The 57,671-nt window shown below is 66.2% G+C and carries 44 protein-coding genes and 3 pseudogenes (1 of these 47 cut by a window edge); 32 read left to right on the plus strand and 15 right to left on the minus strand.

Going from position 1 to position 57,671, the window contains the following annotated elements:
- Positions 1-1,322 precede the first annotated feature (1,322 nt).
- On the minus strand, positions 1,323-1,691 hold the full coding sequence (locus ABZX12_RS26380; protein WP_355697292.1) for a hypothetical protein: 369 nt from the start codon (positions 1,689-1,691) through the stop codon (positions 1,323-1,325).
- 439 nt (positions 1,692-2,130) lie between these two features.
- On the opposite strand from ABZX12_RS26380, the gene ABZX12_RS26385 reads away from it, so the two are divergent.
- On the plus strand, positions 2,131-2,532 hold the full coding sequence (locus ABZX12_RS26385; protein ID WP_355697294.1) for a hypothetical protein: 402 nt from the start codon (positions 2,131-2,133) through the stop codon (positions 2,530-2,532).
- Between the two features lie 563 nt (positions 2,533-3,095).
- Here the strand turns inward: ABZX12_RS26385 and ABZX12_RS26390 are convergent.
- The gene (locus ABZX12_RS26390; protein WP_355697296.1) at positions 3,096-3,413 is read right to left on the minus strand and encodes a hypothetical protein; all 318 of its coding nucleotides are present in this window, start codon (positions 3,411-3,413) and stop codon (positions 3,096-3,098) included.
- 203 nt (positions 3,414-3,616) lie between these two features.
- Between ABZX12_RS26390 and ABZX12_RS26395 the strand changes: the two genes are divergently transcribed.
- Complete coding sequence (locus ABZX12_RS26395; protein WP_355697298.1) at positions 3,617-4,102, plus strand: hypothetical protein; 486 nt, start codon at positions 3,617-3,619, stop codon at positions 4,100-4,102.
- Between the two features lie 266 nt (positions 4,103-4,368).
- Here the strand turns inward: ABZX12_RS26395 and ABZX12_RS26400 are convergent, their stop codons facing one another.
- Positions 4,369-4,590: a hypothetical protein gene (locus ABZX12_RS26400; protein WP_355697300.1), complete on the minus strand. Its 222-nt coding sequence runs from the start codon at positions 4,588-4,590 to the stop codon at positions 4,369-4,371.
- Positions 4,591-4,913: 323 nt separating this feature from the next.
- Here ABZX12_RS26400 and ABZX12_RS26405 point away from each other — a divergent pair, with 323 nt between their 5' ends.
- The 3 genes and pseudogenes from ABZX12_RS26405 (at position 4,914) to ABZX12_RS26415 (ending at position 6,781) form a co-directional block, all read left to right on the plus strand.
- Positions 4,914-5,492 (plus strand): histidine phosphatase family protein, encoded by a 579-nt coding sequence (locus ABZX12_RS26405; RefSeq protein WP_355697302.1) that lies wholly within the window; start codon positions 4,914-4,916, stop codon positions 5,490-5,492.
- Positions 5,493-5,703: 211 nt separating this feature from the next.
- Positions 5,704-6,385: pseudogene (locus ABZX12_RS26410) on the plus strand (transposase family protein).
- 144 nt (positions 6,386-6,529) lie between these two features.
- Complete coding sequence (locus tag ABZX12_RS26415) at positions 6,530-6,781, plus strand: hypothetical protein (RefSeq protein ID WP_355697304.1); 252 nt, start codon at positions 6,530-6,532, stop codon at positions 6,779-6,781.
- A 1,758-nt stretch (positions 6,782-8,539) separates the two neighbouring features.
- Here ABZX12_RS26415 and ABZX12_RS26420 read toward each other — a convergent pair.
- Positions 8,540-8,713, minus strand: coding sequence for a hypothetical protein (locus ABZX12_RS26420; RefSeq protein ID WP_355697305.1), 174 nt, complete (start codon positions 8,711-8,713; stop codon positions 8,540-8,542).
- 1,127 nt (positions 8,714-9,840) lie between these two features.
- Here ABZX12_RS26420 and ABZX12_RS26425 point away from each other — a divergent pair.
- The 4 genes from ABZX12_RS26425 (at position 9,841) to ABZX12_RS26440 (ending at position 18,622) form a co-directional block, all read left to right on the plus strand.
- A complete protein-coding gene (locus tag ABZX12_RS26425) occupies positions 9,841-16,848 on the plus strand; it encodes a hypothetical protein (protein WP_355697307.1) in 7,008 nt (2,335 codons plus the stop codon).
- Positions 16,849-16,886: 38 nt separating this feature from the next.
- Positions 16,887-17,405, plus strand: a complete 519-nt coding sequence (locus ABZX12_RS26430) for a hypothetical protein (RefSeq protein ID WP_355697309.1) — start codon at positions 16,887-16,889, stop codon at positions 17,403-17,405.
- A 3-nt stretch (positions 17,406-17,408) separates the two neighbouring features.
- Complete coding sequence (locus ABZX12_RS26435) at positions 17,409-17,969, plus strand: hypothetical protein (RefSeq protein ID WP_355697311.1); 561 nt, start codon at positions 17,409-17,411, stop codon at positions 17,967-17,969.
- Positions 17,970-18,385: 416 nt separating this feature from the next.
- The gene (locus ABZX12_RS26440) at positions 18,386-18,622 is read left to right on the plus strand and encodes a hypothetical protein (protein ID WP_355697313.1); all 237 of its coding nucleotides are present in this window, start codon (positions 18,386-18,388) and stop codon (positions 18,620-18,622) included.
- A 473-nt stretch (positions 18,623-19,095) separates the two neighbouring features.
- On the opposite strand, the gene ABZX12_RS26445 is transcribed toward ABZX12_RS26440, so the two are convergent.
- Positions 19,096-19,731 carry a hypothetical protein gene (locus ABZX12_RS26445; protein ID WP_355697315.1) on the minus strand — a complete coding sequence of 212 codons (636 nt, stop codon included), beginning with the start codon at positions 19,729-19,731 and terminating at the stop codon, positions 19,096-19,098.
- Positions 19,732-20,169: 438 nt separating this feature from the next.
- Between ABZX12_RS26445 and ABZX12_RS26450 the strand changes: the two genes are divergently transcribed.
- Positions 20,170-20,304: a hypothetical protein gene (locus tag ABZX12_RS26450; RefSeq protein WP_355697317.1), complete on the plus strand. Its 135-nt coding sequence runs from the start codon at positions 20,170-20,172 to the stop codon at positions 20,302-20,304.
- Between the two features lie 295 nt (positions 20,305-20,599).
- Positions 20,600-20,785, plus strand: coding sequence for a hypothetical protein (locus ABZX12_RS26455; protein WP_355697319.1), 186 nt, complete (start codon positions 20,600-20,602; stop codon positions 20,783-20,785).
- A gap of 150 nt (positions 20,786-20,935) precedes the next feature.
- Here the strand turns inward: ABZX12_RS26455 and ABZX12_RS26460 are convergent, their stop codons facing one another.
- On the minus strand, positions 20,936-21,232 hold the full coding sequence (locus ABZX12_RS26460; protein WP_355697321.1) for a hypothetical protein: 297 nt from the start codon (positions 21,230-21,232) through the stop codon (positions 20,936-20,938).
- 1,198 nt (positions 21,233-22,430) lie between these two features.
- Here ABZX12_RS26460 and ABZX12_RS26465 point away from each other — a divergent pair.
- From ABZX12_RS26465 to ABZX12_RS26475, 3 genes and pseudogenes are all read left to right on the plus strand, one after another.
- A pseudogene (locus ABZX12_RS26465) lies at positions 22,431-22,706 on the plus strand (transposase); the annotation flags it as partial.
- 417 nt (positions 22,707-23,123) lie between these two features.
- Positions 23,124-24,212: an IS630 family transposase gene (locus ABZX12_RS26470; protein WP_355697322.1), complete on the plus strand. Its 1,089-nt coding sequence runs from the start codon at positions 23,124-23,126 to the stop codon at positions 24,210-24,212.
- Positions 24,213-24,954: 742 nt separating this feature from the next.
- Positions 24,955-25,449: a hypothetical protein gene (locus ABZX12_RS26475; protein ID WP_355697324.1), complete on the plus strand. Its 495-nt coding sequence runs from the start codon at positions 24,955-24,957 to the stop codon at positions 25,447-25,449.
- Between the two features lie 139 nt (positions 25,450-25,588).
- Here ABZX12_RS26475 and ABZX12_RS26480 read toward each other — a convergent pair whose 3' ends face one another.
- Positions 25,589-26,491, minus strand: coding sequence for an alpha/beta hydrolase (locus ABZX12_RS26480; protein ID WP_355697326.1), 903 nt, complete (start codon positions 26,489-26,491; stop codon positions 25,589-25,591).
- 76 nt (positions 26,492-26,567) lie between these two features.
- On the opposite strand from ABZX12_RS26480, the gene ABZX12_RS26485 reads away from it, so the two are divergent.
- The 3 genes from ABZX12_RS26485 to ABZX12_RS26495 all read left to right on the plus strand — a co-directional run bounded on the left by ABZX12_RS26485 (position 26,568) and on the right by ABZX12_RS26495 (position 30,796).
- Positions 26,568-26,798 carry an enolase C-terminal domain-like protein gene (locus ABZX12_RS26485; RefSeq protein WP_355697328.1) on the plus strand — a complete coding sequence of 77 codons (231 nt, stop codon included), beginning with the start codon at positions 26,568-26,570 and terminating at the stop codon, positions 26,796-26,798.
- Between the two features lie 912 nt (positions 26,799-27,710).
- Positions 27,711-28,643, plus strand: coding sequence for an Ig-like domain-containing protein (locus ABZX12_RS26490; RefSeq protein WP_355697330.1), 933 nt, complete (start codon positions 27,711-27,713; stop codon positions 28,641-28,643).
- Positions 28,526-30,796, plus strand: a complete 2,271-nt coding sequence (locus ABZX12_RS26495) for a LamG-like jellyroll fold domain-containing protein (RefSeq protein ID WP_355697332.1) — start codon at positions 28,526-28,528, stop codon at positions 30,794-30,796. The genes ABZX12_RS26490 and ABZX12_RS26495 overlap by 118 nt, the downstream gene beginning before the upstream one ends.
- Before the next feature lie 143 nt (positions 30,797-30,939).
- Here the strand turns inward: ABZX12_RS26495 and ABZX12_RS26500 are convergent, their stop codons facing one another.
- Complete coding sequence (locus ABZX12_RS26500) at positions 30,940-31,890, minus strand: winged helix-turn-helix domain-containing protein (protein WP_355697334.1); 951 nt, start codon at positions 31,888-31,890, stop codon at positions 30,940-30,942.
- Positions 31,891-31,994: 104 nt separating this feature from the next.
- Here ABZX12_RS26500 and ABZX12_RS26505 point away from each other — a divergent pair, with 104 nt between their 5' ends.
- The gene (locus ABZX12_RS26505) at positions 31,995-32,306 is read left to right on the plus strand and encodes a hypothetical protein (RefSeq protein ID WP_355697336.1); all 312 of its coding nucleotides are present in this window, start codon (positions 31,995-31,997) and stop codon (positions 32,304-32,306) included.
- A gap of 4 nt (positions 32,307-32,310) precedes the next feature.
- On the opposite strand, the gene ABZX12_RS26510 is transcribed toward ABZX12_RS26505, so the two are convergent.
- Positions 32,311-33,366, minus strand: a complete 1,056-nt coding sequence (locus tag ABZX12_RS26510) for a M23 family peptidase (protein WP_355697338.1) — start codon at positions 33,364-33,366, stop codon at positions 32,311-32,313.
- A gap of 136 nt (positions 33,367-33,502) precedes the next feature.
- Here ABZX12_RS26510 and ABZX12_RS26515 point away from each other — a divergent pair, with 136 nt between their 5' ends.
- Positions 33,503-34,123, plus strand: a complete 621-nt coding sequence (locus ABZX12_RS26515; protein WP_355697340.1) for a hypothetical protein — start codon at positions 33,503-33,505, stop codon at positions 34,121-34,123.
- Positions 34,124-34,249: 126 nt separating this feature from the next.
- Here the strand turns inward: ABZX12_RS26515 and ABZX12_RS26520 are convergent.
- Positions 34,250-34,426 (minus strand): annotated as a pseudogene (locus ABZX12_RS26520) (phosphoribosylaminoimidazolesuccinocarboxamide synthase); the annotation flags it as partial.
- Between the two features lie 268 nt (positions 34,427-34,694).
- On the opposite strand from ABZX12_RS26520, the gene ABZX12_RS26525 reads away from it, so the two are divergent.
- On the plus strand, positions 34,695-35,168 hold the full coding sequence (locus ABZX12_RS26525) for an SIMPL domain-containing protein (protein ID WP_355697341.1): 474 nt from the start codon (positions 34,695-34,697) through the stop codon (positions 35,166-35,168).
- Here the strand turns inward: ABZX12_RS26525 and ABZX12_RS26530 are convergent.
- The gene (locus ABZX12_RS26530) at positions 35,155-35,502 is read right to left on the minus strand and encodes a TraR/DksA C4-type zinc finger protein (RefSeq protein ID WP_355697343.1); all 348 of its coding nucleotides are present in this window, start codon (positions 35,500-35,502) and stop codon (positions 35,155-35,157) included. The genes ABZX12_RS26525 and ABZX12_RS26530 overlap by 14 nt on opposite strands.
- Before the next feature lie 398 nt (positions 35,503-35,900).
- Complete coding sequence (locus ABZX12_RS26535; RefSeq protein ID WP_355697345.1) at positions 35,901-37,094, minus strand: MFS transporter; 1,194 nt, start codon at positions 37,092-37,094, stop codon at positions 35,901-35,903.
- A gap of 226 nt (positions 37,095-37,320) precedes the next feature.
- On the opposite strand from ABZX12_RS26535, the gene ABZX12_RS26540 reads away from it, so the two are divergent.
- From ABZX12_RS26540 to ABZX12_RS26570, 7 genes are all read left to right on the plus strand, one after another.
- Positions 37,321-38,475, plus strand: coding sequence for a crosslink repair DNA glycosylase YcaQ family protein (locus ABZX12_RS26540; RefSeq protein ID WP_355697347.1), 1,155 nt, complete (start codon positions 37,321-37,323; stop codon positions 38,473-38,475).
- A 10-nt stretch (positions 38,476-38,485) separates the two neighbouring features.
- On the plus strand, positions 38,486-39,343 hold the full coding sequence (locus ABZX12_RS26545) for an AAA family ATPase (protein WP_355697349.1): 858 nt from the start codon (positions 38,486-38,488) through the stop codon (positions 39,341-39,343).
- A gap of 114 nt (positions 39,344-39,457) precedes the next feature.
- Positions 39,458-40,804 (plus strand): radical SAM protein, encoded by a 1,347-nt coding sequence (locus tag ABZX12_RS26550; RefSeq protein ID WP_355697351.1) that lies wholly within the window; start codon positions 39,458-39,460, stop codon positions 40,802-40,804.
- A gap of 434 nt (positions 40,805-41,238) precedes the next feature.
- Positions 41,239-42,009 (plus strand): hypothetical protein, encoded by a 771-nt coding sequence (locus ABZX12_RS26555; protein WP_355697352.1) that lies wholly within the window; start codon positions 41,239-41,241, stop codon positions 42,007-42,009.
- Positions 42,006-42,734 carry a YqcI/YcgG family protein gene (locus ABZX12_RS26560; protein ID WP_355697354.1) on the plus strand — a complete coding sequence of 243 codons (729 nt, stop codon included), beginning with the start codon at positions 42,006-42,008 and terminating at the stop codon, positions 42,732-42,734. The genes ABZX12_RS26555 and ABZX12_RS26560 overlap by 4 nt, the downstream gene beginning before the upstream one ends.
- A gap of 81 nt (positions 42,735-42,815) precedes the next feature.
- Positions 42,816-44,021, plus strand: coding sequence for an ATP-grasp domain-containing protein (locus ABZX12_RS26565; protein ID WP_355697356.1), 1,206 nt, complete (start codon positions 42,816-42,818; stop codon positions 44,019-44,021).
- Positions 44,018-45,235: a hypothetical protein gene (locus tag ABZX12_RS26570; RefSeq protein ID WP_355697358.1), complete on the plus strand. Its 1,218-nt coding sequence runs from the start codon at positions 44,018-44,020 to the stop codon at positions 45,233-45,235. Before ABZX12_RS26565 ends, ABZX12_RS26570 begins: the two co-directional genes overlap by 4 nt.
- 19 nt (positions 45,236-45,254) lie before the next feature.
- On the opposite strand, the gene ABZX12_RS26575 is transcribed toward ABZX12_RS26570, so the two are convergent.
- A complete protein-coding gene (locus ABZX12_RS26575; RefSeq protein WP_355697360.1) occupies positions 45,255-46,502 on the minus strand; it encodes an ROK family protein in 1,248 nt (415 codons plus the stop codon).
- Positions 46,503-46,697: 195 nt separating this feature from the next.
- On the opposite strand from ABZX12_RS26575, the gene ABZX12_RS26580 reads away from it, so the two are divergent.
- The 4 genes from ABZX12_RS26580 to ABZX12_RS26595 are packed head-to-tail and all read left to right on the plus strand — an operon-like array spanning position 46,698 to position 51,131.
- Complete coding sequence (locus ABZX12_RS26580) at positions 46,698-47,996, plus strand: extracellular solute-binding protein (RefSeq protein WP_355697362.1); 1,299 nt, start codon at positions 46,698-46,700, stop codon at positions 47,994-47,996.
- A 12-nt stretch (positions 47,997-48,008) separates the two neighbouring features.
- Complete coding sequence (locus ABZX12_RS26585; protein ID WP_355697364.1) at positions 48,009-48,905, plus strand: sugar ABC transporter permease; 897 nt, start codon at positions 48,009-48,011, stop codon at positions 48,903-48,905.
- Complete coding sequence (locus tag ABZX12_RS26590; RefSeq protein WP_355697366.1) at positions 48,902-49,858, plus strand: carbohydrate ABC transporter permease; 957 nt, start codon at positions 48,902-48,904, stop codon at positions 49,856-49,858. Before ABZX12_RS26585 ends, ABZX12_RS26590 begins: the two co-directional genes overlap by 4 nt.
- Positions 49,859-49,865: 7 nt before the next feature.
- The gene (locus tag ABZX12_RS26595) at positions 49,866-51,131 is read left to right on the plus strand and encodes a Gfo/Idh/MocA family oxidoreductase (RefSeq protein ID WP_355697368.1); all 1,266 of its coding nucleotides are present in this window, start codon (positions 49,866-49,868) and stop codon (positions 51,129-51,131) included.
- Positions 51,132-51,251: 120 nt separating this feature from the next.
- On the opposite strand, the gene ABZX12_RS26600 is transcribed toward ABZX12_RS26595, so the two are convergent.
- Positions 51,252-56,036 (minus strand): discoidin domain-containing protein, encoded by a 4,785-nt coding sequence (locus ABZX12_RS26600; RefSeq protein WP_355697369.1) that lies wholly within the window; start codon positions 56,034-56,036, stop codon positions 51,252-51,254.
- 50 nt (positions 56,037-56,086) lie between these two features.
- On the minus strand, positions 56,087-57,118 hold the full coding sequence (locus ABZX12_RS26605; protein WP_355697371.1) for an enolase C-terminal domain-like protein: 1,032 nt from the start codon (positions 57,116-57,118) through the stop codon (positions 56,087-56,089).
- Positions 57,119-57,364: 246 nt separating this feature from the next.
- On the opposite strand from ABZX12_RS26605, the gene ABZX12_RS26610 reads away from it, so the two are divergent.
- A protein-coding gene (locus tag ABZX12_RS26610; RefSeq protein ID WP_355697373.1) for a discoidin domain-containing protein crosses the window boundary here: on the plus strand, positions 57,365-57,671 show its 5' portion. 3,536 nt of this gene lie beyond the right edge of the window; 307 of the gene's 3,843 nt are visible here — the first part of the coding sequence; it begins with the start codon at positions 57,365-57,367; the stop codon falls past the right edge of the window.

Consider the following 57,671-nt stretch of genomic DNA (forward strand, 5'->3'; position numbering starts at 1 on the left):
ACCGCCCCCCGTTTTTCGGTCACCCCCAACCTTTCCGGGGGGGGGCCGGAGTCGGATTTTTTCACCGGCGTGTTACGGCACCAAATCCTTCGTGGTCCGTCTCGTATCAGCTGATACGAGACGGACCACGAAGGACGAACTTGCACTTGGCAACTGCTCTTGGCTGGGACAGGCGCCGTCAGTCTCGCGGTCGGGGACCTCGAGGTTCAGGTGAGTCCGAACCACGCGAACCAAACGTTCAGCGTGTCATGGTCCGCAGTCCCGAGCTTGCCCAGGAGTGGTTTGCAGCCGCGGCCGCCGCGGGACTGGCGACCTGACCTCGACCTGCCCCCGAAGGCGGCAGCGAGGCTTCGTACTGCGGCGTGTGGCGATTCTACTGACGCCCCTCCCCGTCGGCGGAGCTGTGATCGCCGTAAGAAGCCCCAACGACTGCACCGCCGTCATTAGGCAGCGGTTGTCACGATCCGGAAGCGAAGCGATCAAGTGCTAATGCGTGAACACTGGACCGCGGCTGATGAACGGAATTTGACTGCGATGGGCGAGCCTGAAGGTAGCCGCGAGCTGCCCAAGCTGCTGGTCGGAGACGATCGGCACCAGCCGGAGCAGGGAGCGATCTCATCCGCAGCGACGATTCAGGTTGCCGGTCATGTGGCTCCTTATCCAACGTTGGCTGACGAAACGGTGATATCGGCTACGATGAACGATCGAGACGAGACCGCATCCGGCAAGTGGAGCCAGAGTCGACGTGTCACCAGGCTTAGCTTGCAGCGGATTCATGATGAGGCTGGTCGACTGGTCGCGCAGCGGACCGGCGGCGTTTCTTCCGTGGGGTATCTGACTAGCGGGCGAGGCAACGACGGCGTGTTTGGTGTGCGCCCTTCGGAGCAACCGTTTCCCGGTCTCGATCTGACCTTTTATGCCCGCGGAAACGAGCAGTTAGTATACGCAGCCGACTCGGGGTGGACACCGGACCCAGATGGCTGGACAACTCGATCGGTGAGGCGGCGAGGAGCGTGATGGCTGCTCAAGCCGAGCAGACAGCCCAGCGATTGTCGAGGCTGCGATCGGTGTTCGGCGACGGTCATTCGATCCCGCGAATGGTGGAGTCGTCGATTTCCCGTCTCCGGGCCGGGTGCTGCGAGAGCTCGATATCGCTTCGGTTGTCGATCCCGATGAGCGGTATGTGATTCCTGTTCCCGTCGCGGTACAGGAGTGGAGGCCCCTGCAGGACGGAACCGGTCTCGCGATCGGTCTGCGGGCGCCGGAACAACTGTCCGAGGCCCATCTGACCCGTGCCGGCCGGGAAATGGCTTGAGCGCTCGTCACCAAAAGGGTTCGATGCGGAGTTGCTCGGTCGATTGTGCCCAGGCAACACAGTGGCCGAGTTCGTTGCTGCGACGCAGAGAAGACCTGAACTCGCCGACTCCGCGCGAAGGTTTCTCAGCGCGGCGCGCGAATGCACCCTCACAACCGGTGAATTCCTCGCCGTGCGCAGGCAGGACAATTTGGTGTTCGACGCCGAGAACGAATTCCATCTCATCGACACCTTCGGACGTCCAACCCGGGAGTACTCGATCGGTAAGTTCCTGTTGCAGTGGATCAAGGACACCGGTCGGCCGGTCGACACCAAGCCCGCGCTCCTCGCTGTGAATGTCAGACTGATATCCGCGATGAATGCTCTCGCTGACCATGTCGGCGTGCCGGCGTACTGGGAGCTGCCGGAGCACATGCGGCCTTATCCTTGGAAGATCCTCCACGCTTGTGCCGACTGGCAGCCCTCCGGCGTAGCTCCCGGGCCCCGACCAGCCGAGCATCCCACCGAGTCGGCGAGGCCGTCACACCGCTACCCGCCAGGTTCTCGCCGGTCAGCGGGCCGCGCCCGATAGTCCCCCGCGCGTCAACGATGAACCGCGACGAAGCAGCCGGACGGTCGTGGTCAGTGCCACCAGACTCCAAGCTCACTGGTGGACGCACCTCGCGCGAATGCCCGATCCACGTGGACCGGGCTGACCACGAATGGCCAGGCAACGTCGCGCTATCGCCGATCCGACGAGGTAGGCCCAGGACAGCCCTAATTGCACGGATCAATCTGGCCCGAGCTCTCAAGAGGCAGGGCGCGAAGGCCGCGAGATGACCCTGCTGAAGTTCAACATCGGGATCAACTGGCCGGAGCACGGTCCATGTTTGATACAGGCCGCACGCGCGGCCGCGAAGCCGGAGGACCTGCGGGAATTCCTGCAGCCGCCGACCGACATTACGGTGCCCAGCACGGGCCTGGTCGATCATCCTGAACAGCGGCTGGGTCATCCCGTCCACCATGGCATGACCCATCGCCGTACCGGCCCCGGCCGGCCACGCTGCTACAGACCACCACGAAACCGGACGTTCCGCCGTACGGACGACTTCGACAGCTGCATCAGCAATCTCCAGTCCGGATCCTCGAGCAAGCGCGCGACGATTGTTGGCGGCCCCGAGGCATTCAGGCACAGCAGGTTCCCGAAGCCTCGCCTGATCGTGTCCACGATGTCCTGACGCAGGGACGCCCGCCGGTCGGGTCGCACGAGTGTGGCGAGGGCCGAACGCTCGGGGGCCGCCGGCTCCCAGTCCGGATACTCGCGTGAGCAGCGAACCTGCTTGATCCCTGCGGCCAGAACCGGCGACAACACACGGTCGGCGATGTGATCGAGTCGGGCTTGGCTGTACGCCTCGGTGACACCCTCTTCGACCGGCCAGTGGAGCATACTCACCACCGCCCCGGCGGCATGGTGCCGCGGAACGGCGAGGTGGGTGAACTCGTGTACGACCGTCGTCAACGCTGCGCGACGCTCGATCCCGGATCGACGACGGCAAATCGTTCAGGACGTGCGTACATCCGCTGCAGCGGCTCGACCACGACTTCCCGATGGAGGTACATGGAACCGTCGGGCCTACCTCCGCGGCGAATTCCACCTTGGGATCGAGATACTCGAGTACCCCGTTCCACAATGACCGCCCCGCGCCGGTGTCAACCGCAATGGCGTCTCTCACACGCTGCCACAGTCCATCACCGACGTCCGGACCCGCGCTCTCCATGCGGGACCGAACGGTTTCATCCGTCACCCCAGATCCGCGGAGCCGAGATCGATGCTCTTCTCCGGAGAACCATTCATGTCCAACCCTGGCCGACCCGCTCGAAGGAGGACATCCTCGGCACGTCCACGCGTCTCGCCCTCCGGCGAGCGGGCTTCGCGGACCAAGTCGTCCAGCGTCTTCAAGTACCGGTATGCCCGGGCTCGACTCTCTTCGTCCGTGATCGCGGCTGCTTGATCCCTCAGCCGAGCCACCCTGAGAGCCAGTTCCTCCGGGTCTGTGAACTCGCGCCACCAGGCGCGAACAAGCTTCCGCCGCGCCGAATCAAAGACTTCGTAATCCACCGAGCTCCTCGTCAGCACCTGAACCTCACCTACAGCAGCTTCACCGGGCCGCAATAAGAGGTGCCCCGTGGATGCCGGGACCACGCATATTCGGCCGTGCATACCCTCATCTCAATCGCGCAACTGCACCACGGCATCCGTAAGATCGCCGGTGCCGCAGGAAGGGCATGTCACGTCTCGCTGGCTTGCGGTAATGTCTCGGTGTGGCTGGTGTTCGTCAACGAATTACAGAGCTGAGCTTCCCGACGCCGGCCATCGTGAGAACGACCACTTCTTTTCGCAAGGGCGACCTGGTGAGTCAGTTCGCGGCGCTGCAGGCGATCGAGGCCAACGACGTGCTCCAACTGCTGGATGAGCAGCTGGACGCGGCTGCCTCCAAGGATGAGCGAGTCGCGGTCTTCGAGACGGCGTTCCAGCACGCGGCGAATTGGCGCTTCGAGATGGCGGCAATCGGTCGGCGGACCCCGGAGGCTGCGCTCGAGCCGTTCCGGACCCCGATCCATCGGTACACGCAGTACCGCCTCACACCGGCGGTCGCCAATCGCGAACCAGGGTCGCCCGCGTTCCAATTGCTGACGGCGCTGGAGCAGGTCGCTCTGGAGCGGTTGAACCAGGCGGAAGAATTTCTGAAGGGTTACAAAGGAGCTTCAGAACATCGTCGACTTGCCCGACGGGGGCACCGTCAATGAGAACGTGCTGCTTTTCGAGCCGAGTCTCTACGGACCCGACGCGGTGAAGGTTCGGACGGCATTGAAGGCTGACCGAGAGATTCTGCGACACGCGTCGTTCGAGACATTGAGGTTTTCTCATCGGGGTTGGTCGGCTGATCGGGTGTCGTTGTCTAGAGCAACGGTGTGGTGAACGGGGCGTGTCGCGTCGGCGGGGTAGGGGTCCTGACGCTGTAAGTCGGTTCTCGCCAAAGACTCAGTCCACGGACAGGACCCCACGTGATCACCTATCGTGCCACCCGGGCCTCGTCGAAATCGTCGGTGACCGGGGGCATCTGGAGCTTCGTCGCCCACTCGCCGGATAGCTGTTCGGAGCGTCGCCGCCGGAGCGCGTCGACGCTCAGTCGGCCGTCGACCGTGATCACCGGTTCGCCGTCGAGCACGACACGGCTGGACGGCTCGCGCACGGCGGCGGCCCCGACATCGGGAAACTGGTCGGTTAGGTCCATTGCGCTGCCGCGACCAGATCAGCGCCTGCCCGTCTCGCCGCACGATGACCACCCGGAGTTGACTGAACTTCTCATGCGCTGATTGCCGCTTCGAGCATGTGCCGGAGGGTGATGCGGTGCCAGGTGGCGAGCTGGCGCGTCGGGCACGAATCGTGTCTGGGCGGCGGGTCCTTCCGACGATGAGCACCTGGCTGCGTCGGCTCTCCTGCGCGATTTGGCGTGCCGGATCAGGCGTGCTGGCAACCGGCTGGACTGCACCCTTGCCGCCTATCAGTGGCTTCGCAAGGGACCGCACGCACACATGAAGGTGCGAGTATTGCCCAATGACCTCGGGTGAAGTAATCCTGGTTCGCCATGGGCAGTCGACTTGGAATGACGAACGCCGGTGGGCTGGCCAAGCTGATCCACCACTCACCGACCTTGGCAGGAAGCAAGCAACCAGACTTGCTGAACTCTGTCGTGGCGCGGGAATCGCCGCCGTGGCGACCTCTGACTTGAGTCGCGCTCGACAGACTGGCCTCATCGTTGCGCAGGCGCTCGAGCTCGCTCCACCAGTACAGCTGCCCGACATCCGCGAACGCTGGAGTAGGACGCTCACGGGGCTGACTGCCGAGGAGATCGAGGACAGGTTTCCGGGGGCGCTAGCTGCGTGGAGAGGCGGGACATCGGCGACCCTTCCAGGCGACAGCGAGGCATTCGATACCTTCGCCGCTCGAGTTGGTCGAGGGCTGCACGCCGCCGCATGCCTTGCCCCAGTCGTGCTTCTGGTGGCTCACGCGGGCATCTTCCGCGTTCTGGGCGATATAACTCGAACAGGTACGAATGCCAGTCTGGCGAATACCGATGGGCGCCGGATCGTAGTAGGTGCCAGCGGTATAAGCGACACGGGGCCGGCATTTTGATTTTGCCGCCAGGATGGTTGCTCCGAGGCGATTTATACAGGGCGCAGGACCGTCGGCATACAGTGCGGTCTTCTCACCGAGGTTGATGATCTGAGCGGTGCCGTAGTCTGAGGCAACGTTGTGCTGAACGGGGGTGTCGCGGGCTGGCGTGGGTCCTGGCCTAGAAAGGTCGGTTCTCGCCAAAGAAGCCCGACCTGAACCAGGACCCCACGTGATCACCTATCGTGCCAGTCTCGACGTGCCCGCAGAAACCGCCTACCAGGTCGCGCGCTGGCTGACCGCACACCGCAAGGCCCACGACGCGCGCCCCTGGCGGCGTGCCGCGACCCCAATTCGTGCAGGCCGTCATGGTGCTGCGCTGGTTCACAGAGGCCAAGGCCGTGCGCGAGGGGTGGGCATTCGTGGGCCTGGACGGCACGCTGATCCCCAGCACCCGGGTCAGCGCACCCTCCGACAGCGGTCACGACCTGTGGTACTCCGGGAAACACAAACAACACGGCGGCAACATCCAGGTCCTCACCGGCCCGACCGGTTACCCCGAATGGGTCAGCCAGGTCGAACCCGGCTCGACCCACGACATCACCGCCGCCCGAGAACACGCCCTGCCCGCGCTGTACCCGGCCGCCGCCCAGGGCCTGCCGACTCTGACCGACAAGGGCTACACCGGCGCCGGAATCGGCATCATGGTCCCGACGAAGGGCCGCAACCTGAGCCCCGACAACCAGGCCCGCAACACCTTGATCAGCGCCCTGCGCGCACCCGCCGAACGGGCCAACGCCCTGCTCAAACGCACATGGCAGGCACTCGAACGCATCACCCTCGACCCATGGCGAATCGGCGCGGTCACAGCCGCAGCACTCGTCCTGCTGCACCTCCAACGAGGCACCCGGTGAGAAACCCTCATTGGCCGATCTGGAAGCAGAGCGTCGCAGCACCGGGCCGCTCGCTCCCGGGATCCGGAGGTTCGGCGGGCATTCTCGGACGCCGCGTACTACCTCATCCAAGGCCCGTGGATGCAGCGCGGCCATGACGCAACCGTGCGCCCCTTCTTGGTCGCGGCGTACACGTCACTGTTCGACAAGACGCCGGTGTTGCCGCAGGCAATAGATCTGGACGCGATGGTCCGAGGGCAGGACGCGTTCAGCGAAGTGATGCGCGAGCAGTTCACTGTGCTCCCGTCTCCCGCTGCCCAAGGCCAAGCCCCGGAGAACATCTCCTCGAAGCATGGTGAGCGCCCCAGCCATCGAAGCACGCGCACCGCGCGGCGGCCAGGCGGCATCGGCCGTTGAGGATGACCCGTGGCTTGGCCTCAGATGGCGGGTCGGGCGCGCATGTTTCCCACGCCCTACGTTGTGAAGACAACTACGCCGATCTTCGATGTTCGCCAGTGCAGCCGCAGTCCATCGATCTGGACGGGCACGGTTCGCGACCAGCACACCTTCAACGGCCCGCCGCGCGACCAATCGCGAGCGCTCCCGTCGCCTTCCGCCGACCGGCAGGCGGCTTGGGCCGCTGAAGACCGGGCCCGGCAGACGAGCGTGGCTTGTATCCCCGGCCGTTGACGTGGTATTCCGCAGCATGTTCGGCATTTGATTTCAAGCGCACGGTTCTGCGGCAGCTTGGCTACATACACGCATGTATGAATGTAGCAACCACCACCAACCAGAGCGAGGATCTCATGAGTGACGCACCAAGAGGCCAAGTACGCCGTATCGCTGTCACTGGTTGCCTCACGGCTTCTGAGCCTCATGACTACGCCGACGCCTTCGAGGTACAGGTTCCCGTTGGTGACGTCTGACCACCGGAAGCCTGGGTCCGTGCCGGCCTTGAGCTGACGCCGGCTTGGGTCATGCGGGTCGTTGAGGGATTCGGCTCGCGAGAGCAGGCGAATCCGACCGTCGGCAAGCGGACCGTTATGGATCGGCAACTCGGACGAGTCCGAGGTTCGCCTCAAGGCGTCGCTCTCCTTCGTGCGCGTGACGATGATCGGGCGCAACCGCGACATCGGTCCGCCGAGTACTGCTCACCGTCTTCAACTTCGAACGGCCAGTGATCGGGTGCCTCATCTGGATCCTGCTCGGCGTTGGACACGGGTGGGCGGCGCCGCGGATCATCACGAGTCGAGCATCGGAGGAAATCTCAAGAAACCGGTCGCGATTTCCGAGCGGCTCGGGCTCCTCTATCGTCGGTGGCCTTGCGCCGACGGCTCGACTCACCTGCTGAGGTAGTACGGGTCGCGATGGCCGACATTCGTCGAACGAGGTACTGTCTGTTGGTCACTGAGACGGAGCATGGCCCGGCCGCGCGCGTGCTGGAGCCGTTCTGTCCAACAAGCGGTTGAAGACTGGCCGGCATCCGGACTTCCGCGCTTCAAGCCTGCGTGGCACACATTCTGGCCGACGGGCCTGCACAGGTCGAGCTATATCGTTGTCACTTGCCGGCCGACAGCGAGGGGGTTTCGGACGGCCGAGGGGTCGTCGCTCCTGCGCCGTTTGGACTACGGTCCCTCCGGCTCGAACAGACCGATGGCGAGTGGCACCCGGTCGGGTCGACTGTCCCGCGGTGAGCCGCCTTGCGCCGCTCCGACTGGTTGCCTTGAGCAAAATTGAGCACCCGGTATCACGGGGCAGTCGGATCGCTGAGCGGTTCCGGGGTGCTGTGGAGTAGCACCCCGGAACCTACACGGCCCCACATGGGAGGGTCAGGCCGTGGCCAGCGGCCGGAATCTGCTCCGGCGATCCCGCGTCGAGATCAACGGTCAGGACTCGAGTGGTACGTACCACGTTCATCCACGGCGACGATGCGTTGCTCGACGACGCCCGGAGCAATAGCCATCGCCGACACCGTGGAATCTCCAATCGAGACCCTGCCAAGTCGATCATCCAGCGCCTCAACCATAAGGAGGAGCGACGACCGCTGGCATCGGCAACTTTGCCAGTCGAGAGCGGTCGAACCGCCGTGCGCAGGCTGTGCTGACCGGCACCTTGAGCGGCTGACCTATCTCCCATGGGGAACGCTGACTGTTCACGCCTCGGGCCCGGGCCTATTCAGGGGCCGTTGCCTTCCGATGCGCCGGACGGCCGCGTGAGATTCAGTGGCATTGGCAGATCGTCCTTCTCGGACAGAAAGGCCGTCTGCGCAAACAGGTTGGCTTGCTTCGCAACATCACCGAGAACGTAGGCGTTGGTTCCTGCGCCGGCCAGCATTGCGATGACAGGCATGACACGGGGACATGTTGACCACGGACGAACACGTTCATCAGCTTCTCGACCGCTGCCATCAGGCGCTGGTCCTCGCGAAGCTTCTTGCTCCATCGCGTAACGTCCAAGACCCGAGTTGAAGGCCGACGATGCTTCCCGAACGGCGGCGGCTTCGGGGCCCTGCTCCTTGTACGCGCGCAGCACTATCCCGATCGATGAGGCGTCGCTGATCGGGAGATAGGGCGTCGAAAGCCGTACGCATACGCAACGCGAGTGGCAATGGCGGTACCGAGAACCTGTATGACAACGACGTCGGGGGTGATCGCTGCCGCACCGCCGGCTAACGGCCTCAGCGCGAGCACACCCCAGAGCCCCTCCCTCGGCAGTTCCAAGGCTGCGCCAACGGAGAACCATCCGGCGCGTGAGGTCGTCCAGGTCCTTCAGGTCGAGCGCCCGCAGGACTGGCAAGGCCGTCACATGATGCCCGTTTGACCCTGTGGTGCGCCAGCACCTCTTCGGGGTCCATGAGCTCGGCCGTCGATTCAGTGACGAGCTCGATGAGATGGACCAGCGCCCTTTGTGGCTGGAGCGAGCGCGGCGTCGAAGACCAGTTCGGTAGTGTCCTGGGCCCGCTGTGGGGTGAGTTCGGTGAGCTTTCGCTCGGCTTTTGTCGCAGCGTCGGGTGCCGACTCCCAGTGGCATCCATCGCGGAGCGGACCCTCGGCGGAAGTTGAGAACCGGGCCGAGTTTTCTTTGGCCCAGTGCTCTTGCAACTCCGGCTGGGGCAATCCGAGTTCATGTCAAGCTCTGGGGGCGCGCCGCGCCGCTCCTCTGGACTTCGGGCAGCTGATCAGGCGTAGCGAACCTCATACGCAGCGCTGTGCCGCGGCGCACGACTGGCAACTTCGCCGATGCCACCACTCGTCGGACCGACCTACGGTCGGCTCGGGTGATACCCCAACGAGTCTCGGCCGGAGGGTATCAGGGTGGGAGGTTGTCGATGCAATATCGCTGCGTTGTCCGATCGACCTTACGGCATTGGTTCCGGCGATGGTGAACCTTTCCTCGGCGACGGCAGCTGCGGAGCAGAACAGGTCTCGCTCGGCGTTTCCGACCGGTCGCATCGGTGGACACCCCGATGAGCGGCGGTGGGTACGCTGACGACTTCGGCGATCTCGATGCCCGATGCGGCAACTCGTGCCCGCGCGACGATCGCTGCCGCCCTTGGGATCGTTTCACCGTCCGCGGTGCCACTGCGCGACGGTCGGGTGAGCCTGGGCGACCGGCAGCAGGGCTTCCTGCCGGCTCACGTCCTCAGGATGTTGGATGAGCGGTTGCGTCGTCGGGCTGCCGACCACGCGCGTGATGAGCGGATGCTGGCCGAGGCTGTCGCCATCCTGGGCGCCGAGATTGCCGAAGCCCGCGGCAAGTCCGGGCCCGATGGCGCGACCGCCGCGCTGGATCGGCTGCTGCACGTTGACGGGCTGAGCCAAACCCAGCGGGCCGAGGCTGAGGTAATGCTCCGCGTCGCGCTCGAGGAGGCGGCGCAGGAGTCCGAAGGAGCTGCCGCCCGGCTGGCTTCGTTACCTGGCGGTCCTAAGCCGGTCATGACCTCCCAGGTCGTGTCCGCCTCCCAGCAGATCAACCGTCACGCTCAGCTTCTCTTCGCGACCGACCAGGTTCAGAGAGAACGCCAACGACCAGAGGTGGTAGGTCGCCACCGCCGCCCTTCGACCCGTCAGACGCTCACGCGGGCGGTCAGAGGCACTGGACTGATCGCCGGCGGCAGGCCGAGCACAGCTCCTGAGCTTGACAAGACCATTGCGCTCGCGACCGTCGCGACGCTCCGCCCGTCCGACCTGGGTTCCTCGGTCACCGACCGACCGACCATCGACCCGCAGACCGGACTGGCCGTCATCACGACGGCTGCAACCGACGTTCCGCAGTACTTCAGCGTTGAGATCGCGCCACCGCTCCGCGGGCTGGTCGCCCAGGGGAGGGAGCGCTCGGGTACGGCAGAAGACCCGCATGTACTGCGGATCTCGCCCGACCTGCCGGATGAGCAGCTCCGTCAGGTCTGGGTACACCAGCTCTCCCAGATGACCCAGCAACTGGAGGCGGCAAACGCCGCGCGACCGCGGGGGATCTTCGGCAGGCTGCGTTCCCTGTTCAGCCACGAGCGCCGCGATCGCCGACTCGACGCGGACTATGCCGCGTACCGCCTGCTGGCCAAGGACTGGCATCAGGCCCGGGAAGAGATGCTCGCCTACGGCCGGTCGCGTGGACCGCGAGACCTGGAGCACATCGAGGGTGATCTCCGGGGGCTCGCGGCGGCGATCAAGCGCCGAAGCGGAAGCAGTCCGGAATACCCCTGGGCTCCGGACTCGATCTACTCGCCTCGCGCGGCTCTCCAGGGCATCGCCGCTGCCGAGGCTCGTCGACGGGCCACCCCGGCTCCGCACGCCCCTGCCCAGTTGCGGCAGCAGGTCGTCGCTCAGATCGCCACCCTGCAGGCCGCCGTATCGGACCTCGAGAGCCAGGCCGACATCAAGGCGACGAGCGCCAAGGGGGCCGCCGCCAAAGGAACTGGGCCGGAGCGGAACAAGGCACGGCGGCACATCGAGCTCTCGAAGGCCTATCAGGCTGCTGCGTCCGATGCCGGGCGGGCGCTGGCCGCCCACCATGCGCTCCTTGATGAGCTCGATGCGGCCATCGCCGACCCGGACCGGCCGCGGACACAGATCGTCCAACTGGCCCGCCAGGCGGCTCAGCAGGCCGAGGCCTATGAGGCGAGCCGCAACCATGCGCTGCCTGTCGACGATCTGGAGACCGGGGTTCCTACCGGTCGTCGGCTGTACGCGCCGGTCGACGACATGAACAGGATGCTGGCCGCGCACGGCAGCAGCGTGCGCATCGAAGCGGATGCACCGCCCCCGGTGCCGCACGCCGAGTACCGTCGGCTGTTCTCGCCTGATGGCGTGGTCGTCACAGTCGGCGGTAGTCCGGATGACGACGTCACCACCATCTGCCAGGTTCGGCTGCGGATGAAGGTCAGGGATCTGACCGAGGTGCCCAACCGCGACTACGAGCTGGGCGAACTCCTGAGGGGCACCCTCGGCGAAGGCGGCCAGGGCATCGCCACAACAGCCACCCACGTCTCCCGCGCCAACGCCAGCCTCAACATGCAGCCACTCATGGCGCGCGCCCCTCTCGGCAGTCATGTTCAGGTCGCGTCACACGTGATCGCACCCCGCGGTGACTTTTCATCGAGCCGAAGCCTCGCCGAGACCGCCGGTGCCAGCGCCTACTTCCAGCACGGGCGGGTCGACGTCCACCGGGGTGAGGGCTTCCTGTACACGGGGCAGGGTCAGTGGGAGATCGAGGTCCGAACCTCGGCCACCGGGCCCTGGAGCTCCGTCGAGACAGTCGATGCCGGACAGCAGCTGATCTGGGTGGCCAGCCCGTACGTCGTGAAGGCAGCGACCGAGACGGTGACGTTGAAGCAGCTCGGCCGCGAGTCGGACCTGAGCAAGACCTTTCCCCGACACACAGTCACCAGGATCAGCGGCGTGCAGGGCATCACGGACCGCCTGATCTCACAGGCGCGCGCCAACCTGGGCCCCATCGACCGGATCGGGTACGACTACATCAGTGGGCTCATCACAGAGGATTCCTACCGACTGCTGCCGGACATGGCCAAGCCCGGCGGGCTCAGCCTGCCCATCCCGGTGGCCGGCGAATCCGAGTACCAGCTCACGGTCGAGGTCGAGCCCAACTGGAGGACTGCTGAGCTGCGCGGTGAGTCCAGTAAGGAGAAGGGGCTGGAGGAGGTGGAGGTCGAGTTCGCGGGCGTCACCGCGAGTCAGGTGTTCACCACCTCGCGCTCCGGCTCGGTGGCCCTGGCCTACCCAGGCGCGGCGATCGCCGGGCAGCCGGGGTCAGGTCATCTGCCGACTCCGACAGCGCTGAGCGATGTGGGGTCGTCGCATGTGGACATCTCGCCAGGTGTCTCCGCCGGACGCCGAGCCTCCCGCTCGGGCGGGCAGGACCTCAGCGCTACCTCGATCACGCCGGTCGTGCACCGCTACATGGGCCCGACTCAAGGGGCCGTCGTTGACCTCAGAGTGACGGCGACTCTCCGCAAGCTCTCCGACCCCGAAGCGGCTCCAGTCGTTGTCACCGATACCTGCAAGGCCCGGATGCGGTTGCCGGAGAACGACCTGCTGCGGGCCGGTGGACCGGTCGACAAGAACGCCGTACTGCGTACGGACGACGAGACGATCAAGCCCGGTCAGGACGGCCGGGCGCTGCTGAGGGGCGATGCGACACCGCCGACCGCACCGCAGTTCCTGCCGCCGTGGCACGATACCGGCGAGAACCAGTTACGCGGCCCGGGCAAGTGTCTGGTTCAGGATCTTGAAGGCGCTGAGGACGCCCAGAGGCAGGCACTGACCGCGTTGAGCACGATGGGCTTGGTGCCGCCGCTGGATGACGATTACCAGCCTCGGATCGACGCGCTGCCGTCGGATCGGCGGCTGCGCGCCGGACAGCTGGCGAACTACGACCGGGTCATCCGGCAGATCAACGCGCCCCGGATCGAAGCGGGCATCAATCAGGCTTGTCAGGGTGGTCTGATCGTGGTGCTGATCGACCAGCGAACCGGTCACGCGCCTCGTTCTCACCCGTTCCGGCTCGCCGTCACGCAGGACTTCGCCGACGTCGAACCCCTGGGCACCAGCACCGACGACTACGTCGTGCGGCTCGGAATCGCCTCCGACGCCACCCAGCGGACGTCCGGCAGGTCGACCTCGGTACCGCTGTCCGTCGGTGTCGGTGTCGACGATCTGCCCAAGCGCATTGCGCGTTGGGTCGGCAAGCTGGGAGCCAGGCTCAGCCGCAACGCGGTCGCTCGCAACTTCGGCTGGTCAGCCGGCCGCCGAGTCAACCGGGTGACACTGCACGAGAGCACGGGACCGGTCGACAAGCTTCGGCAGGGTATCCGGATCACCTTCGCCGAGATCACCGACCAGGGCGACTCGGAGATGCTGGCCGATGTCACCGGCCGGATGACGCTGGCCTACGACAGCGCAATGACCCGGGCCGAGGCGCCGGTGTTCGACGCGCAGCCGAAAAAGCCGCACACAGCCGCGATCGACCGCTCGATGCTGGTCGCCGTCGACGCCGGCAATCCGGCCGACCGCATCTTCGCGGCGGTGCCGCAGATTCGGTCCGACACGAGTGCCCTGCTGCAGCTGCACACGCTGCTCGCCCCGGACAGCCTCGTCGCTCACCCCGAATGGAGGAACGGCAGCTACCGGCTGCCGATGGTGATCACGCCTCCACCTGCCAATCCGGAGCAGGCGCTGCAAGATCGCACCCTGCTGCCGCAGCAACTGAAGGTGGTGATTCGCGGCGAGGCCGTCAGCAAGACCTTCGTCGCGAAGAGCGAGCAGAACACCGGCGACATCAACTTCACCATGCACAACGTCGGCTTCACGTCCGGCACCTCGACGTCCACCGGGATCGGAGGGTCTCGCGACGGCCCGATCGACGGCGACGACTCGTCGCTATCGACGTCGGAGGCGATCGGCCGGACCAGCGGCACCTCGCAGTCCACGACGAGCAGCGAGACGACGGGTGCGGAACGGCTGCTCGTCAACCTCGGCACACACTACGAGTCCATCGAGCGCTACAAGCTCGTCGCCGACATCATGCAGGATGACCGCGTCATCCAGACCATACAGCTCGACGACGCGCTGGCTCAGAGCACGATGCCTGAGCGTCGAGCCCTGGAACTGTACGGCAGTGGAGTTCTCGACCTTCCGCCAGCAGTCCTGGCCGACGTGGACGAGCGGTTTCGGGCCGGGACGCTCGACCTCGAACCGCGCACCGCCGTCGGTTTCGAGCGTCGATACGAGTTCGAGAAGACCGATGCGACCACCGACGACCGCGCGATACAACTCACCGACATAGTGCGGGTGCAATCCGGCATCGCCGAGTCGACAAAGTCGACCCCCAAAGAGCGGTTGAGGGAGACGCTCGTCAGAGCACAGGATGCAGTCACCCAGCAGCGAGCCGTCCGCATGCCAGATCGGTACCAGCACGGACTCGCTGCCAGCCAGGTGGAGTTGATCACCCCGCTTTCCGATCCGCATGGGCGCGTCGAACTGCTCAACCTCATCCGATCGCAGATCGATGAACTGGCGCCAGGTCATCTGGCGACGGATCCGCTGCTCGAGCCAGCCCTCGAGGTCGATCTTGGAACGGACAGCTACCGAGGCCCGCTCGAGGACATGTTCGGCCCGCGCGGGTATCCCACCGCGATCGAGGTTCCGGTCGACGGTCAGCAGCGACCAGACGTGCTCATGATCCGTGTCAAAGCCCACAAGGTCGGCCCGATCATGATCGACGATGTCCCAAAGATCTCCAAGGTTGACGCCATCGGACTTATCCAGGGCTACAAGTACAGACAGCTTGATAGATCGGTCAGCCGCAGTACGACGTACACAGCGAGCCTCGAGCTCGCACAAGACAACGGCGAAGGCGGCACGCCGTCCGGCGGTGTCGCGACCAGCCGTATCCGCCAGGTCACTTCTGGCAGCGGCGAGCAGAACACGACTCTCGACCGAACCGGACACTTCGACATGGCGAAGGTCAGACAAGAGATCGTCTTCACCACCGAGGTGATCCGGCTGCACAACGCGGGCGCGGCGGAGATGGCCAGCGGCAAGTGGCGGCGCAAGCGAATCGATCCGGCCCTCGTGACCACCGTCTCCGAGCCACGGCAACTGCGAGCCATGATGACCACGCTGGTGCCTCGGAAGCTGATCCGCGACGCGTCGACTGTTGACGACCAGCAGGCCGTCCCGGAGCAAATCCCCGAACACCGAACGTTCGAGTGGCCGGCAAGCACCATCCCCGAACAGGTCGTCACGTACGGCAAAGGTGACAAGCCGACTAACCAGCTGGTCAACCAGCTCAGCAGTCACCTCAGTCAACCCGAAGTGCTCGGGACAGCGGGCGTGCTCGAGAACCAGCTCGCGATCGAGACTCAGTTAATGCCGACCGCATTGAAGTCGAATTTCAAGGAGCTGACCAGCGAGAACGGCTTCCGGATGCAGCCGATGGCGGCTCCCGGCAACGGGCGAACCACGGTGGCCGTAGTAATCCATGCCAAACCGCTCGGCTGGGAACTCGACGACGACCATCCGCTGCCAGACGCCCAGACCGGGACGGTCGAACGGGGTCAGAAGACCACCAACTCCTCCACGACCGGGAACCACTTGCTGCCGCCTACCGTCAGCGGAGGCTCCAGTGACGGCATCATCTCCGTCGGCGGCTCGGTCGGTGACCAGGTCAAGGAACAGTCCTCCGGCGGACGCGGAACCCGCCAGGAGAACACCAAGTTCGAGAACGGCGAGGTCGTCACCGTCCGGATCCCGGTCGTCTACGACATCACGGTCCACCAACAGACGGACAAGGGTCGTAGAACGCCGGAGATCAAGCGGACAACGCATCTGCCGAACGCCGCGAAAGCCCAATTCTTCGTGACCATGCTGAAGCATGAGTACCTTGAGCTTCTCCGCCAGATGGAGACCGGCGATCCGATCGACCTGGCGCAGATCGGTCGTCGGCTTCCGGCCATGCGAGCCAAGCTGGACAAGCCGGACATGCGCGCGACCGAGTTTGCCCAGGACGCCCCAGGTCAGAAGGTGTACCAGCCCTATCAGCCGTTGCTGGATGCTCTTTTGAAGGCGAAGCTGGAGAGAAGAACAGTCGTCCTGGCCGTGCGGGAAGCCGACGGTTACGATCGGCTCTATCAGGCATTTCCGAACGGGACGATGGTCGGCGTCGACGACGGCGGTTTCGCCGCCGCGTTCGCCACGCTGCACCCGACGATGGTGAAGATGGCCGAAGGAAGAGTCGATCTGCGGGAGCTCTACAACACCTCCGAACGCAGAGGGAGCTTCAGCGCGAAGGTGGCCGCCGAGCTCGAGCAGAACGGCGTACCTACAAGCATGCTGAAGGGGCTGGACTACTCCACGACCGTCCGCACGTTCGACAAGGCGCCTGAGATTCCACCGCAGCCCCACCCCATAACGGGCGGGTGGACTATCACGCCGACGGCGCATGGGCCGTCGCTGGGGGGCCCATGACCGCGAGCGAGGACGAGAGGGACGATATGGCGTTTGCCGTGGCACGCACCAGAGACGAAGCGCACCTCTACCTGGAGCTGCATCCCTGCCCCGACTGCGGTTCGGTGGACGCATCCTGGGAGCACGGTCTCGCCGAGGAAGCCGGCGAGCTGGTCATCAGCTACGCCGCCATCTGCCCTGGCTGTGGGGCAGAGCGCGAGTACCTGTTCGGTCTCCCAGTGCGCGAGACCGCGGCCGTCGGTTGGCCGACGTTCGGTGGCCCGGAACCGTCGGAACTGCTGGACCCTGGCCAATGGATGGATATAGCAGACCAGGCCGCCGCGGTCGTGCCGATCGATCCGGTCGAGGCCGCTAGGGTGCTGGCCGTCGCCCGGGCCGCTGTCGACGAGGTGATCAAGTTCGTTCCCGGCGGGCAGGACGCCGTACCGGACGAGGAGTTCTGGACCCCCGAAGGCCAAGCGATCCGGGATGCCGAGCCCGGCAGATTCCGCCTCGAGCGGCTCATGGTGGTTCGGGACGCCTACCACGATCTGGTCCGAGACACAGGAGCGAAATAAACGATGCTGACGGCAAGGACCCTGGCCGAGGCGCAAGTCTACGTGAGCCTGACGACAGCCTCCGACACGACCGTGCCGGCCACCCGACCCGCGCCGATCGAGCCGGGGGCGAACCTGATCGAAGGCGAGGACGGGTGGACGTTGGCCTCGACCGCCGGCGACATCGCGATCCCGTACGCCTCGGAGCACACGGCCCGAATCATCGACTCGCGCTTCGGGCTGGGCGTTTCGGAGCTGATCGACGCCGCGCAGTGGGCCGTCGTCGCCGCGACGTACGCCCGGCTGGCGCTCGAGGCGGACATGGCCTACGGCGGCCGCCCGGAAGAGGACCGCGATGCCGTCGAACTTTCCTGGGAGTTCGCTGTCGACGCCGTCGTCGAGGCCCTCAAGTTCCTGCCGGACGACGCCGACGAGGTACCGGACGTGGCTGTGTGGTCCGAGTTCGGCCAGCGTGCCCGCGCAGAAAACCCGCATCTATTGACACGAGCCAAGCTGTACGACGACCTCGAGTACTACCAGGGCACGCTGGAGGACTTCCGGGCAATCTACGGCGAGCCATCCTGAGGAGCAGGGCGCGCCAAGCAAGTAGCACCGCGAATGACACAGAGCGATCCAGTGGTCCTGACTGCACAACGATGCTCGCGGCGGCATCGGTCTCGATGGCCAGCGCTGGTGAGTACGACTCGACCCGCCGCAGGACAGCTACCAGGTCGTGACCGCCAACAGCTATAAGGCTCTGGCGACTCCGGGCGGCAGCACGGCCCCGGTATCCAGTCGATCCAGCCGTTCTTCTGACGACCGAGCCGATGGGAATCGGAACGTAACCACGAGCATGTCCGGACTAGTGGAGAAGAGAACCTAGATGACCAAGACTGTCCCGGCAGCAGGTCAATCGTTAGTTGAGGAGTTGTCGTGAGCACGTGGGATGGCGAGCCTGGGATCCTCGAAACTACAGTTACCAGGAGGGTTGGAGCGATGCGATGAACCGCTTCGCGACCGCCACTGATCCGGACCTGATCCGCGACATGGTGGATCGAGGATTCGCCGAATTCGCCGAAGAGGACCTCTTTCCGCTCCGTTCCGAACGGACCGCCGACGCCGCCACCGTCAGGGGTCGTGTCGACGCGATCGAGGCCTGGAGACGTGATGGAATCGCGGAGCCACCTGATGCGCCGACGTTCACCATCATGACAGGTCGCTGTTCGCGCCGTACATGACACACAAGGAAGCCATGTCGGCCGGCAACACTCACGAGAGCGGTCCAGAGCACGCCGAAACCTGCGGCGGGCGCTCGGTGGACAGGCGTCGGCGGGTGGTGCCACGCAGACAGCAGCGGTGGGCAGACCGCAGTCGCAACCACGCCTCGCCAACCCGCGTGGGCAGAAGCAGCTGCCCGATCGCTGATCGCCACGCCACCATCGGCCAGCACCACCGCAACATCACCAGTACCCGCCAGGTCATAACCCGAACGACGCTGCAGTAGCGACGCCAGCACAGCAGTGAACTACGCCGCCAGCCGGCCACCTCCGACAGGTCGGCCAGCAGCCGTGACCGGAATGCGATGCGAACCCCGCCCATCGGTACACACCCTGATCCGCGGACGCGTCGTTGTAGTCTTCACCCACGGAGTGACCCGGCTCCAATGCGCTCCACCGACAACTTGCGCACACCCGACCCGGTCTATTTTGGATTAGTAGCCCAGCCCTTGCTGACGTGTCGGTGTTTGTGGCCAGCTGGGACGGGCGGGGCCAGTGTCCGTCAACCGCTTGGCTCCGTGGTTGGTTGGGTATCCACCGGCAACGCGGAGCGCTGTGATCTGTTCTGAGCGGGCCGCGAGTTCTGCCCTGTCCGTCTCGGTCCAGATGAGAACGGGCAGTCGCCGCTGGGACCTTGCGAGCGTTGCCTGCAGAGCATCGCCCACCGTCGGGTCGAGGTTTGTGGGTGACTTCAGGCATTTCGCGTAGTTGCGCATCATCGCGGCGTGCATGCGCTTCGTCTCCTCAACGGAGAGTCCTCTTCCACCAAATGCCCCAGCCTTGGCCTGGCCGTCGTAGTGGCGCAGTTCGGAGGATATCGGGTTCCCCGCGAACTGGGCGGCGAATATGATGTTGCGCTCGATGTACTCGGCATCGTGCTCAGGCAACTCCAGCTCGATATTGGCCTCGAGCGCGTCCAGCTTCGTTGTTGACAAGGAATCGCTGATCGCAATGGCGACGACCGAGCTTCCAGTCACTGCCGAGGCCAGGCGGTATTCGTCGGCAGGAGCGCCGCTCGGCTGGTCGAGCTCTCTCGCGCGCAGAGCCACCGCGATGCCAAGGCCGCTCATGGAGTGATTGAGGAACGACCGGGCACCGCGTCGGTCCGAGAGTGACACCTCCGGCGACTCGGAAACACGGTTCTCCGACGCCCCGCCCTGCGAGGTGGAGTTCCAGCCGGGAGCCATTGCCCTCGAGTTCGGTTGCCCCCACCGAAGCACAGCCGACAGACCTGCCAGATCGACACCACGCAGCCCATGCCATCTAACCGACCCGTCAAAGACGAGCCCCCCACTCCAGTCGGTCGATGCCACGAGCCGTCCTCTCATTGCACCGTCAACACCTACTCTAGTACGGCAGCCGGACTTGGTGGTGTGGGGCGTGGCGGCTCGCACACGTGCTGTGCAAGGCGAAATGGGACGATGACGGGGTGCGTGACGACCTGCGCGAATACGTCGTCGATCGGCTCGGCAGCCTGGACGCACTGCTGGTCGTGGATGAGGCCGAGCGTGAAGAAGGGCGCACATGCCGACGCTGTGCAGCGCCAGCACACCGGCACCGCGGTCCAGGTCGAGAATGCCCAGGTCGCGGTCTATCTCACCCACGCCGTTCGTTCGTTGCATTGGACAATCACTCCCGATTGAAGCAGCACCCCGTGCCAAGCGGCAGCCCGGCGGCGGGTCCAGCCCCGCGCAATGGCGGCCGAGCTACTGGATCCAAGTCGAGTTCTACCTGGGTGCACTGCCGGCAGTCCAGCAGCATTCGTTGCCGGCGGCGGAGCGGTGCTGGGCGACAGCGTCGACCGATCCTCCTGAGGCAGGCCACGGAGTTGCCTTTGCTGCCTTGACGTCAGAACGGTGGAGGTTCAAGGTTGGAGGCTGGTCGGTCCGTTTGCTGTGAGGGCGTCGGTCAGAGAGACCAGCACCTGAGGGAAGCACAATGGGTACGGAGATGGCGTTCGCCTGGGGCGTGGACTGGGAGAACTTCGGGGCGTTTCGGGCGGTTGCCTCGCCTGCCGACGTTGATCTGGCGGTCGAGGGGCTCGGGCTGAGCGCCGAGTACGTCGGTTCTCGGCAGTTGGGTCGGGCGTTGTGCGCTGCGCTGACGCATGACTCTTACCTGTAAGAGCACCAGGCGGACGCACCATACCTGACGCCCGGGGGCGCTGAAGGCGCTCGAGATCCTCGAAAGTAGTTGGCTGTTCCGAGAACTGGCCCTGTCCTCTTACCGGAGGCAGCGCCACGACAAGCCGGGGCACCTGAGCGACATCGTGGCTCATGGGCGGACCTCTATCGGGCCATGGGCACCAGGTCGTGTCCACCCTCGCGCCGCCATCTCGTTCCGCCAGTCGGTTACATGCCCGAACGCATCCTCGAAAGCCTCTGCCCGATCATCCCTGGTGGCAGCCGCGCCAAGCCGCTCGTCCAGCAACGCGAGCGCGGCGTTGGCCTCGGCCGCCTGCACATCGGCAAACCGGCCAAGCTGATCCCATAACGCCGGATTGTTCGTCGTCTTCACAATGTCCGGGGTTGGAAAGCTCCGCGCCGTAATCCGCCTGCCGTCAATAGCCATGAGGCCCTTCTCGATAGGGATCTCTGTCCGGAGATCAGCGACCCAGAATCCTGGCTGAACGGCGGGCAGATGCCAGAGCCTTTTGTTACCGCCGCGCCTAGCTAGAAGTTTCTGGCTCTTCACTCGGCGTCGTCACGAGTAGACGGGTTCGCTTGCGGGGGCCGGTGACGAGTTGGTCGGGCGAGGCTGCAATGTGGTGGGCCTCGTTCTCGGGTGAGATCTGACTCCCCTGATAGGCAGTCGTCATCGTCGTGCCACTGCCTGGCCTGAGCGCGGACAGGTTAGTGCCGACCGGCTTCACGATCCGGCCTCGCAGATCGACGTGCGGCAGCTGGTTTCTGTTCAGCGTCCGCCCCTTCAGCGCGTGCACGCTGACCATCTGGGCGGCCAGCCGTCCCAGGTCTTGCCTGACCCGCAGACACCTCCTCAGGAGTCCACTCCCGGCTCGAACTGCCGGGGGACCGAGCCTGCCCAGGTATGCGGGTCTCCTCCACGCCGCCGGGCCGTCCCACTTCAGTGGAGGCTGATACGGTCGGTCGGGCTGAGCTCCCGCCGACCGCGGTCGCCCCTGGCGACTCGGCATTCTTTTCGGACCGCCCCGGCTCAAACGTAAATCGCCGTGGCCACACTGGCGGCCCTACTCCGAAGCGGCGCAGGTCATCCATACGGTCGACCATTACATCTTCGGGCAAGTACCGTCGGTCGGGACCGTGCCAACGCGGGTTATCCCGAATTCGAATGGCCGCGTCGACCACCGTGATGCCGCCATCAGATCGCACGCTGAACCTCCGCCCGGCCTCCGGCAAGTCCAACCTGCCGGCGCGCACCTCGCGGTGGTAATACCAAATCCATCTTGCCTTCTCATAGACATCCACAGTCGTCGTCCTCTCAGAGCTCGACGGCCCGGCAGCAGTGGCTTGGCCAGAATTTGGTAGAGTTCTCTCGCTGCTCATGGCCGCTGAGCGAGGTACACCGGATCGCGGGGGCGCTATCGGCGCGCGAGGCGTTACCGATGGTCAAATACTGGCGGGTCCCGGCGTTCTGCATCCTCACGTTGATGACCTCGTCGTCGACACCTCAGCAGTCTTCGCCGCAGAATGCGCCGCTCGCATCCGCAGGATCGCCAGCGGCGCGATCAGCCTCGGTGACTAGGGCGTGTCTGCTAAATCGGCGGGGGCGAGTGGCTGATGATCGAGTGGTGCTTCGTTCGGGTGTGATTTCTGATGAATTGTGGGCGGTGATCGAGCCGGTGCTGCCGTCGGGTGCGGGCCGGCGGGGCCGGCCGTGGAACGATCACCGGTTGACGCTGGAGGCGATCGCGTGGCGGTTCCGGACCGGTGCCCCTTGGCGTGATCTGCCGGCCGAGTTCGGGGCCTAGCAGTCGATCTGGGAGCGTCACTGCCGCTGGTCGATCGACGGCACCTACCGGGAGATGTTCGCCGCGGTCCAGGCGGCCGCGCCTGGAGTCGACGCAACGCCTACCTGCACCGTCGGCCGACGCCTTCGGGCCGACGGACGTTCTGTTTGGTGAGTCGATGAATCGGCCTGGCCGGACTCCGGCTCCGTATGTTCAGCAACTGACACGTTCTGGTCTTGATCAGTGGCCGAGCCTCGACATCGAGTTGCCAGACGTGAAGTCTGTTGCCGTCCTCGAAGTCCCAACGCCACCTGTCGAGCGCGATGAGCAGTGGCGCTGATTCTTCGGTTGCCGTCGCCTTCGACACTGGGCAGCATCGATTTGCGTACCCGTGGGGACTGCAGCCACTCGCCCATCGGATCACATTCTGTGGCCACGAGGCCGCTAGTGCCTCGGCAAGAAAGGTTGGGGTTGTAACCGTGTCGGGTTGACCGGTTCGGCAGCGGGTGTGAAGGCTGGCGGTCAGAGGTGGTGATGGCTCGACAGCCTGAGGTGTTCGTGCGCGCGCTGGATCCCGACGAGGCGCAGCGGCTGGTCAAGATCACACGGACCACGAAGGACCGGGTTCGGCTGCGCCGGGCCGGGATCGTGCTGGCGTCGGTGCAGGGCCGGAGTGCGGCCGAGGCGGCGGGTATGTTCGCGATGAAGGCGCAGTACGCACGAGAGGTGATCCACGCGTTCAACGAACAGGGGTTCGCGGCACTGGACCCAAAATGGAGCGGGGGTCGGCCACCTAGGTTCGGACCCCCGGTTCGTGAAACAGTCTGCCGCGTCGCCAAGACCCCGCCGCAGCAACTCGGCCTGCCGTTCACTACGTGGAGTCTGTCGAAACTCGTCGAGTACCTCGCCGAGCACAAGAGCATCGCCATCAGCACCGAGACGGTCCGCAAGGTTCTGCGGGATGCGGGGATCAGGTGGCAGGCCACGAAGACGTGGAAGGCCAGCAAGGACCCTGACTTCACCGCGAAGATGGCCCGCATCCTCAACCTGTACGACGATCCACCCGCCGATGGACATGTCATCTGCGCCGACGAGTTCGGCCCGTTGAACCTCCAGCCCCGCCCGGGCCGGGGATGGTTCCCCACCGCTCGACCGGCCCGGCTGTGTGCCACCTACAACCGCAACGGCGGGGGGCGGCACATGTTCGCCGCACTCGATCTAGCTACCGGGCAGATGTTCTACCGATTCCGAGACCGCAAGCGGTGGCGGGAGTTCCTCGGCTTCCTCAAACAGCTCCGCGACCGCTTTCCTGCCGGCAAGTTGTATGTCGTGTGTGACAACTACGGCCCGCACAAGAAGGCCGAGGTCGTCGACTGGTGCAGCACCAACAGGGTCGAGTTGGTGTTCACTCCGAGCAACGCGTCGTGGTTGAACTGGATCGAGTGTGAGTTCACCGCGCTGCGCTACTTCACCCTCGACGGCAGCGACTACCCCAGCCACACCGCCCAGGAGACCGCGATCGCCGGCTACGTCCGCTGGCGCAACAAACACGCCCAGCCCAAACGACGCTTCGCCATCGACTCGAAAATCCGCCGACCCGATTACCTACCCAACGTTGCTTGATGAAGCACTAGCACCATGCGATATCTGTACGACCTCTAACGTCACCCGACCGGCAAGCTTAGGTCTCGCCATCGCCACGACCGGCCCCTGCCCCAGGAGACAGTCCGGTGTCGTCTCGCACTGTCCGAGCGATCAGCCGCGCGTAGCCATCTCGTGCAGTCCGCACTCGAGCGATTCTCGCTGAGCGAAGGTGCCAGCGACGGTCGACTGCAACTTGTCTCCGGCCGGCACCAGCTTGGAGGGGGAGACAGAACGTCAGCAGCCGCGACCATCCAACCAGTCGCATCGAGGAAGGCCCTTGCTTCAGCGACATCACAAAATCAGCCAGAAGGCGCAGCGCACCCCTTTACGCACCTTAAACAGCGCGAGAGGATGGTTGCCGATGATAACTTATGCGCAACAGGTAGCCCCGGATCCCGTTACCTGTAAGGGATTTCAAGCATCGTTGAGCAACGCTGATCATCCTCATCTGGAATTCAGCGGGTTCGGGGTTCGAGTCCCTGGCGGCGCACAACAGCCCAGGTCACGCAAGTGTCCTGGGCTTTTTCATGTCCGGTGCACACCACTTACGCACCACTTTCCCGATTCGCCGCGCCGAACTAGGCCGCCGGCTCTCCGTCCAGACCTTCATCTGATCGTGACTGTGCGTCACATCACATCAGTTCGCATCGTTGCCGACTTCGCGGGTTCTGCCCCCGGCCGACGTTGAGCCTCCAACCACCCCATCGGTTGGAGGCATGACATGGCAAGACCACCGCTGCCGATCGGAACCTGGGGCGAAATCTCGACGTGGGCCGTGCGGACCGACGCCAAGGGCAAAGCCGTCAAGCACAAGGCGCAGGCCAGTTTCCGCGATCACGACGGCCACCTCAACTGGCCCCAAACCAGAGTCGAACTCATCGAAACCGGCCGCATCACAGTCGACCACCAACTCGTCCAAACCCTCGTCGCCACCTACGGCATCGACCTCGACCACCGCCACGCCCTCCGCACCCAGGTCCACGACGCCACCCAGCCCGCCGAATCCGACAAGCTCGCCTGGATCCGCTCCCACGCCCTCCGCAAAACCACCGCCACCGCGCTCGGCCAAGCCGGCCACACCGCCCGCCAAATCGCCGACCAACTAGGCCAAGCCAAAGTCTCCATCACCCAAGACATCTACCTGGGCCGCCTATCCGCCAACCCCGCCGCCGCCCAAGCGCTAGAACGCGTGTTTGACGAGCCCGAGATGCCGTGAACCGCCTACGTGGCCCAATCCCACGCCGAGAACCACCACATCTTCACCGAGGATCCGCCGTGTCGCTCTCTGCGCCCCCGATCCTCGTGCGCGCCGGCGGCAGTGCAGGGAGCACAGGTCGACCCGGGGCGAGGGACTTCTACTCGGCCAGCCGATCAGAGGAACCGTGACCGTGTCTGTTCGGTGGCTGGATGCGGTCGAGGAAGTCACGGACCAGCGGGAGGACCTCACCGAGGTGGGTCTCCAGTAGCCAGTGTCCGCCGTCGAACAGGTGCAGCTCGGCGTTGGGGTGGTCGCGGTGGTAGGCGTGGGCCGAGTTCTCGGGCATGTAGCCGTCGTGTCGTCCCCACACGATCAGCGTCGGGGGCTGGTGCTCGCGGAGATAGGCCTGCTGGCGTTCGAACCAACGCAGCGTCTTGGGCTGATCCTCGAGTAGTCGAACCAGGTTCGCGATCCGCTCCGGCGTGCCCATCAGCGACCAATGCAAAGTCCAGAGATCCGGCGGGACTCGATCGGCCACGTGCTGGGGCAGGCCTCCGGCGAACTCGTCGCGGAAGCCGTCAAGGCTGACGTGAGCGGCGATTCCGCGCCGCGAGTCCGGTCCGGGGTTGGCCCAGAGTTCGCGCAGTCCGTCGTACTTGGGTCCGAACGCGTCTTCGTAGATGTCGCCGTTCTGGATGATCAGGCCGGCGACCCTGTCTGGTGCGTTCATCGCGAGTCGCAGTCCGAACTGCGAGCCGTAGTCGTGCAGCCAGATCGCGTAGCTTTCCAGCTCGAGTCTTTCGACGAAGTGGGACAGGAACTCGGCGTAGTCGTCGAAGGTATAACCGAATTCCGCAGGGTCGGGGGTAGCGCTGTAGCCGAATCCCGGCAGGTCGGGAGCGATGACCCGCCACCGGTCGCTCAGGGCGGTGAGCAGGTGCCAGTAGACGAACGACGAGCCCGGATAGCCGTGCGGCAGCAGCAGGATGGGTGCGTCGTCCGGGCCGGACTGTCGGTAGAAGGTCTCGATTCCGGCAACCTCGGTCGTCAGGTGTCTCATCATTCCTCGGTCCCCTTCCTTGCCATTTAAATGAGTCTCGAAGCAGAACCGTGACCGTATTCGGAACCACCAGTGGGTGGCGAATCAGGCCAGCGACGTACTCCGCGTCGGGGTGCCGACGTGCGGGGGCATCGCCACGGCCATGAAGACCCTCGCATTCGCCGAAGCTTTCGGAATGGAGTGCGAACTGCACGGGTCCGGGTCTGGCAGCCTGGCGCCGGCCCGGCAAGATAGCTCCTGCGTCGAGGTTTGCGGCTGGGGAACACAGAATGTGCCGGCACGCATCAGGAGGTGGGGGGCGTTCTGAGTAGCAGCGCGACCACCGCCGTGCATCGTGCCTCGGTGAGACGTCCACCGGGGCACGGTTTAGTCCGGCCGGGGAGTAACTACCTCACTACGAGCGACTCGCCGCACACCGCCTGGTCAGCGGTGAACGCCGACCTGTAGCAGGGAGTCTGCGTCGTACTCCACGGTTGTGACGTCGGCCCTACTCCGGATTGCAAGGGCCGCGAGATGGCCCGTCTGCCCGGCAAGTTCGTACAGGGTGATCCCCTTTCGGTCCAGTACCTGAAGAAGTCCTCGGTAGACGTCAGCCGACGCTGCTCCGTCGGAGCCAGGACCAACCGGGCCATGCTCTCGAGCTCGACGGCGCGGAGTTCCTCGTCGTCGAGCCGACAGTCGCGACGGCGACACCGATGAGGTCACCCGACTTTGTGAGACCGACACCTCCCAGCCAGGACCAGGCCCGGCTGCCCGGACCTTGCCGTGCGGCTGGTCGCAGTCGGGACAGGTTCGATCGAGCTCGACGCCACCCGGGGCGCAGTGCAGTTCGCGGGCCAGGGTCAATCGCGTCACGGCGACGCCCAGTTGGAAGCGCAGCCGGTCGTCCCGCGTCCGGTAGGCGGCCGCCCGGATCTGCTCCGGCGGCGCCAGCAGTCCGGCGGTTGCGGCGTCGAGGGACTCCGTCTCCTGCGAGAGCCGTACCCACCGTACGTCGACGGCGGGCGCATTCATGCGCCTCGCTGTAGCGGCGGCCGACCCCGGACTCCTTGCCGTGGGTGTCGGATGAGGTCACACTCGCGGTGGGGATGTTCACCGCTGGGGGCGTGGACTGCGCGTGTGGGGGGTGGGTGCAATGGCTCGTTTTCGAGACCGGTTCGGTCGTTCGGCCAAAGCGTTGGGGATTCTACTGACGCTTGCCCTGGCCGCGGTGGGTCTGGTGGCGACATCGAGCCCGGCTGTCGCGGCCACACCGGCCCATGTCCAAAGCCGGGCGAAGGAAGTCACCACCGGCACGGTCAACAGCCTGGCGTTCTCGGCCGCCAACACGGGCGGGAACCTGATCGTTGTCTACCTGATCTGGAACACGAGCGCGTCGGTCACGATGTCCGACACCAGAGGCAACGCATACGCCGCCGTCGCACCGGTGACGCGCTGGAACAACAACAGCTCGAGTTCGCAGGTGTTCTACGCCAAGAACATCGGAGCCGGCGCGAACACCGTGCGGGCCACGTTCTCGGCCGCGATCACCGCGTGGGCGGACATGTACATCCACGAGTACTCGGGCTTGGACAAGGCCAACCCGCTCGACGTGTCGTCGGCCGCGGTCGGTACGACCTCCGCGATGAACAGCGGGACGGCTACGACTACCAACGCGTCGGATCTGATCTTCGGTGCCGGCGCATCCGCCGGTACCGTGACCGCGGTCGGTGCCGGCTTCATTTGCCGGCGTAGCAACTTCGGCAACCGTACCGAGGACAAGGTCGTCAGTACGGCAGGACCGTACAACGCCACGGCCGCCCAGAACGGCGCCTCCTGGGTCATGCACATGGCGGCCTCCAAGAGCGACTCCACTCCCGCCGACACCACACCGCCGACGGTCGCCGTCACGTCACCGGCCAATCTGGCCACGGTCAACGACATCGTCACGGTGTCAGCCGATGCCGCCGACAACGATCGCGTCGCGGGTGTGCAGTTCTTCGTCGACGGTACGGCGTCCGGGTCCGAGGACACGGCATCGCCGTACGCATTGACGTGGGACAGCCGGACGGTCGGCAACGGCGCGCACACCCTCACGGCCCGGGCCCGCGATGCGTCCGGCAACACGACGACGTCGGCGGTGGTGAACGTCCACGTCACCAACACGAACTAGTTCCAGAACGAGATCCTCGCGACCGGATTCGACCTGCCGACGACGTTCGAGTTCCTGCCCGACGGGCGCATGCTGGTTGCCGAGCTCCAGGGCAAGATCAAGGTGCTGCCGCCGCCGTACACGACGCCGAGTGCGACGCTGTTCCTTCCGGGCCGAACGTCGACACGATCTGGGCCCGCGGCCTGCGCAACCCGTTCCGGGCCTACTACGACCCGCCGACCGGCCGACTGTTCATCGGCGATGTCGGCGGCAACGATCCGGCCACCTCGAAGGAAGAGATCGAGCTCGGTGCACGCGGCGCCGACTACGGCTGGCCCGCCACCGAAGGTCCCTGCCCGGCACCCTGCACGAGCCCGCTGCTGTGGTACCCGCACGCAGGCCGCGACGCCGCAGTCACCGGCGGCTTCGTCTACCACGGCACCGCGTTCCCACCGGCGTACCGTGGTGCCTACTTCTACGCCGACTACGCGCAGAACTGGATCCGCGGCCTCACCCTGGACGCGAACGGCGCGGTCTCCGGGACCTTCAACTTCGAGCCCGCCGACGGCTCGGTCGACGGACCGTACGGCGACATCGTCTACCTGGCCGAGGGACCCGACGGCGCCTTGTACTACGCGGACCTGGGCTACTCCGACGAGAGCGGCCAGTTCGGCGTGAGCAAGATCCGCCGGATCAAATACGTGCAGAACAACCAGGTACCGGTCGTCAACGCCGCGGCCACGCCGACGTCAGGTCCGACGCCGCTGGACGTGTCGTTCTCCAGTGCAGGCTCGTCCGATCCCGAGGGCCAACCGCTCACCTACTCGTGGGACTTCGGCGACGGTGCGAGCTCGACCGAGGCCAATCCGACGCACACCTACACGACCGCGGGGGCGTATCAGGTCCGGCTGACCGTCTCCGACGGGGTGAACAGCTCGCTCTCGACACCCGTCGCCATCAGCGCCGGAAGCGTCCCGACGGCAACTGTCCTCTCGCCCGCCGACGGCGCCCGGTTCCGGGCCGGGGACGTGATCACGTACGGCGGCCAAGGCACCGACCCCGACGACGGCACGCTGCCCGCGAGCGCCTTCACCTGGAACATCGACTTCCTGCACGACGGCCACGTCCACCCTGGTACGCCGATCACCGGCGTGACCGGCGGAACCTTCACCATCCCCACGAGCGGACACGACTTCACCGGAAACACCCGGTACCGCATCACCTTGACGGTTCGCGACTCGACCGGTCTGACCTCGACGCAGTCGGTCGTCATCTGGCCGGAGAAGGTGAACCTGAGCTTCGACACGATACCGACAGGGCGCACGCTCTACCTCGACGGCATCGCGCGTACGACGCCCTTCGTCGCCGACACGCTGGTCGGCTACAACCACACCGTCGAGGCCCGCAACCAGACCAGCGGCAACACGTCGTACACGTTCGCGTCGTGGTCCGACGGCGGCGGGCAGCAACACACGATCACCGTGCCCGCTACCGCACAGACCTACGTGGCGACCTACACCGCGACCCAGCTGCCGACCGGGCTGGTCGGCGCGTGGGGCTTCAACGAGACGTCAGGTACGACGGTCAACGACTCGTCCGGCAGTGGGAACAACGGGACAATGTCCGGCGCGGGCGTCACCAGGTCCACGGCCGGCAAGTACGGCGGCGCCATGTCCTTCAACGGCTCAGCCGGCAACGTGACCGTGCCGAACGCCGCCTCGCTCAGCCTCAGCTCCAGCTACACGCTCGAGGCCTGGGTCAACCCGACCGCGCTGAACAACTACCAGACGATCCTGATCAAGGAGGTGACCGGCGGCTGCGGCTACTGGCTGCACACGACCGGCAACCAGATCGCCAGCGGGTTCGCCAACGGCGGATGCCGGGAGTTCGTCAGCACGACGCCGACTGTTCCGCTCAACCAGTGGTCACACGTCGCAGCGGTCTTCAACGACACCGCGAACACCTACACGCTCTACCTGAACGGCACAGCGATCCTGACCGCGACGCAGACCCTCGCACCCGTCTCGAACACACAGGCACTGGTGTTCGGCCAGTCCGCCTGCACCAGCTGCGGCGGCGAACGCTGGCGCGGCCTGATCGACGACATTCGCATCTACAACCGGCCGCTGAGCACCGCCGAGATCCAGACCGACATGACAACCGCCATCCCCTGACCTCCCAGCATGGGTGAAGCCTCGGATCGATGCTCAAACTCGATCATCCGCATCCTTGCCAACTTCACCGCCCGCCGAGACCTGCGCCTCCGCCTCCGAGGGCGAGCTCGAGCGCTGCGGCGCGCGCCGTGGTTGCGCTCTGGTCAGGGGAGGTCGACGAGTTGGTCTCCGAGGGGAGTGCGTTCGTAGATGACGGTGCGGCCGCTGCGCCGGGCGCGGACGAGGCCTTTCGCGGCCATCGTGCGTAAGGCCTGGTTCGCGGCCGATGGGGACACGCCGAACCTGGCAGCCAGGGCAGTGGTCGTCTGACCGTTGCCGAGAGCGCGGAGGTAGCGCTGGCGGTGCTCGCTGAGGAGGCCGGCCGGGACCGAGGCGGTGGCGGCATCGCCCCACATCGACTGCTGGTTGGCGGCTCGGTACATCACCATCGGGTCCGAGTCCCCGAGCGGCGTCGAACTGCTCAACGTGAACAGGCGCGGCGTGAGGAACAGCGGCCGGCCGCGGGTGTGGAGGACGAGGTCGTCGTGACCGTTCCCCAGGATGTGCGCCGTGACCGACGTCGCGTCCGCGTGCACGCCGGGGCCGCAGCCGTTCAGGGTGGCGATCACGCCGTCCGCGGCCAATGACCGGGTCCGGCGCGCGACATCGGCGTCGAGCGTCGCCCGCATCCGCGGCCAGTGCGGCCGGAACGCCACGTGCCAGTACGTCGCGAGCGCGTCCGCCAGCCGGTGACCGAAGGATCGCCCGGCCGATCCGAGCCGGCGCGGGATCCCGCCGACCGCGAACTCGATGTCGGATCCCAGCGTCCGGAGATCCTGGTCCCGCAGGTAGGCGAGTTGCGCCTCGATGGTCAGCGGTACCCCGAGGCGGGGGTTGAACAGGTCCGGCGTGTCGAAGTTCGGCCCGATCAGTCCGCTCAGCACGTCGATCGGCAGTTGGTCGCGGACCCGGCACACCGCGGCGTACCAGGGGGCCTGGAGCGGATAGGCGCTCGGCGCCCGGAGCGCGCGCAGCGAGTTGCCGAGCTCGGTGAGCGGCGAGACGGCGAAGCGCACCAGTCCGTAGTCTCCCGGCTCCAGCTGGTAGCGCGCCATCGCTGATTCTAAGCACGATCGAAACCGAACGTGCCCGAAGATCGTCCGATGGCCATGGAGTACGAACAGGACCGCTTGGAGCGTGGCTCGTCGACAGTGTCCTGGTGAACGGTACGGCGATCGCGCTCGGCGCCCTGTACTACGTCCGCGCGACCGACCCGAACAAGGGCGCCGGGGCGGGAGTGATCGCGATCGCGCTGATCGTCGTCCTGCCACTGCTCTACGGCTGGCTCTACGCCGACGGCCGCGGAATCGGCGCGCTGCTGACCGGTACTCGCCTGGTCCGGGTCAAGGACGGCAGCCGGGTCGGACTCGCCAAGGCCGGCTGGGCGATGCTGATCCGCACCCTGCTCATGCCACTCGCCTTCTGGGCCGCGGTCGGCGGCAGCGGCGGCTGCCAGGACGAGCGTCCGTGATGGTTCAGCTGGTGCGGTTGTAGATCGCGGTGCCCGGGCAGGCGGTGTAGCCGAGGCGGGTCGCGCAGCCCGTGTACTGGCTGGAACCGTTCCACCAGGTCCAGCCGCCGATCGTGCGGCCGTTCAGCCACGTGTAGGTGCCGTTGTAGTTGGCGTCGTACGTCCGCAGGCTCCAATGCACGTGATCACCTGACGCGTATCCGCCGGCGCAGACGTCCCGGCCGATGGTGCCGAGCAGGGCACTCGTACCGACCGGGGTCGCGTTGTAGTAGGTGGCGTTGTACATGTGGTAGTAGTCCGTCGAGAAGCCGTTCGGGTGGATCACCCGCGTCCAGCCGCCGCCGGCACCGCACATCGACGTCGCCGTACCGTCTCGCGAGGAGCGCACCCGGCCGCTGGCGTTGCCGCCGGAGAAGTCCAGGCTGCTCCAGTACCCGGTCGCGCCGTCGCTGGCGTGCGGCCCGCCGGTGAGCGTCATGTAGTAGTCCGGCATCCACGGCAGCAACAACCCACCGGTGTTCGCCGTCGTCGTCATGGTGGTCGCAGCTTGGTGGTTCGCGTACGCCGTCATCGTGCGACGCTCGGCCGCGCCGACGAGCGGGGACGACGCGACGTACTCGGCGAACTCGCTGTCGCCCTCGATCCCGGCGACCCAGCTGCCGCCTGTGTAGCGGGCGATGTACAGCCAGCCTTCCGGCGTGGCCTCCGCGGTGGCGGGCGCCTCGATGTACGCGACGCCGCGAGCCCAGCCCGGTGCCGCCGACCGGACGTCGACGACGACCTTCCGGCCCTGGGCGGCAAACTTGCCTAGAGCAACGGATGGTGCGAGGCCGCGTCCGTCGTGGGTCCTGCCGAGCGCATCGGCTGCTACCGCGTCGACCAGCGACTGCCGGGAGGCACCGAGAGGAGCGGCGACCGCGGCGGGCACCTTGGCGGTGACACCGGTGAGAGTGGGCTTCCCGACGTCGTCGGGTGTCGCGAGGGCGACCGGCGCGGTGACGACGACGCTCGCTGCGGCGGCCACGACGACGGCGATTCTCAGGGACAGTTTCGAGGGCATGGGCGGTGACCCTTCTGGTCGAACTATCGAGTGCCGCGAGTGTGACAGCACACACCAGCTATCGCGGCATGTTGAAGCCAAACCCTTCATCCCACTGAGCGCGGCCGGCGAGCACAGCTTCGCCACCGTCGCAGTGATGAAGGCTGAGCCTTCACGGTGCGACGTGGTGCGCGACCATGTCGTATCGTCGCGCGTCGTGGCACCGTCGGCGTACCCTCCGCGCCCCTGGCAGCTTCCGCCGGCGGCGGAGCAGTTGCTCGGCGAGTTCCGTCTTACCGGATCGTTCGAACTGCGGACGTCTCGCAAGGCGATCGCCGCGATCGTGGCCTGTGCGGTGCCGTTCGTCGCGATGATCGGCTACTTCTTCACCAGTCCGAACCCGACCATGCCGATCGCGGTCGGTGCCGTGTTCGGGGCGCCGCTGCTCGGCGTCGCGCTCTGGATCGCGTGGCTGCTGGTCCCCACGGTGTGGGTGGTCGTGGACGGCGACGGGTTGGTTGTCCGGGGCAACCGGGTGACGTGGGACGAGATCTCCGAGTTCCGCGTCGGCGTCGTGCAGAGCCGCGCGACGTACACCTTCGTCGCTGTCGAGCGAACCGGCCCGGACGGGCACCCGGTGCGCCCGGTAGATCTCCCGCTTCTGCTCAGCCCCGACGCGGCCACGGTCAAGGCTGCTCTCGACGTCCTGCTCACCGAGCGGCACGACAACGCGCGAGGCATCCCCGGGAGGATCCAGCGATGGCCCAACCACCCGTGACACGGACAGCGCCGTACGACGACCGGCCACTCAGGTCGCGGATCAGGTCGGGGCAGGTGTCGGCGTTTCGCCGTGCGGTCCGGCGGGGCGAGTCAGGCAGGTACTTCGACATCGGCAACTATCTCACTAGCACCGGAGCGCGCGCCGACTCCGAGTACAACAAGCTCGACCTCTCGCAGTACGTCGCCGTCCGGCTGCGGACCCGGATGCCGGACTCCACGCCTGCGACATTCTCACGCCGGACGCGGGGTAGAACCGGCTGGAGTCCGGGGTGTGGATCTCGTCGGCGACCAGGATGAGGCCCTTCTCAGCTCTCGATGAGCCACCACATCTTCACCGAGACCCCGATGCGGTTCGCCTCACGGTCAGGCGCCAGCCGCACAGGCTCTGGATGGTCATCAAATCTCTGTAGCCGGTGGCACACTGCCGAGATGGACGCAGGGATAACAGTTGTGGGGTCGGGGCAGGCCAGTGCGCCGCCCGATGTGTTGCAGATGTCGTTGGCGGTCGGATACCAGGCCGGCAACGTGGCGACCCTGTCGCCGAGGTGGCCGAGCGTACCGACGCTGTGATGGCAGCTTTGCGGGCCGAAGGTGTGGACACGTCGGCGATCAGGACGACCGAAGTCGAGGTCTCCCAGCACTACCGGGAGCCGGGGCGGCCGCAGATGTACGGCGCGGCGCATCTGCTGACCGTGACGAGCCGGGACCTGCTCGGCTTCGGGCGGTTGCTCAACGTGGCTGTGGAGGCGGCCGGAAGCAGTCTCGACCTGCACGCCGTCCGGTTCGACGTCGGCGACAAATCCGCGCTGTTGACGAAGGCTCGGGCACTGGCCTTTCGGCAGGCGCAGGAGAAGGCCGAGGAGTTGGCCGAACTGGCCGGGCGCGACCTCGGCGCGGTCACCGGGATCTCGGAGACCTACAGCCACCACGGCTTCCATGAGCAGGCTCTGAACGCCCAGGCCGGGTTCGAGTCCGAAATTCACATTACGCCCGGAGACACCAAACTCGAGGTCTCACTCGAGGTTCACTTCACGTGGTCCTGAGCTGGGCACAGGTGATGCAGGTGCGAGCTGCGGGTCTGACTTGAAGGCGGGCGAGCGGGATGGGTTGGGTGCAGTTCTCGCAAGTGCCGTAGGTGCCGACTGAGAGTCGGTCGAACGCGGCCTCGATTTCCGCCAGCTGCTGCTGGACCTGTTGCACAAGCGATGTGACCTGGGACCTCTCGAAGGCGATCGTCGCACCCTCAGGGTCGTGTTCGTCGTCGGCGTTGGAGTCTCGTGACGCGGCGACCACCTCGTGAAAGTCACCCGTAAGGCTCGCAAGCCGTTGGAGCGCTTCTCGTCGTTGCGCCTCCAGCAGATCGCGAGCTTCCTCCACTTGTCCATCGTGGCACGGCGTGTGGTCGTCAGGCGCCTGCCTAGGCGACGGCCGGCCGGCAGGTTGCCCAGCCGTGCCGCGGCGGCCTCGTCCTGCTGGTCGAGCTTGCGGCGGTAGAAGTCGTACGCCGCCTGCTTGCTCATGCCAGAAGCGGTACCCACCTGGCTCCAGCTGGAGCCTTCCTCTCGCCCCGGTCACCCGGGGCGGCTTGGGCCGAGGGAAACAGAGGCTTCAACTGAAACGTCGTGAGCTGGCCGCATCCGGTGCCGGCAGCCATGCCCTGGCCCGCGAGGGCCTCCCGTCGCTCGGCTTCGCGCCGGAGCGCGCGGCGCGCCCGTCGACGCGACCGTCCTACGGCCGATCCTTGTCTACCGCCTCGGTCGAGCTCCACGGCCGGATCAACTGCTGGATCCCCCGTTGGCTCGACCGACTCTTCCCGCCGGTCGAGGCAGCTGTCCCGTGGCCGCTCCACGGCCGATGACCAGCACGAAAACGGACCAGACGAGCAGGGACAAGGCCTCCAGGACGATGGCCGGGGCCCAGAACGGGACGTGCAGTGCTTCGCTGGCCGCGTACACCATTCCGGACAGTGGGATCGCGCCCGCGATGAACATCCGGATGACACTGTTGACCCGGCCGGCCACCTCCGACGGGATCACGTCCTGGCGAAAGGTGATCGAGGCGACGTTGCTCAGGCCGGCCGCGAACTCGACGACGCCGAAGCACAGCACCTGGAGCCAGACCGACGGCGCGCCGGTCAGCACGAAGAACGCGGCCCCGAGGAGCAGTTGGCAGACGAGGATCCGGATCGGTGCCGACCAACGCCGCGGCAGGCGGTATCCCAGCCGCGACCCGAGCGCACCGACCAGCAGGCTGCCGGCGAGCACGACAGAGATCACCGTCGGATCGACATCACGATCGCCGAACAGCGTGACGAGCACCGAGGCCAACGACCCGATCGCCAGGTTCGACAGCGCCATCGTTCCCACCAGGAAAGCCAGGTCACGCTGCTTCAGCCAGGTGAAGCCGACCAGCAAGTCAGCGATCAGAGTCTGCGGCTCGGCCTCGACCGGCAGGCGAGGGAGCAGGTAGCCGACCGCGGCGGCGAGCAGATAGCAGGCGGCGACCACTCCGAGCGCGAACTTCTGCCCTGCACCGCCGAGGCTCACACCGCCGACGAGAAAGCCTGCCAGCTTGGCCAGGTCGACAGCGAATGCGAGTTTCGAAACCGCCTCCGGCCGGTTTTCTTTGGCGACCAGTGCCGGGACCAGGACGAATTGCCCGGAAATTGAGCTGGCCACACCGCCCAATCCGGACAGGAAGACCGCCAGCGAAAGAACGACCGTGTTGTGCGTCGAGAGCGATACGACGGCAGCGCACCCGAACTGCAGCATCATCGCCGCGACATACAGGGTACGCCGGTCATAGCGATCGATCAGCGCGCCGATCAGCGGAGAAACCGCGTAGGCGACACCGCGGAGCGAAATCGCGACGATCGACCAGGCCACCGAGCCGGTGTTTTGCAGAACCGCCAGCGGGACGACCAGCAGCAGACCGTAGTCCGCGAGCTTCGCGAGCACCGACGAACCCACCAGCAGTCGAAAGTTCCGACGTTCCTCGGATTGATCGGCGGGTCTCACGATCCCCGGACTCCTCGAGCTTCGGCAGCGGACGGACCGCCAACCTTAAACGCTTCAGGCCGGAACGTCACGACATGAACCGCGCACCGAAATGCGACACGCTCACATCCCGACGGCATCGCCGACCGTGCGCTATCGTCCGCTCGTTCACGCCAATCCCCCAACAGATCGGTGAGGTATGCCGTCATCCCGCCATCTCCAACTGACGGCCGGCCAGGAACGCCAGTGGACGCTGTCGCGCCACGGGTTCGGCGGACAAGGCGCGACCGATCTCGAACAGGCGGCCACCCAGCACATGGGGCTCCACGCCGCCCGGCTGCTGACGCCGTTCGTGACCCTGCACGCGCGGAACGAGTCGTTCGTTCCCGAGCACCTCCAGCAGGCGCTGGCACCCCAGGGGCACCTCGTCAAGCTCCGCTGCATGCGGCGCACCCTGCACATCCTGACGCCGGAGGACGCGGTCGTCGCCCACGTCGCAACGCTTCCTCAACGGCGGGGCGCGTACCTGGCCGAGCTTCGGCGGCGTGGCCTGTCCACGGCGGCTTGGAAGCGCCACCGGGACACGGTGCTCGAGGTACTGGCAGTCAGCCCGACGGAGTACCGCGCGCTCGTCGCGGCCGTGTCCGGGGCGTACCGCGTCCGCGGCGGCAGCAAGGTGGCGAAGGAACTGGCTGTCCTGGCCGTCAAGTCGTTGTGGGAGGACGGCGCACTCTCCGCGTTCAACGAATCGACCTCCATGCACCACGAGGTGAAGGTTTTCCTGCGCGCCGAACATCATCGCCCGGATACCGAACTCGTCAATCCGTCCCTTTCGTACCAGGACGCGATTCGACGCTTGATCCTTCGATACTTCGAGTGTTACGGTCCCGCAACCTTTCGTGATTTCGTCTGGTGGAGCGGGGTGAGAATGTCGGACGCGAGAGCAGCGCTGGATGCATGTTTGCCACTATTGACATCGGCAAAGCTTGATTCTCACGATTCCATCATGTATTTGCGCGCGGACGACGAAGACGCCCTGCGTCGAACACCCGAAATCTCCCCGACGCACACAGCTTTGACGGCTTACGAAGATCCGAGTCTCAAGGGGTATCACGAGTCGCGCCGGCGTTATGTCGCGGACGATGCGTACGATTCGCTTTTCAATTCGATCGGCGAAGCCCGCGGCTCTGTGCTGGTCGGCGGCTCGACCGCAGCGATCTGGACGTGGGACCGCAGGCACGGCCGCGTCGATGTCGACGTCGTCAGGCAGCTGCCCAAGCGCTCGCGCGACGCCATCGCCGATGTGACCGCCGGCGCCGAGCAATTCCTCCGACTGCACGCCGTAGAAAGGTGACCGCTTCTTCATGACCGCGACGACGTCTGGCTTCACGATCCTGAGTGCGGCGGCTGGTTCCGGCAAGTCCGGCCTGTCAGTCGGCTTTGCGCGGATCCTGCGCTCCCGCGGGTTGGAGGTGCAGGCGTTCAAGCCGGTCAGCGTGGTCAACCTCGCCGATGTGGCCTGCCCGGAGCCCGACCTCTGGCGGCGCGGCGCGTTCTACAACTGCAACGCGGCCGACCAGCCGGTCTCCTGGTGGAACGCACCGGTCGTGGTGGTGCCCGCCGCAGACGAGCAGGCCGGTGAGATCTTCGTCGGCGGCTCACCTGTCGGTGAGGTGCCGATCGCCAGCGCCGACCAGATCGACTTCTCCGCCGTCCCGGCCACGCTGCGGAAGCAGGCTGTGGAGGCGATCGAGCTGGGGTTCCGGGAGTGCACCAGGCACAGCGACGTCGTCCTCCAGGAGGGCGCGGGCGGAACCGGTGCCATCGCCCCGGAGGACGATCTGGCGAACTTCTTCGCCTGCCGCGTTTCGCAGCTCCCCGCCGTACTCGTTGCGAAGGCCGGCAAGGTTGGACAGGCACCTGCTCTGGTGGGCGCGCACCACATCGCACGCGCCACCGGCCTGCCGGTCACCGGGTTCATCCTCAATCAGGTCCTCCGCGAGGAGCAGCTGCCCGAGATACGCCATCGCGTCGAGAGTTCGACCGGCCTCGCCTTCTTCGGGTCGATGCCGAACGTCGGGTTCCCGGAGGGCTTCGACGGGTCGCTGGCAGCTCAACGCGCACTCGATGACCACTGGGGTGAGCTGCTGCTGGCCACCGGTACGGGACAACGAGTGCTGCACCGCTTCGGCATCGGCCGCGAGGTGAGCGAAGCCGTCTGACCGAGTGCTGAAGCACGACAACACCCGAGCGATCGAGGCTGGTGTCCGCCAACGCCTGCCTGATCACGGGATCGCTCGGTACGTGCAAACGACGAGACAATGGGGTGAGGCGTCATGGCGAGAGTTGTGCTCGTGTATCCGGAGGTCTACGACCTGGCACGGTTCAAGGAGAAGCGCAAGGAGTTCCCACCGTTCGGGGTCCTCTACCTCGCCGCGGTCGCGGAGCTCGAAGGACACGAGGTGACCATCGAGAAGGTCTCCCCGTCCCACACCCGGCTCGACTTCGCCGGCGCGGATCTGGTCGCGTTCTCGGTGCCGTCATCGGCCACTTACGGGATCGCCAAGGAAGCTCGCTTCAACAGCACGTACGACGGCGACCCGATCATCGCGGTCGGCGGTGTACATCCGAACTTCTACCCGGAACAGACCGTCGTCGACTTCGCGGCCGACGTCGTGGGCGTCGGCGAAGGCGAGGACACCTTCCTGGACCTTCTCGCCGTCCGGGATCGCAGGCGACTCGTCGACGTGCCCGGGCTGATCGTGAACACCAAGGACGGTTTGGTCAGAACGGCGATGCGGCCGATGATCAAGGACATCGACCATCTCCCGTTGCCCGCGCGGCATCTGCTCGACGTCGACGACCTGGTGATGGCCGACCGGCTGTCCAACACCGACCTGCAGATGGCACACATCATGCTGAGCCGTGGCTGCCCGTTCCCGTGCCGCTTCTGTGCGGCCGCGCAGACCCGGATGCAGTACCGGTCCGGAGCGAGCGCCCGCCACGAGCTGATCCATCTCAAGGAGACGTACGGCGTCGAAGGGTTCGCCGTCGTCGACGACAACTTCATCGTCAACAAGCGCAAGGTCGCCGACGTCTGCGAGTCGATCAAGGACCTGTCGCTGACCTGGTCCGCGCTGTCCCGGGTCGACACCGTCGACGAGCCGCTGCTGCATTCGATGCGTGGCTCCGGCTGCATCGAGATCAAGTTCGGCATGGAGTCGGGCAGCGAACGCATGCTCAAGGCGATGGGCAAACGGATCAAGCAGGACCAGATCAGGAACGCCGTCCGGACCGCCCACGAGGCCGGCATCAACGTCAAGCTCTTCCTCATCCACGGTTACCCCGGTGAGAACCGTGAGTCGACCCACGAAACGATGCGCATGCTCGAGGAGCTCGCTCCCATGGTGACCCGGGTCGCGCTGTTCAGGTTCGTGCCGCTCCCCGGAACGTACGTCTACAACAATCCTCTCGAGTTCGGCCTGCGCGGGACCGACAAGGCACCCGACTGGAACGGTGACTGGGGCAAATACCACATCCACCACAACGACGACCACTGGTGGGGCACGGACGCCGAGTTCACCGAACTGACGTCGTCCTACGCGGAACTGCGGTCGCTCGTCGACGCGACCTGGCCCGAGCGATTCGATGCCCCAGCCTCGACAGCGACGGTCGGCGCATGACCTCCGAGCCGCAAGGAAGGCACCGAGTGGCAGCCCACGACCTGGAGCCCGGCGTCTACCTGGTGCTGTCCGACCCACAGCACCAGTTCCCTACAGTCTCGCGCCCGTCCCAGCCCTTCGTCGTACTGCGACTCGAGGTCGACGACTCCACAGCGACGACGGGAAAATCCGTCCAACTCGACTCGTCGCGCCCGATCGCAACGGCCGCGTGGGCTCTCCGAGGCGGCCAGGTGTCCACAGCCGCGGACGGTGTGCGGGTGCCGGTCTGGAGCGGAGCGGGTCTGCACCCTGAGCTCCTGTCGCTGCTCGGAGCGTCTCGTACTGTCGTTCGAGATGCGCCCCTCGTGCCCGTGCCCCTCCTTCTGCTCGATCTGCGGCCCGGATGCTGCAGCTACTTTGCCTGCACACGGATCCGGCGGTCAGGGTCGAGCTGGGTGCGCCTGGGCGAGCATGAGGGCGCAGCACTCGTGGAGATCGTGCAGCCCGGGCTCGAACTGCTGGCCGAGGTACGGCGGGAGATCTCGAGCGAGATGCACCAGTTCACGAACTTTCACAAGGACATCGAGATCGAGGTGAAGCTCACCGTCGCGACCGAGACATCGCCCGCGGCGATCGCCGACCACTTCGTCGGTCTGGTCGAGCGCAACGGCCTGCCGGGGTTCGTGTCCGATCTCGGGAACGAGATGCAGCGCTGGGAGTACAACCAGACAACCTTCGAGATCCTGTCTCCTGATCATGAGACGGGCTACATGGGATTCGTGCGTCAGCCCGACGGGACGTACGTGATCCGGCACAAGACGTTCCCCCGCGACACGCTGCGCCGCCGCGAGGTGTTCCACCACGGGGTGCGGTCCGGCCCCGAGGAGTTCGAGACCTACTTGGCCAAGGCCTTTCCCGCGCTGCGGTTCCGGCGGCTGCCGGAACTCTCCCGGAGCCGCTTCGACGTGAACCTCGAGTCGACGGCCACGGGGCATTTCTTCGGTATCGAAACGGACGAGGTCGTGGCCGACGGCCAGGTGATGCGCCAGGTCGAGATGGAGTACCACAAGTCCCGCCGGATTCCCTGTGTGAGCCCCGACGACATCGAGTCCGAGTTGTTCCGGCTGCAGGACCTCGTACTCGCGGAGCTGAAGTCGATCGGTATCGAGGCGGATGCAGGATACCGGTCCAAGCTGACGTTCCTCCGAGACATCGTCGACCGATGACGTCCGCCGACACCAGCTGGCTCCCTTGGGACCGCATCGCACAACTCCCGGCCGCCGATCGGCGCCGGACGCTGGTCGCGCAGTTCTGCGAGACGATCTCGGCACCCGGCTTTCCGTGCTTCTTCGCCCGGCAGGCCCTGACCAGCGAACAGATCGTCTTCGCGTATGCGGCCGGGTCCTCCGATCACGTGCTGAACGACTGTACGCTCGCACTCCGGCGCCTGGCGGCACGCATCCGCCACGCGCCGGAGCTGACCGGCGTACTCCTGGTCGACGTCGACGACTGCCGGACCATTGACGAGGACGAAGCGTTCGCCGGCAAGCTGCTCAGGCACCTGATCGCGGCGAGCGCGACGCGATGGCCGAGCGACGCTCCGCGGGACCCGTCCGATCCACACTGGACGCTCTGGATCGACGGCGTGGGATTCTTCCTCAACATCAGCACGCCCCGGCACACGCGACGTCGTAGCCGGAACGTTGGCGATGCCATCGCCGTCATCGCGCAGGCCCGCGCGACCTTCGACGCCCCGGCTCCCAGCGATCCGCGGGTCCGGGGCAACATCCGCCGGCGAATCAGGGAATACGATTCCGTGCCGGTGCACGGTGCGCTCGGCCGGTACGGCAGCCCGGGTACCCGTGAGATCGACCAGTACTTTCTGGGAGACGGGGACAGCTGTGCCGGATCGAGAGCCGCACACGCCGAGTCTGAAAGCGCTCAGCGATGAGGTGGAGCACGGCGAGCTGGCGCACACGCTCCTCATCGCCGGAAGGCTCGACATCGATATCGAACAGGAGCTCAGACTAAAGTGGCTATCCCGGGTCCGCAGCTGAGGTCAGCGCTCGTCGTCGTCGGTCCTTCCGCGGGCATCGCGCGCGCCGCGGTGCGGGGATCCGAGTCAGTCATCCTCGTGGGCCCGAACGTCGGACGGCTCACTGGTCACCTTCGGCCGCAGGTCGACGAACTGTTCAGCTGCGACTACTCCGACGAGGCGACGCTGCACGCCTTGGCGGACGTCTGGACGAAGGCCGGCGACCGGATCAGCGGTGTCGTCTCGTTGACCGAGGAAGGCCTGATGCCCGCGGCGAAGCTCGCCGCCCATCTGGGTGTTCCTGGGCTTCGGACGACGGCCGTCCACGCGACCCGGGACAAGCTGCGGATGCGGTCCATCCTGGCCGCCGAGTGCCCCCACCTGACTGTCCGAGCGGTCGCTGCGAACGAGGTCGACCAAGCACTCGAGCTCCTGTCCGAAGTCGGCACCGTCGTACTCAAACCCGCCGACGGGACAGCCAGCCGCGACGTTCAACTGCTGTCGAGTCCGGCTGAGCTCCTGGCGGCCGCCGACGGCCTGAAAGGCTTCATCGTCGAGGAGTACGTCAGCGGCGTAGAGGTCAGCATCGAGTCGCTGAGCTCGAACGGCCGGCACGACATTGTCGCGATTGCCGAGAAGCGCGTCTCGGACAACTTCGTGGAGCTCGCACATCTGATGCCGCCGGTCTCCTTGAGTGCCGATCAGGTCGGGTCAGTCCACGGTGCCGTCTACGAAGCGCTGACCGCACTGGGCATTACCGATGGTCCGGCTCACACCGAGGTCATGGTCGGCGCCGGCGGAGTGAGTGTCATCGAGTCGCACACCCGCCCCGGCGGTGACGGCATCGCCGACCTGGTCGAGCTGACCACCGGGATCGACTGGCGCCTGGCCTGTACGACGTGGCCGCTGGGCGATCGGCTGCCCGATCCCGTGCCCACTGCTGCTGCCGCAGCTGTTGTGTTCTTCACCGCGCCGCCGGGGGTCGTGCGGGAGATCCGCTCGGAGCCACCTGTGCTTCCCGGAGTCGAGTTCGAGGGCTGGTTCGTCGATGTCGCACCGGGTGACGCCGTCGGTCCGCTGCGGAGCTCGAAAGATCGCCTCGGAGCCGCCCGCCTGACTGCCGGCTCCACGGACGCCTGCGTGGCCGCCGTCGACGCATTGCTCGCCATGGACGTCGCCGTGACCGACGGGCGGCCGTCATGACGGTGTTGATGCTCAACCGGCACACGTTGTCGTGGGCCGCAGGTGCGGACGGCGAGTACATCCCGCGGCCGCCCGGCGCTCGGTGTCTGATCACCAGGACGTTCGGCGGCGGCCTGAACGGTTTCGATCCGGCGGCCTTTCCGGACGTGACGGTCTGCGACATGCTCGATCCCACGAGGCTCGAGGCGATCGTCGCCTGGGCCGCAGCCACCCGTTCCGCCGAGTACATCGTGGCGTTGCACGAGAAAGATCTCCTGCTGGCTGCTCGGGTACGTGCTCGGCACGGGCTTCCCGGGCCGACGGAGGCGGAGACGTGGCCGTTCCGGGACAAGGTCGCGATGAAGGACCGGCTCCGGGCAGCGGGATACTCGCGCATCCCGCAGTACATCGATTCGAGCGCATTCACCACCGTCGGTCAGCTGCCCTGGCGCGGAACGCAACTCGTCGTCAAGGCCCGCCGCGGACTCGGTGCATCAGAGGTACGGATAGTGCCGTGGAGCACCTCGGCCGTCCTCGCCGCGCACTCCGAGCTGCGCCTCGCCGCGGCGGACTGCGAGATCGAGGAGTACGTCGACGCTCCGATGTTCCATTGCGACAGCGTCGTCGAGGGCGGACGGATCACGTTCGCGTCTGCCTCACGCTATTTGCGCAATCCGGGCAGCTTCAGCACGTCCGATCACCTGGGCAACGTCACGCTGCGCCCAAACGATCCGCCTCGAGCCGAGCTGCTCGAGCACAACGCGAAGGTGATCGCCGCGCTGGGTCTGCGGAACGGGGTAACCCATATCGAGTTCTTCGCCAACGAGGAGCTTGGTGTCGTGTTCTGCGAGGCAGCAGCCCGCCCCGGAGGTGGCGGGATCGACGAGTGCGTCCGCCGTACGACGGGCGTCAACCTCGTCCGCGCCGCCGTACGGCTGCAGGCCGGCGAGACAGCACTCGACGCTCCGCCTGTCGCTCGGCCCGAGACAGTTTGTGGAGTGATCGGGCTGCTGTCCGACGAGTACCCGCCGAGCCTGGAGGACGAGCTCCGACGCCGTGTCCCGGGACTGGTGAGCTACACCGCCACCCCCGCCGCTCTGCCCGGCGGAATCCGCCACGCGACCGACTATCGCCACCGCGTGGTGATCACCGCCACTTCACAGGAAGAGTTCGACCACTACCGCGCCACCACCCTCGCCACCCACCAAGAACTCGTGCCGGCCGCGGTGACGTAGCTACTTGGCTGGCCAACGCTCATCCGGCCTCCTCGGCGGTCCGGCCGCGGGCGAAGGGGTTCGAGAACAGCGTCTCCTCGAAATCGGTGAGGGCCAGACGGATCGCTCCCATGGCGGCCGCGCTCTCGCCGAGGGGTGAGACGACGACGCGCGGTTCGAACATGCAGACTCGGGCGAGTCTGGAGCGGATCGCGTCGGCCGCGATGTCGCCGGCGACGACAACGCCGCCGCCGACGACCACCACCTCGGGATCGACAGTGATCACGAGCCCTTCGGTGGCCGCGGCGAACTCGTCCGCGAAGTCGACGACCGCCCGGCGGGCGTCGGTCTCTCCTCGCTGTGCCGCCTCGAAGACCGTCAGCGGATCGATCCCGAGCATTTCGTCACGCGGCAGCGTGTCGACTCCGACCCCGGTGAAGCTCACGAGCTTGCGGTACGCGTCGACCAGCTGACGGCCGGACTCCGGCGGAATCTCCCCCGCGGCGCCGTGATGCCCCAGTGGCGAGACACCGTCGATGAGGTACGACGAACCGATGCGCCGCCCCACGTGGAGATAGACGGCGCTGCTGCAGCCCGCAGCCGCGCCGGCCCAGTACTCGGCGAGGACGGCGGCGCGCATGTCGTTCGCGACACGGACGGGGACGGGGAGGAACGCACCCAGCAGCTCGCCGATGCTGTGCCCCTCCATCTGCGGGATGGTGGAGCGCACCACCTGGCCGTCGGCGCGGGCTATGCCGACGGTCGCGGCGGCCGCGGCGAGGATCTGTGCAGGGTCCCGATCGGCCAGGCGCAGTGCTTCCGTGATCGCCGTGCGTGCAGCAGCGCTGCGCTCCGCCGCGCTCGCGCCATCGGCCACGGGATAGTCCGCACGCCCGATCACGCGTCCCGCCAGGTCCGCGACGAGCGCCCGCACCGAGTGCCGGGCGAGATCGACCCCGACCACACAGCCGGCCTGGGAGTCGAACGCTATCGTCCGCGCGGGACGGCCGGCCGAACGACGGCCGGGCGTCGCCGGTCTCGGCGCCGCAGCAGCCAGCCACCCCTGCTCGACCAGTGCGTCCACCACATCCTCGGCGGTCGGACGCGAGATGCCGACAGCCTGCGCGATCTCGGTAACCGTGTACCGGTCGGCCGCCGTGACCTCGCCGGCGCCGGCCGCGCCGCTCGCCTGCGCGGCGTAGAGCAGCCGCAGCACGGCGGCGACGTTCAGCTTACGCAACGCGGACGGGTCTCCCGCGTGCCCGGCACCGACACCCTTCACCGACATACACAATCTCATTTCTGAATGGCTTGGACGCTCACGATCAGCCCAAGAATAGAGGAAAGAGCGAAGGGTTGACAGCACCTCGGCCCGTTGCCAGACTACTTCAACCGCCCATTATGAAACTTTTTTGGATAACCATCGCGCAACGTGTCGCGTCGGCGGGCACGCCGCAACCACCACTCAAGAAATGAGACATCCGTGCGTACACAACGGCGTAGAACGCGGTACCTGGTCCTGGGCACCCTTGCCGCGGCCCTCGCGCTCACCGGCTGCACGGCCGGTGCGCCCGCCTCGTCCGATTCCGGCGACGACGTCACTTTGACCTTCCTCGTCTCGGAGTCCCCGAACCTGACCCCGCAGTACTGGGACGCCGCGATCGCCCGGGCGTCGAAGGCGGTTCCCGGCGTCACGATCAAGAAAGTCGTCGGCGAGAACACCCCGGCGTACGCACAGCAGCTGTTCGCGTCGGGTCAGGCGCCCGACCTCTTCGCCGCCGGTATCGCGAACGGCCTTGCGCAGCAGGGCAAACTCGCCGAGTACAGCCGCGACGAACTGACGGCCGCCGGCATCACCGACTTCACCTCCGGCACCATCAACGGCAAGTTCTACGGCATCCCCACCGGCGCACAGGCGATTCCGCTCGTCTACTACAACAAGGACCTGTTCAAGAAGGCAGGCATCAGCGCCCCGCCGAAGACCTACGCCGAACTGCTCGACGACTGCGCGAAGCTGAAGGCTGCCGGTATCTCCCCGTTCGAGATCGGCGGTGGCGGCAAGGACACCTGGGCGACGTCGTTCGCGCTGAACGCCACCGTCTCAGCCGACGTCCAGGTCGCCGATCCGGCATGGTTCCTCAAGCGCGAGAAGGACGAGGTGAAGTTCAGCGACCCGGAGTTCGTCGGCGCCGCGGCGAAGGTCGCGAAGATCGTGAAGGACGGGTTCGCCGATCCGAACGGCATGACCCGGACCTACGCCGACCTCGAGCAGGCGTTCCTCGCCGGCAAGGCGGCGATGTATCCGATGGGATCGTGGTTCACCGCCGCGGCGGACGGCAAGAAGCTGACCAACATCGGCGTGTTCGGCTGGCCCGGCGACGACGGCAAGCCGGCCTACCCGGTCGTCACGGGGGCGGGCATGAACGTGAACGCAGGTTCGAAGAACGTCGATCTCGCCAAGAAGTGGGCACTGGCGTTCGCGACCGACAAGGAGAATCTCGACGCGTCCGTGATCACCGACGGCGCGATCGTGACGGTGAAGGACTACACGATCCCCGCCGGTGTGGGCGCGCTCTACAAGGAGATGGCGGCCGGCTACGACGCGGCCGTCGCCGAGAAGGCGACCGTCCCGGCCTGGGGCAACATCACCGGCGACGGCGCGCTCCCGCCGGGCTTCAACGACAAGCTGATCGCGGCCGGCGTCGACCTTCTGACGGGCAAGACCACGCCGGAGAAGTTCGCGAAGTACCTCGACGAGCAGTACACCGCCGCACAGAAATAGGCGAAAAGGGCCATGAGCACGCACACGAAGCGCCGGATGATCCCGCGCGATCCCCTCCATTTCCTCTTGTTCGCACTGCCCGGCGCCGCGCTCTACGCGGTGTTCGTGCTCTGGCCGCTGCTGGTCGCGTTCGGGTCGAGCCTGACGAACGAGGACGCCTACCGGGTCGGCACCTCGTTCGTCTGGTTCGAGAACTACGCGCGGCTGTTCTCCGATCCGGCGTACCTGCACACCTTGGGCAACACCGTGATCCTCACCGTCATCTGCATCATCGTGCCGAACGCGCTCGGGCTCGGGATCGCGATCCTGCTCGACCGGAGCGGATGGGTCTTCAACGCGATGCGCGCGGTGTTCTTCGTCCCGGTCATCCTCTCCTCCGTCGTCGTCGCGGTGATCTGGCAGCTGCTGCTGAAGGACGACGGCCTGATCAACTCGGCCCTGCACTCCTTCATGCCCGACCCGCCCGGCTGGTTGTCCGATCCGTCCCTCGCTCTGTACAGCGTGGGCGCCATCGTCGCGTGGCAGTCCGTCGGTGTGTGCGTCGTGCTGTACCTCGCAGGCCTGCAGAGCGTTCCCAAGGAGCTCCTGGAAGCGGCGTCCATCGACGGCGCCGGCCCCGTACGCCAGTTCAGGGCCGTGACGTGGCCGCTGCTGGCGCCCTCGGTCACCATCATGACCGTGCTGTCGATGATCGGCGGCTTCAAGATCTACGACCAGGTGAAGGTGATGACCAACGGCGGGCCCGGCGTCGGCGCGACGTCGACCCTCGCGTTCGACGTCGTGCACACCGGCCTCGACGCAGGCGCCGTGGGGTATGCCGCCGCCAAGGCCGCCGTCATGTTCCTGATCATCGCCGTGATCTCGCTGTTCTCGATCCGGCTCATGCGCAAACGGGAGGTGGACCTGTGACCACCGCGGAGCCGACCGCTGTCGTCGAAGGCACCACAACAGACACCACAGCAGGCACCACAGCGGATGCCACAGCAGACACCACGGAACGCGCCCCTCGCCGCAGGCGTCGGCGGCGCAGTGTGGAGGCGGGCCGCGCCGGACCGGTCCACACCGGGATCGCGCTGGTCGTGACCGCGATCTTCATCTACCCGATCTACCTCGTCGTGCTGAACGCGTTCAAGACGCAGGACGACATCTACAAGTACCCCGGGCTGCCCGTGCTGCCGCTGACGGTGCAGAACTTCGTCGACGTCTTCACGCGTCCCGACGCGCTGTTCTGGACCGGCCTGGTCAACAGCATTCAGATCACCGTGATCGGCACCCTGGTCTCCACCGTCGTCGCCGCGATGATGGCGCACTACATGGTGCGTTCGTCGAGCTGGTTCGCGAAGCTGCTGTGGATCACCATCCCGCTCGGGCTGATGATCCCCCAGGCGACGACCCTGCTGCCGCTGCTGCGGATGCTGCGGGACTTCGGGCTGATCGGCTCGGTGTTCGGCCTGATCATCGTGTACGTCGCGGGGAACCTGCCCTTCGGAGTACTGGTCTTCACGGGTTTCATGCGGACCATCCCGAAGGGCATCGAGGAGGCTGCCGCCATCGACGGCGCGGGGCCGATCCGCACGTTCTGGGCGATCGTGTTCCCCCTGCTGCGGCCGGCGGGAGCGAGTGTCGTGATCTTCCTCGCGGTCGGGCTGTGGAACGACTTCATCACTCCGCTGATCATCCTCGGACCGGCCAGCGGCAGCACGGTCACGGTCGGCATGTACCGCCAGATCAGCGAACACGTGTCGAACTACGGAGCCGTGTTCGCCTACATGGTGCTGGCCACGATCCCGATCGTCATCCTGTTCGTCTTCTTGCAGAAGTACTTCGTGAAGGGACTCCTCAGTGGCGCAGCAAAGGGATGACGCCCACGTGCGCAGCACGCGGGACATCCGCCTGGCCGTCGTCGGCGCCGGAATGCGTGGGCAGGCGTACGCGGCGGAGGCCGCCGAGCTGCCCGGCGTCGAGGTGGTCGCGGTGGCCGAACGGAACCCGACGACGCTCGCCCGCTTCGCCGGCCTCTTCCCGGACGCGCAGGTGTTCGACGACTGGCGCGATCTCGCCGCGCTGCCGCGTCTCGCCGACGCGGTCATCGTGGCGCTGCCCGACGAGTACCACCGCGACGCGAGCGTGGCCTTCGCCGAGGCCGGCTACGACATCCTCCTGGAGAAGCCGATCGCGACCAGCCCGGAGGACTGCGACGACATCGAGAACGCCGCGAAGACCAACGGCGTCAGCATCACCGTGTGCCATGTACTGCGGTACACGGCGTACACGAAGACGTTGCGTCGGCTCCTCGATGCCGGCGCGATCGGCCAGGTCATGCAGATCGAGCACCTGGAGCCGATCGGTCATCTCCACTTCGCGCACTCGTTCGTCCGCGGGAACTGGGCCCGCTCGGTCACCAGCCACAGCCTGCTGCTCGCGAAGTCGTGCCATGACATCGACTGGCTGCTGCACATCATGGGGCGCCCGGTGCAGCGGGTGACGTCCTTCGGCTCGCTCGGGCATTTCCGCCCCGAATCGCGGCCGTCCGGCGCGTCCGAGCGCTGCGTGACCTGTGCGGTGGAGTCCTCGTGCGCGTTCTCCGCCGTACGGTTCTATCGCAGCGGGCTGAACAACCCCGGCTCCGCCGAGGAGTACAACGCCTTGGTCATGGCGGGTGAGGTAACCCCTGAGGCGATCGACCGTGCTCTGGAGACCGGCCCGTGGGGGCGGTGTGCGTACCTCTGCGACAACGACGTGGTCGACCACCAGACCGTGCAGCTCGAGTTCAGCGACGGACGCCTCGCGAGCTTCAGCCTCTCGGCCTTCACCGAAGGCAGCAACCGCAAGACCCGCCTGTTCGGCACCGCCGGGCAGATCACCGGCGACGGGCGGATGATCAGCGTTTACGACTTCCGCACGCTGGAGACGACGGTGTACGACACCGACGAACTCGGCTTCGACGCCGCAGCGGGTCACGGCGGCGGCGACCGGCAGTTGGTCGAGACGTTCGTCGCCGCACTGCGGGACGACGCCCCCGGCCAACTCAGCACGAGCATCACCGAGAGCATGGCCAGTCACCGCGTGGTGTTCGCCGCCGAGCAAGCCCGCCGCACCGGCACCGTCGTATCCCTGGCTCCTGCCGACGCGTGATCAACGCCAGACGTCGAACCTGCCTTTCCACGCCGGACACCGGACCGGGCGGCAGTTCAGGGCTCAGTGACCGGGGGTGATGGCCCCGAGGCATCGTCAGACACCTCGGGGCCACCAGACCTACTGATCCACGACGTTCACAGTCGCGGTCGCCTTCGCCGCGGTGCCCGGTACCGCACCGTGCACTACGAACCAGCCTGGCGTGGCGACCATGTCCGCGGTCACGCGATCCCACGCCACATCGACCTGTCCAATGGTTCCGTCGCTGTACACGGCGCCGGTTTGCGCCGGCAGGTTGGGCAGTTCACCAACTTTTGTGTCGACGGCAACCGATGTGAAGTCGACGACGGACTTCGGTTTCTGTCCTGCGTACACACCGAACTCGGCCAGGCCGGATTCGGCGCCGGTCGGGTTGTTGTAGGCGTTGTCGGGATCGATCGTGAACTTCACCCAGCTCGTCGTCACCGGAGCGTCGAACGTCACGACGTTGTCCGGCTGCCCGTCCCACTGGATGCCGGTCACCCGTTTGCTGCCGCCGTCCCACTCCAGGACGCCTTCCACGATCTGGTTGACGTCATGGCCGCGGTCGACGAGGTTGACGTGGTCGATCGTGACCGGCGCCGGGAACTGCAGCTTGATCCACGGGCTGCGGTCGGTCTGTTTGGCCGCCCAGGAGGTTGCCTTGTCCCCGTCCGTCGCCTTCGGTCCCAGGTAGCGGTCGTCCTGGTTGTTGCCGTCCGGTACGCCGTTGCGGTCGCGGACGGAGGAGACGGTGACGGTTGCCGAGCTCGCGATGTTGTCCGACAGCGCCGTGATCCCGACCGGGTTCGACTCGACCTGTACGCCGTCCAGCGTGACGACTGCCTTCGCGGTGGCCTGGAACGCACTGGTGATCGGCTCCTTCAGCACGATCGTGTTGCTGCCCGGTACCGCTTGCAGTCGGCTGTCGCTGAGCACGTACTCGGTCTTCGCCTGCGACAGGTTCGCCTTCGCGCCGGTGCTCAGGATGCCCTCGATCGTGCCGACGACCGGCTCGTTCGCTGCCACCGATTTGTTGCTGAGGGCAAGCCTGACGTGTTTGAGGAAGGCCGGGAACGACATCCGGCCGGCGGCGTCCACGTCGACGTAGAGGTAGTCCTCGGCCCGGTACCCGGCGAGCTCCGCCGACACGGTGATCCGTGCCCTCCCCGCCGCACCGGACGTCAGCACCCGATCGGCGCCGACGCCCACCACCGACGGGTTGTCGCTGGTGATCGTCAGCTCGGCGTCCGTCAGGTCGAGAGGTGCACCCAGGAACGACGAGCCCGTCGCCTCGATCGTCGCCGTCCGGCCGTCCGCGCCGGCCTTCGGTTGCAGCTCGAGACTGCCGAGGGCGGTCAGGTCCCGCAGCGAGTACACGCGGACGTCCAGTACGTCGACCGGACTGCCGCCTTGCCCGCCGCCGGGGAACGAGACCCTGACATAGCGGGCGTGCACGCTGGGCTTGGTGGGATCGACCGGGTAGTTGTAGTACAGACCGTCCTGCTCCCAGCCGTACAGCGTCGTGTCACTGCCCGGAGCGGCGAGCGTGTCGCGAGCGGTCGGCAGGCCGCCGCCGGACACGGTGTTCGTTTCGTTGCCGGCGGTCCAGTGCTCGCCGTCCTCGCTGTACTCGATCTTCACCTTCTTCGGCACGTTGTAGTACGTGACGTTGTCGGCGTCGGGCATGTGGTGATTGAAGAAGACGTTCACCCGCGAGAGATCCTGCATCTTGCCCAGGTCGTAGGTGATGGCCGCGTTCTCGTCACCGGCCGGGGCCGTCCACTTCGCCAGGTTGCCGCCGGTCGCGTCGTTGATCGTGCCGTCGGACAGGAGCTTGGCGTGAGCGCTGTCGGTGGTCACCTTGGGCGTGATACCCGCCGCCACGTCGGAGTCCGGGAGCAGCGTGATGTAGTTGCGCGTCGAGGTGTGGGTCTTCCCGTCCACCGTCAGGTCGGCCCAGTAGCTGTACATCGTCGGCGCGGGCACCTTGCCGGTGAAGCGCATCTTCTTGCCCTCGACAACGAAAGGCGACCGGTCGGCCGGGATCTCCGTGACGGTGATCCTGCCCGCGGCATTGTCCCGCCGGCCGTCGACGGTCGCGTAGTGGAACTTGACGTTCGACGCGTCGAGGACATCGACGTCGCCGCCCTTGCGGGTGTAGCCCTTGAACGCGACGGGAACGTCCTTGTCGGTGCCGAACTGCCCCCAGAACTGCGCACCGTTGGTCAGCAGGTTCACGCCGACCAGTGGAAGAGCGGCGGAGATCGCGCGGTTCCGGACCTCGACCGGGTAGGTGTCCGTCATGACCTGCGGGCTGTTGACACTGTCGTCGTACGTCGCCGTCACGGTGATCGTCGCCGTACCGTCGCCGACCGGCCGGACCATACCGGTCGCCGCGCTCACGGTCGCCACCTGCGGGTTGCTGCTCGTGTACTTGAGCTGCGCGGGCGCGAACACGTTGGTGTAGTTGTTCATGTAGCTCTCGGCCCGCAACTGGAGGTTGTCCGGCGCGGTCTGGCTGCTGAACAGCTTGACACTGGTCAGCTTGTACGTCCGGACCGGACTCGCGGTCCGGATCTTGACGATGGTGTCGATCGGATCGGCGGTGACGTCGGAGGTGTCGATCGAGACGTAGTACTTGCCGTTCGACGTCTCCGTGGTGAACGGCAGCGAGCTGCCCTTGTTCAGCCACTGCACCTGCTGGACCGGGTGGTCGAAGGGGCCGATGTGGCTCATCGCCGCCTGGCCGGTGAAGCCCGTCTTCGCGGTTCCCCGAATCTGGTTCCTGACCATGTGCAGGTACACGTACTGGTCGCGGGACATCGCGTAACCCCAGTCCGGCCCCTGACCGTGCGCGATCGCCTTCTGCGGGTCGGTGTACCAGCCCGGCTTGAGGGCGTAGTCCATCGTGTACGGCGTGGTGCCGTACAGCGACTCACGCAGATCGGGCCCGCGCCGGTTGTCCATCCACTGCACGATCGACGAGCGCATGTCCGACAACTGCTGGGACGACACCGGCACCATCGAGAAGATGTTGGTGTTGTCCAGGTTGCTGCTCAGGTTGTCCATGCCGCGCGTCACGGTGACGGAGGAGTCGTAGTTCATGACGTAGCCATGGCCGTACTGGTTGATCAGCTCCTTCGTCGCCTCGCCCCAGTCGTCACGCTCGTTGCCCTTGGCGTACTGCGTCCACACGTCGAGCGCGGTCGTGTACGGGTCGTTCCACTCCTCGTGAGCCACCTTCCGGCCCTGCGGCTTGATCCCGTTGATCCACCCGCCGTCGGTGTACGGCTCGCTGTTCCAGAACGGACGCTCGTGCAGCGTGATGTCCTGGTCGCCGGTCTGTGCGTTCGGATTGGCGTCGATCAGCACCCGGTCGTTGTAGTTGCGCGCGGAACTCCAGGCGACGTCCGGATTGGAGTAGCTCTCGGGCCCCCCGTCGGCGAAGACGTACCAGGGGTCGTACCGCGCCACCAGCTTCTGGATATCGCTCTCGAGAATCTGGGAGCCTTCGTACAACGACGACACGTACACGCCGAACTTCAGGCCGTAGCGTTCAGCGGCCTGCTTTGCCTGCTCCACACGGTCCTTGACGTGCCAGGTGCCGTCGGCCGACTGGTACAGGGCGTTGTACTTGTACAGCTTGTTGGAGTTGTTCGGCGTCAGGTTCGCGTTCGGCGAGGGCCAGTAGTAGATGGTGTTCTGCAGGCTCTCGGTGGAGAGCATGGTCATGCCCATCTCTTTGGCGGTCTGCGCCCACTCGTCGTAGTTGAAGTTCGGGTCGTACAGGTTGGGCATCGTGCCGGTGGTGTGCGACAGCGCCGACATCTTGCCGTCGATGAACCAGTCGACCGGGTTCTTCTTGACCGTGATCGTGTACGGCTTCGTGGTCGTGGCACCCGCCGCGTCCGTGGCCTTCACCGTGAAGGTGTAGTCCTTCTGCGAGGCGCCGTGGGCGCCGTCGGCGACCTTGCCGTCGATGTGGCCGTCGGACGCCAGTGTCAGGCCGGGCGGTAGTTGGCCGGCGGCGACCGTCCAGGAGTAGCCCGGGCTTCCGCCCGCTGCCTGGAACGTGAACGGGGCCGCCTGCGGGGCGATGCTGGAAGTGTTGCGGTTGCCGTCGATCGTCGCGACCATGCCGACGTACGGGTTCTCGTCGTACGCGTACGGCAGTGTGTTCGAGGGGTAGTCATTGGCGGGAACATCGACGTTGCGCTCGGCGAAGGCCTGCCGGTCCACGCTCAAGCCCCTGGTGACGATGCTGAGCTGGTCGCCGGCCGCGTTCGGCCCGGTCACCGAGTAGGTCAGCCCGGGTACGGCGTTACCGGCGCTGTCACCGATCCGCGTGTAGAAGCCGAGGAAGTTCTTGTTCTTGCCGGGGTTCTTGTGCTGGATCTCGATGACCAGCTTGTTCCAGCCCTGGTTCAGCTGGACCGGGTACTTCGTCCCGGACTTGCTGACCCGGCTCGGGACCTGGGTCTGCTGCCCGACCTGAGCGTCGTTGGCGAACAGTCGGTACAGGCCCGATCCGCCGACCTGCCACTGCACGGTCTGCGCGGTGGGGCTGTAGACGTAGCTGGCAGCACCGACCCACTTGTCGACCGTGGGCTGCCCCTGCTTGACGTCGAAGTAGCCCATCAAGTCGTTGTAGTCGTCGTAGTTCCGGTTGAAGATCCGGTCGTCGAAGTACTGCCAGGCGGATGTGTCGTCGCCGATCGCCTCCGCGTCGGCGTAGGGGCCGGACACGACCCATTGATTCAGGTACGGCGCGGTTCCGCCCGTCTGTGCCGCCTGGGCTTGCGGCTGGGCCAGGACGCCCGCAGCGAGACCGAGCGCGGTCACGGCCGCGAGTACGCCGTACCGCATCCTGCGCAATCTTTTCACGCTACCTCCTTCGAATTGGCGGAGCTGAGCTGGTGGAGCGAACGTCGCGGTCACTCGTAGCCGATGCCGGGCGCGGTAGGAGCGCGGACGAGGCCGTCCGGGCCGACGGCTGGTTCGCGGACGATCGGGTTCGTGTGGACCAGGGACTCGTAGTACGAGGTGTTCGGGATCGCCATGCACAAGTGGGCGTTGACGATGTCGGAGCCGTGCACCTCGGCGCGCAACTGGAAGCTGTCGGCCAGGTGTGCGATCCGCATCGCGCCGGTGATTCCGCCCTTGTACTGCGCGCTGGTCCGGACGTAGCCCGCGGTACCGGCGGTGATGAAATCCGCGACGTTCAGGTGCGCGCCGTCGGACGTCTCGGCGACCAGCAGCGGTACGTCGACACGCTCGGCGAGCCGCTGGTACGCCGTGACGCCGAACTCGCGCATCGGCTCCTCGTACCAGGTGTAGCCGACCTCCGACAGGGCCCTTCCGACGTACACAGCGTCGGTCAGGTCGAAGCCGGCCGAGCCGTCGTACATCAGCGGAACGGCGTCGCCGACGTGGGCGCGCAGCTTCTGGCACAGGTCGGCGTCGGCGCGCGCGTCGCCCCAGGCATGCAGCTTGATCGCCTTGTACCCGGCCTCGAGGCACTGGTCGGCGACGTCGAGGTACTCCTCCACCGACGAGAACGTCACGGTGCTCGCATAGGCGGGGACGGCGTCGCGGAACGTCCCGAGCAACTGGTGCACCGGGAGGCCCGCGGCCTTCCCGGCGAGGTCCCACAGCGCGACGTCGACCAGGCCGAGCGCGTAGATCGGTAGTTCCTCGATCCGGTCCAGCTCCCAGAGGCGATGCCACAGGAGCTCCCGCCAGAGCGGATCCGCACCGATCAGATCGGCGCGGATCCGGCGGTCGACGAGGTCGGCCACGATGCGTCCGCGGCGAGTTCGTGCCTCGCCGGTCAGTCCCTCGTCGGTGTGGATCCGCAGGATGCCGCCGACGACCGGCCCCTCCGACCCCGGCAGCCCGGCGCGCCACCGGAACGGCGGCTGCGCCGGCAGGTCGACCAGGTCCAGGGTCACGTCTGTGATTCGCATGTCGTCCTTCAGATCGGGAAGAGCGGTACCCGCCGCGGCAAATGCTTCTGATCTATTTAATCAGAGCCTGGTCAGTAGAGCAGATCCATAGGGTTGACGCAATACATCGCGCTGGACATACTCGACCCACTCCGAACGCCTGCATCAGCGGCGAATTCGCGACCAGCGCGATGAACTTCTCGAGGGACCCATCCCCTTAGTTCACGACACGAAGAATCAGATCCATCCCGAGCAGGAGGCCGCCCAATGAGCCGCAGAAGAACCGCATCGCTAGCAGCGCTAGCGGCGATCCTCGCCGCGTCGTTCCTCGTCGTACCACCGAAGTTGACGGCCTACGCGCAGCAGGTGGCCGGCCGTGCCCCGTTCGTCAACTCGTGGCTCGTCGCGGGTCCGTTCGACGCGCCGGTCGCCGACGAGCTGTACGAGTGCGAGGTCCCCGAGCTGGTGAATCTCGCCCAGCGGGCGTCGTCGATCACCGCGTCTTCGTCAACGCTGGCAGTGAATCCCGTGTCCAATCTGGTCGACGGGAGCGCCAGCAAGCAGTGGGTGACGG

It is taken from the genome of Kribbella sp. NPDC003505 (assembly GCF_040610875.1).
Taxonomy (GTDB): Bacteria; Actinomycetota; Actinomycetes; order Propionibacteriales; family Kribbellaceae; genus Kribbella.

Coding starts and splice junctions, on each gene's coding strand:
- ABZX12_RS26380 (WP_355697292.1), bottom strand. CDS start 1,691: ATGGTCAGCGAGAGCATTCATCGCGGATATCAGTCTGACATTCACAGC.
- ABZX12_RS26385 (WP_355697294.1), top strand. CDS start 2,131: ATGACCCTGCTGAAGTTCAACATCGGGATCAACTGGCCGGAGCACGGT.
- ABZX12_RS26400 (WP_355697300.1), bottom strand. CDS start 4,590: ATGGACCTAACCGACCAGTTTCCCGATGTCGGGGCCGCCGCCGTGCGC.
- ABZX12_RS26405 (WP_355697302.1), top strand. CDS start 4,914: ATGACCTCGGGTGAAGTAATCCTGGTTCGCCATGGGCAGTCGACTTGG.
- ABZX12_RS26420 (WP_355697305.1), bottom strand. CDS start 8,713: ATGCCTGTCATCGCAATGCTGGCCGGCGCAGGAACCAACGCCTACGTT.
- ABZX12_RS26435 (WP_355697311.1), top strand. CDS start 17,409: ATGCTGACGGCAAGGACCCTGGCCGAGGCGCAAGTCTACGTGAGCCTG.
- ABZX12_RS26440 (WP_355697313.1), top strand. CDS start 18,386: ATGAACCGCTTCGCGACCGCCACTGATCCGGACCTGATCCGCGACATG.
- ABZX12_RS26445 (WP_355697315.1), bottom strand. CDS start 19,731: ATGAGCGGCCTTGGCATCGCGGTGGCTCTGCGCGCGAGAGAGCTCGAC.
- ABZX12_RS26455 (WP_355697319.1), top strand. CDS start 20,600: ATGGGTACGGAGATGGCGTTCGCCTGGGGCGTGGACTGGGAGAACTTC.
- ABZX12_RS26460 (WP_355697321.1), bottom strand. CDS start 21,232: ATGGCTATTGACGGCAGGCGGATTACGGCGCGGAGCTTTCCAACCCCG.
- ABZX12_RS26470 (WP_355697322.1), top strand. CDS start 23,124: ATGGCTCGACAGCCTGAGGTGTTCGTGCGCGCGCTGGATCCCGACGAG.
- ABZX12_RS26475 (WP_355697324.1), top strand. CDS start 24,955: ATGGCAAGACCACCGCTGCCGATCGGAACCTGGGGCGAAATCTCGACG.
- ABZX12_RS26480 (WP_355697326.1), bottom strand. CDS start 26,491: ATGAGACACCTGACGACCGAGGTTGCCGGAATCGAGACCTTCTACCGA.
- ABZX12_RS26500 (WP_355697334.1), bottom strand. CDS start 31,890: ATGGCGCGCTACCAGCTGGAGCCGGGAGACTACGGACTGGTGCGCTTC.
- ABZX12_RS26510 (WP_355697338.1), bottom strand. CDS start 33,366: ATGCCCTCGAAACTGTCCCTGAGAATCGCCGTCGTCGTGGCCGCCGCA.
- ABZX12_RS26515 (WP_355697340.1), top strand. CDS start 33,503: ATGAAGGCTGAGCCTTCACGGTGCGACGTGGTGCGCGACCATGTCGTA.
- ABZX12_RS26525 (WP_355697341.1), top strand. CDS start 34,695: ATGGCAGCTTTGCGGGCCGAAGGTGTGGACACGTCGGCGATCAGGACG.
- ABZX12_RS26540 (WP_355697347.1), top strand. CDS start 37,321: ATGCCGTCATCCCGCCATCTCCAACTGACGGCCGGCCAGGAACGCCAG.
- ABZX12_RS26545 (WP_355697349.1), top strand. CDS start 38,486: ATGACCGCGACGACGTCTGGCTTCACGATCCTGAGTGCGGCGGCTGGT.
- ABZX12_RS26550 (WP_355697351.1), top strand. CDS start 39,458: ATGGCGAGAGTTGTGCTCGTGTATCCGGAGGTCTACGACCTGGCACGG.
- ABZX12_RS26560 (WP_355697354.1), top strand. CDS start 42,006: ATGACGTCCGCCGACACCAGCTGGCTCCCTTGGGACCGCATCGCACAA.
- ABZX12_RS26570 (WP_355697358.1), top strand. CDS start 44,018: ATGACGGTGTTGATGCTCAACCGGCACACGTTGTCGTGGGCCGCAGGT.
- ABZX12_RS26575 (WP_355697360.1), bottom strand. CDS start 46,502: ATGTCGGTGAAGGGTGTCGGTGCCGGGCACGCGGGAGACCCGTCCGCG.
- ABZX12_RS26585 (WP_355697364.1), top strand. CDS start 48,009: ATGAGCACGCACACGAAGCGCCGGATGATCCCGCGCGATCCCCTCCAT.
- ABZX12_RS26605 (WP_355697371.1), bottom strand. CDS start 57,118: ATGCGAATCACAGACGTGACCCTGGACCTGGTCGACCTGCCGGCGCAG.